Consider the following 57,671-nt stretch of genomic DNA (forward strand, 5'->3'; position numbering starts at 1 on the left):
TCCCCCATCCCCTTTCCCGTCTTTCTGCCGCGCCCCCCCCCCCCCCCCCCCCACGGCAACCTGCCGAGCAGGACCTGAGCTTCCTTCATTCGGTTGTGCATGTCGACACCGGGACTGCGGTAGAACGCTTTGGTCGTGTAGTAGAGGCGAGCCGAGACCGCTTGCGCCGTTTCGAGGTCGTGGTTCTGGACCGCCTCGAACAGCTCCACCTGCAGGTCGGCGACGGTGCTTCCCGCACCGGAAAGCACACCCTTGCAGCCCAGGACGAGTGACTGCATGAGCCAGGCACTGTGGGTGGAAAGGACACTGAACATATCGGACTGGTAGTCCCGCACCGCCATTTCGCTGCGGACCGGATCGCCCGATCCGTCCTTCATCGCCCGGACGCTGGGCACGGACTCTATCAATCGACCCAGTGTGTCGTGATCGTACGACATCGCCTCTCGGACTGGAAACTGAAAAGCGATCAAAGGCAGCGGCGTCGCATCGGCGATGGCCGAAAAATGTGCGAGCACCATTTCGGGCCGACTGCCCATTGCAAATACATTCGGCGGGAACACCAGCAACGCCGATGCTCCACCCTTGTCCGCCATTCTCGCCAAACGTACTGCTTCCGCAGTGCCGTCTGCGTAGATCCCGGCGACGATTCGAACCCGGTCGCCGACCTGATCACACGCAGCTTCGAGCAACTTCTGCTGTTCGTCGAATGTGCACGAGGAAACTTCCGATGCATGGCCATTCACCGTGATCGCAGAAATGCCACGCACCGCCGCTATATCGGCGAGGTGCTTTCGATAATTCTCCATGTCGATACTCAGATCCGCACGAAACGGAAGCAGGCACGCGGGGATCACACCGGTGCAATCGAAGCTCGGACGGGTCATATTCTGCTCCTAATATGTGGTCGGTATCATCTACTGGACGCCTTGAAGAACTTCGATAGTCGTCTCGGCCGCGCCCTCCCTTGCCGCCCGAGCACGACGATAGCCCGGCGAGTCGTAAAAATTCATGGCCGACTCCACTGAATCGAATTCGATGACGACGTAGCGCATACCGGCCGAATTCCCTTCGAGTGCGATGGGATCGGAACCGCGAACCAGATATCGTCCGCCGTACTCTTCGATCGCCTTCTTGGAAAGCGGCTTGTAGGCTTCGTATTTCTCGTGGTCCGTCACACGGACGCGGGCAACCACAATTGCTGTCATTCTGACCACCTATCTGAGGAGTGTGCACCGTATAGAATCGGAAGCCGACACACGGCTTCCATATCTCCACGGCGGCCATACTCGCGTGTAACCGATGTCAAGATCGAAGAATGAATTCCGCTGCGCGATGGGCGATCATCAGTGTCGGCGCATTTGTGTTCGCCAATGGCACGGTCGGAATAACCGAAGCATCTGCGATACGTACATTATCGAAGTGTCTGAGTTTCAGTTCAGTATCGACCACTGATACGGCATCCGAACCCATCCGGCAGGTGCCCACGGGGTGGAACCACGTGCCTACAGCGCGTCGCACGTAGTCGCGCAGTCCAGCCCTGTCGCACGTTTCTGGCCCCGGATGTACCTCACGTTCTGTCCATTCCGCCATTTCCGGCGAGTGGGCCCATTCACGGGACAGCTCGATCGCCGCTACGAGTCCGTCCAGGTCCGATTCCTCAGCGAGATAACACGGATCGATCATCGGGTTGTCGTCCGGATCGAGGGAACGCAGTCGAAGAAATCCGCGGCTCCGAGGGGTCGTCCACGACGGGTAGAAGGTGAACCCGTTCGGGGGCGCCGTCATTTCCGGCGCGACGTGCGGGGCGAGGACGACTCCGAACTGGACCTGTGGCCGCTCCGTTGCCCCGTCGATATTCGCGAACAGGCCGAGTTCGCTGTGTTGATTGGCGCCCGGGAGAACGGGTTTCTTGGCGGAGAAGGTGATACCTACCCCAGGGTGATCGTGAAGGTTGGCGCCGACTCCTGGGATATCGGATACGACGGAGACACCGAGGTCTTCGAGATCGCGAGCTGGGCCGATTCCGGAGAGCAACAGCAACTTCGGAGTCTCGATGGTCCCGGCGCACAGTACTACCTCGCTGTTGACGTGTGTCGTGCGAATAGATCCGTTCTCGATGTACTCGACAGCGGTGACCCGGCCCGAGGCTGAGAGAAGTTTGGTCACGCGCACTCCGGCCCGAAGGGCCAGGTTACGACGACTCATCGCCGGGGCGAGGAACGCTGCCCAAGCGCTCTGGCGGCGACCGTCTCGTACGGTCAACTGGTTCCAGCCCACACCGAATATGTTCGGGCCGTTGAAATCGGGGTTCGGTTGGTGGCCAATCTTCAGCGCGGCCGACAGGGCAGCCTCCGACAGAGGGTGGACATTCTCAGGCATGGACAGTTTCAACGGCCCGCCGGTTCCGTGGTAATCGGCCTCGCCTTCGGCGAAGTCCTCATAGGCCTTGAACACCGGAAGCACTGACGCATAGTCCCACCCGGTACAGCCCTGCTCAGCCCACCCATCGAAATCGCCGGGGCAACCGCGCATGTGCACCATCGCGTTGATGGAACTACTGCCGCCGACCACACGACCGCGCGGCCAATAGATCTGCCGGCCGGCCGCGTACTTCTGCGGTTCGGTGAGGTATCCCCAATCCAACTCCGACCCTGCCAGTTCCACCCAGCGAGCCGGAGCATCGATTCTCGGATCGGTGACAGTCGGCCCGGCCTCCAGGACGAGCACCGTCCGCTCCTCGTCCTGGGAAAGCTGTTGCGCAACAACGCATCCTGCCGATCCGGCTCCGATCACGACGTAGTCGAAGTGCTCCATCGCACGCTCCTTGGCTCATCGAGATCAGCGACATGTGAGCGAGGTCGCCGACCGTCGACTTCCGGGAGCCGACACGGATCAGAATCGGCTGTGACCCAGCGCGCAAGCAAGACCTAGTCGATATGAATTCCCTATTATTCGAGAGGTAATTGATATTAATCTCGGCCGGGCAGGTTTTTCGATGACCCCTCGGCGCCGAGCAGTTCGAGCATGCGGGCGCCCAGCGGGGTGATGCGGCGCCAGTGTCGGACCACTGAGATGCGGACAGTCGGAACGGGTGGCTCGAGATCTACGAACACAACCCCGTCGGCACGCATCTTCGCGTCGCAGGCCGGGAGCAAACCGAGCCCGTATCCCGCACTCACCATGTGTAGCAGCGTGTGGCTCTGCGCGCCTTGAAACGAGATGCGAGGAGTGAACCCGGCCCGATAACAGGCCGCGGCGATGATGTCCTCGAGGTGGTCGTCGAACCGGTATCCCAGGAAGGTCTCCGCCGAAAGATCTGCGAGACGGATCGATACTTCACCCGCTAGGCGATGGTCGGCGGGCAGAACAACCCGCAAGGGCTCCTCCGCCAGATCGAGGACCTCGAGATTCTCGTAGTTCAGTCCGCCGACAGTGAATGCGAGGTCGATACGATCGCCCTGAAGGGCGATTGCCTGGTCTGCGACCGACATCTGGTGAGCGATGACGTCTGCGGCCGGAAACATCGACCTGAACTCGCGCAACTTCATTGCCAGCCCCCAGTTCATCGCGGTCGCCGCGAAACCGATGCGCAGCTCGCCGGCCTCACCCATGCGCAGGGCCCGGGCGAGATTCTCGAAGTGGTCTGATTGGCCGACCACTTCGCGGGCGGCATCGACCAGGAATCGCCCCTCTTCGGTTAGCGCGACGCGACGACTCGATCGCTCGAACAGTTCGAGTTGGAGGGCGCTCTCCAGCCGTCGAATCTGCTGACTCAGTGGGGGTTGTGCCATGTTCAGCGCCTTCGCGGCCCTCCCGTAGTGGAGATGCTCGGCGACTGCCAGAAAGTAGCGGAGGTGTCTGATTTCCATCGTGCGGCGACTCATTTCATATTCAGAAGATATTAAACGATAGTTAAACAATATCAACTTGGTCTTGTCAGTGCGATGCGTGTCACACCATGATGGCTTAGGTCTTCGTCACTCGATGGGTGGTGCCGACCGTTTGCCAGCACAGAGGCAGGGACTGCTCTGTCATGGACGAAGCGAAGAGGAGAGAGCATGATCGCCGCGGTTATCCCAGAATTCGGCCGCATGGAGGTGCGCGAGGTCGACGATCCCCGCTTGCAGAGCAGCACCGACATCATCGTCAGGGTCGCCGCCGCGGGCGTGTGCCGAACGGACCTTGAGACGATGTCGGGAAGTCTCGTTCCCGTGTACGGTCCGCCGACTTTTCCCTACGTAGCCGGACATGAGACCACCGGGTGGGTGGAAGCCGTCGGTTCCGAGGTCTCCGTCGTCGGTCCCGGGGACCCCGTCCTGTTGCATCCGCTGATCACGTGCGGACGGTGTGACGGGTGTCGAGCGGGTCGGGACATGTACTGCACCAACAGTCGCTTTCCCGGCGTCGACGCCCACACCTGGGGCGGGTTCGCGGAGTTCGTCCGCACCGGCGAACGGGCCGTGGTCCCGTTACCCGCCACTGCGGACCTGGTGGAGATGGCGGGCTACTCTGACGCCGGCCTCACCGCATATCACGCGGTCAAGCGGCTGCTTCCGTATTTGACACCCACGAGCGTGGTCGCAGTCATCGGAGTCGGCGGCGTCGGCCACTTCGCCGTGCAGTTACTGCGAGCGATGACCGCGTGTACCGTGATCGCCCTCGATACCGACAGCGCACGCGCGCGTCTCGGCGAAGATCTGGGTGCGCACTCCAGTGCGCACGGCTCGATCGAGGCAATTCTCGCAACGGTCCTGGACATGACCGACGGCGGGGTCGATGCGGTCCTCGACTGTGCGAGCACGGGCTCGGGCACGGTGACGCCGCTGGACTTCGTCCGAAAGGGCGGAACAGTGTCACTCGTCGGCGGTAGTCCCGCGTTGGCTGTCGACGCGCTCAGCGCTGTTGTCAAGGAGATCACCATCGTGACCAACCTGGTGGGCACCTACACCGACCTGCAGGAACTCGCCAGCATGCAGCGTGCCGGACTTCGATCGTTGCACACCACTTTCGAACTGGCGGAAACCGAGGTCGCGATCGATGCGCTGATGAACGGTTCCGTCGTCGGCCGAGCCGTGCTCATTCCCTGACTTCCGGCCCACACGCCGAACCCCGATCCTGTCCATCACACCGAATATAGATACAAGGAGAACCACATGGAAAACGTCACTGTGACCAAACTGGGCATCAGCGCCGAGGCGGCCAAGCTCGCTCTCGATGTTGCCGCAGCAGAAGCCGCAAAGCTCGGCTTGGCCGCATCCGTCGCGGTCCTGGATGAGAGCGGCAACATGAAGGCATTCCTGCGCATGGACAATTCGCTGCTGTCCGGCATTCAGGTAGCACGGGACAAAGCGTACTCGAGTGTGGCTACGCACCTTCCGACCAGCGCTTGGATCGGAGTGACGAACGCGAGCAAGGAATTCGAGCTCGGACTGTTCGGCATCGACCGTATCTGCCCTATTTCGGGCGGAGTGCCCATCATGGCCGAGGGCCGCTTGATCGGTGCCGTCGGCGTCAGCGGAGGCATGCCCGACCAGGACGAGCAACTGGCCCAGGCCGCGGCTGCCGCCGTGGCTCTGGCCAGCTGACACGGCAAGTATTTTCATTCTAGGAGAATTCAATGGCAAGGAAGCTGATAGTCCCGACAGGTATCCCGCACGATCCTGGAGGGCAGCCGGATACCCGCCGAGGTAAAGATCTCGAACTCGGATTTTTCGCGTGGAACATTCGCGGTGGAATGACCATGTCCAAAGCGACGCTGCGAAACAATGATCGAGAGCGTGACTACTGGAAATGGTCGAACTCGCGGAATCTCATCGAGCAGGCGGAATACATCGGGTACGACTATCAGGTTCCTTTCGCTCGCTGGCTCGGATCCGGCGGTGAAACCGACTTCAACGGCGCCTCGTTGGATTTTCTCACCACAGCGGCCGCTACCGCACCGATCACCGACAGTATGGGTGTGTTCTCCACCTGTCACATCACCTTCCGTTTTCATCCCTTGCACATTGCCAAGATCGGTGCGTCCATCGATCATATTTCCAATGGGCGGTGGGGCCTCAACATCGTCACCGGCTACCAGGCCCAGGAAATGGCGGCGTTCGGTATGGAACACGTCGATCACGACACCGCCTACGACATGGCCGAAGAATTCACGGTGTTGCTCAAACACCTGTGGTCCGAGAAGGAGCCGTTCGACTTCGAAGGAAAGTACTACCAATCTTATGGGGCGGTCGTTAAGCCTGGACCGACGCGCTCGCCGCGGCCCGTGCTGATGAACGCGGGGATGTCGGAGAAGGGAGTGCTGTTCGGCGCCCGGAACGTCGACTGGCTCTTCACTATCGGCCATACGATCGACGAATATCGACAGAAGGTCGACCGTGCGCACTCTCTGGCAGCGTCCTTCGGCCGGTCGATCCGCGCGGCCACGATGTGCTGGGTACTCCCCGAGGCCACAGACGAGCTGGCGGCGGAGAAGTTCGAAGAGCTTCGTTCGGAAATCGATCGAGAAGCAATGATCGGTTATGCAAGGCAGCTCAAGGGCATGGACATGTTCAAGGACAACGACGAGGACGCCCTGAGCAGGGACCCGTACGCGGGACTGGGTAAGGAAATCTATGAAGGATACCCGCTGGGCTTCACTTCTCCACAACTTGTCGGTTCGCCCGAAACTATCGCCGAGAAGCTCCGGGAACTGAACAAAGAGGGCGGTATCGAAAGTGTCCTGACATGCTTCGTCGACCCGCAAAAGGGTCTGCACGCTATGCAGGACGACATTATGCCCATCCTGAAGAAAATGGGCCTGCGCGGCTGAGTCGCCGCCGGCGATGAAGTCATCGAGTCCTCCGACTGCGGGCGGTATGTCCGATGCGTTTCGGGCACTTCCACCCGCAGTCGGAACGACGTGGATCGACACAACAGGAGGCTTTCGTCGATGTCCGGATTCACAGCCGAGAAATTTCGTGAAGTGTTGGGGCACTTCCCTACGGGGATCACCGTTATCACAGGTTCCTCGGCGGGGAAACCATTCGGTTTCACGTGTCAATCGTTCTCCGCATTGTCGTTGGACCCGCCGCTCGTGGTGGTTCTACCGAGCCGAAAGTCGGTTAGCTGGCCGCAGATAGCCGAGTCCGGATCGTTCTGTGTCAATGTCTTGTCGGAGGGGCAGCGGGATGTCAGCGCAAGATTCGGACAGTCCGGTTCGGACAAGTTTGCAGAGATCGACTGGCACCCGTCGCCGTTGGGCCTGCCCGTGCTTGCAGGCTCCTGTACCTGGATGGACTGCAGCATCGAGAGGACCTATCCCGGTGGCGATCATTTGATCATTGTCGGACGTGTGCAGCATCTCGGGGCCTCCTCGGAGAGCGTCAGTCCTCTCATTTTTCATCGCGGCAGGTACGCGACGGGGCGGCCATTGCTTGTAGAGAATCGTAGCCGAAGCACGCCACGAATCCGATCGCTGCAATACCAATCCGGAAGCGGTCCATCATGAAGCCGAAGACCGGAAAACGGATAATTCTCGTTATCGGTGTGGACGTCGGAGTATTTCGCCGCGAGGGATGTTCCGATCGAGAGCTGGTGGTGATCGACGCCGCCGACCTTCGTCAAGCACAGAAGATATCGCATGCGATCGACCGTGAACACGCCGACAACCACTGTTGCAAGTTGCTGGCGATCGATGCGCGCACATCAGCGCCCAAGGGATCGGATGAAGGTGTTCGCGCATCCCCAGAAGTGCGTTCTATCGCGAGCCTGGTCCACGACATCGTCGCGGTCGGGATAGCGGACGGCGCGATCGTGTCGGTCGACGCGGCCACTGACCTGCTCTTGCTCTGGGAGGCAGTGGCCCACGAGCTGACCAGTCACGGACACAGTGTCGTCGATCATGTAGGCGGGTGGGGACCGGACGGCTGGGCGTCCTCCTGCTCACTGCAGTATGACGACACTGCCGCGGCAACGGACTAGGAGACCGATCCGGCCGCAATGAACCGGCCGGGCAGTTTTGCCTCGCGGGAACTTTCGCTGGAAACAGAATTCAGGTCGATCAACAGTTGATCGCAGGACAGGGAGAATCTCATGACAGAACTAGCGCAGACCCGACCGGGGATAGATGTACCCGCACCGCCGGTCTTCGATTCGATCGAGGACGAACGGCAACACAGAAAGCAGCGGTTGGCAGCTGCTTTTCGCCTGTTCAGTCAATGCGGCTTCGACGAAGGCGTAGCCGGCCACATCACGGCCAGAGATCCCGAGAAATCCGATCACTTCTGGGTCAACCCGTTCGGCGTGCATTTCAGCATGATCAAAGCGAGCGATCTCATTCTGGTTGATCACATGGGTGAGATCGTCGAGGGAAACAAGCCGGTCAACCGCGCAGCCTTCGTCATTCACTCACAGGTTCACGCAGCCCGACCGGATGTGGTGGCGGCTGCACACGCGCACTCTCTCTATGGGAAGGCGTTGTCCAGCCTGCGAATCGGGCTCGATCCGTTGACTCAGGACGCCTGTGCGTTCTACGACGATCACGCGGTGTTCGACGACTACACCGGTGTCGTGGCGGAGCTCGAAGAGGGCAGGCGGATCGGGGCTGCCCTCGGCCAGAGGAAGGCCATCGTTTTGTCCAATCATGGTTTGCTCACGGTCGGGGAAACTGTCGATTCCGCAGCGTGGTGGTTCATCACGATGGAACGTTCGAGTCAAGCGCAATTGATCGCAATGGCGGCGGGCGACCCCAAGCCCCTGAACCCTGACGTAGCGAAGCTGACTTACAACCAGGTGGGCCTCGAATACGCAGGATGGTTCCAATTCCAGCCGCTGTACCAGCGTATCGTCGCACAGCAACCCGATCTGCTCGACTAGGGCTTGCCGGAAGGAGGTAAGAGCTACTCGTCGATCGCCGCGATGTGCAGGAGGGCTGGGTAGTGGAGGCCGAGGTCCTCATAGCGTGGGGTGACACTCGGCTGGTTGCAACGATTCCGGTTGATTGTCACCGTGCGACGGTGAATAGACCGTCGGTGACCATGGTGAGCATGGTGGTGACCAACTCGCGCACTTGCGTTTCGTCACTGCGGAGCCGGTCTGCGCGCCAGCTCAACGCGAGGATGCCGTTCATCGCTGCCCATAACGCAGTCGCCGCTGTGTATGGATCGGTATGCGCGTTGATGCTGCCGTCAGCGGCTCCCTCGGCCAAAGCCGCGGCGAGTTTGCTGTTCTGTTCGGCGACCAAATCTGCAACCCTGATGAGAGCATCCGGTTCGTTCGGAGGATCGATGAGCAGGCGGAACTGATGCGGACGCTCAATGGCAAACCTGGTGTACGCCTCGGCAACGCGCAGAATCCGGTCGACCGGCCGACCGGGGGCGGCATAGGCAGCGTCCATGTATTGGCGGTTGTCGTCGAACGCACGCTCAGCCACCGCGATCAGTAACGCAGACCGGCCACCCACCCGGTTGTAGATCGTCTGGACCGCAACATCGGCGCGGTTGGCCACCGCATCCAAAGTCAATGCGTCCGAGCCGCACTCGAGCATGATCTCCTCAGCGGCATCGACGATCGCGCGACGAGTTGCGGCGGCCCGCCGCGCGGTACGAGTCGTCTCCTGCAGAGTCACGTATCCATCCTACGGCAGCCACTATAAGCCGATCCATTGTTGGAACCACTTCCAATATTGGAATTTATTCCATACACTGGCGATGACGGGCACAACGTGCCATGCGTATGAGCCGCATCACAGAACGACGTTTTCAGCGCGGAAGGCAAACCCATGGATCGGTTCGACATCACCTTCACCTCCGATTCGGAGACCTGTGCGGGCTGGTTCTATCGGGCCGCCGGCGATGGCCCGGCACCGTGCATAGTCATGGCGCACGGGCTCGCCGGGGTGAAGGAAATGCGCTTGGACGCGTATGCGGACCGATTCGCCGCACATGGTTTCCACGTGCTTGTCTTCGACTACCGACACTTCGGGGCCAGCGACGGTTCGCCGCGGCAAGTGCTGGACATCGGCGAGCAGCAGCTTGACTGGCGCGCAGCGGTCGACTATGCCCGGTCCCGGTCCGAGGTAGACTCGACCAGGATCGTGTTGTGGGGAACATCGCTGTCCGGCGGTCACGTGATGGCTTTGGCGAAACCGGTCGGGGCGGCCGCGGTGATCGCGCAGGTACCGCACACCGACGGAATCGCGTCGTTGCGGGCAATGTCGCCTGTGCAGTCCCTGAGATTGAGCGCTCACGGCCTTTACGACTTGACGCGATCCATCTTGCGCTTGTCCCCCCACTACATTCCGGCCTCCGGTGAACCCGACTCGCTCGCGTTGATGACTGCACCTGAGGCAGCCGGGTACCTACGCTTGGTCCCCGACGGCCACGACTTCGATCAACGGGTCGCGGCGCGGTTTGCTCTGCGAATCGGTCTGTATACACCCGGCAGGGCGCTGCGCGAGGTAGACGTGCCGGTCCTCGTGCAGGTAGCGAGCAGGGACGCAACCACCCCGTCGGCAGCGGCGGTCAAAGCCGGGAACCTGGCCCGATGCGGGGTTGTCCGGACCTACGACTGCGGGCACTTCGACCCTTACCTCGGGAGTACATTTGACACGTTCTTCTCCGACCAGGTCGAGTTTCTCCAACGCGCCCTCGGCCCGCGTCAGGGCAAGACCGTGGTCATCACCGGAGCAGGAGCCGGCATCGGTCGCGCCGCTGCTCGCCGCTTTGCCGCGACAGGATGGACCGTCTGCGCGACGGACATCAATCCATCCGTACTCGACGAGGTGCGCGCCGAACTCGGTGACGAGCACACCTACGCGATCCTGGATGTCACGGACAAAGCTCAGGTCGCCCGTGTCTTCGACGAGTTCGCGGCCGCACACGGCGGCTCGTTCAATGCGTTGGTCAACAACGCAGGAGTCGCCTTCATCGACAACTTCGAGAAGTTGTCGCTCGAGCAGCACGAACTGATCACCCGGGTGAACGTTGGGGGCGTGCTCAATTGCACTTACCTTGCGTTCCCACACCTGTCCGAGGCCGACGACGCCAAGGTAATCAACTTGTGCTCCCTCTCCGCCGAGTACGGTATACCGAGCGAAGCCACATATTCGGCCAGCAAGTTCTGGGTGCGTGGTTTCACCGAGGCGATGAACATCGAATGGGAGCGCCACGGTATTCATGTGTGCGACATCATGCCCAACTTCGTCGCAACTCCGATGATGGATGCCTCTCACGGACAGATCGTCGATTCCATCGGGATCAATCTCACCGCTGACCAGGTGGCCGCCACCATTCTCAGGGCCGCCGACGACCGTCACCGTGTGCACTGGATCGTTGACACTGCCAAACTGAAAGTCGTTCGCGCGATCACGAATAAATCACCCGCCCCTTTTCGGCGGCGATTGATCAAGAAGTTCGCCGGCTACTGATCGACTCACGCCTCGAGCCCCATCGGTAACGTGACTCGTCTGGTCCGGCACGGTTGTCCGCAAGATCCTGTCTCCGCTGTCGCTATTCAGAGTCGGCAGCACGTTCGCGGGCGGCGTGTACGGCGGCGGACAAGCTCGTGATGTCGTAGGCGCCGTAGTGTCTGCGGCCATTCACGAAAAAGGTGGGCGTGCCGGCCACGCTGCTGAGGTCTGCGGACTCGATGTCCTCGGCGACCCGCGCCGCGCCCGCGCCTGCCTGCACATCTCGCTCGAAGCGGGCCGTGTCGAGCCCGATAGCGGAAGCGTAGGTGTGCAGGTCTTCGAAACGCAGGGCGCTCTGGTGGCTGATCAGCAGATCGTGCATCTCCCAGTAGCGGTCCTGCAGCGCGGCGGCCTCGGCGGCCTCGGCGGCGAGCCGGGCGTGGATGTGGACGTCGGTCAGCGGGAGATGGCGCCACACGTAGCGCACGTCCTCGAATTCGGCAAGGAAGGCACGGACGACGGGCTCGGCCAGCCCGCAGTAGGGGCACTCGTAATCGCCGTATTCCACTATGGTCACCGGGGCGTGCCGGGGACCTCGTACGTGGTCGCGGTCGGGATCGACGGGCACGGCGAGGTCGATGATCGTTTCCGCTTTGCCGAGCACCGCCCGGCGCTGTGGCGCGGGCGGGAGTATGCCGATCACTGCGGTGACGAACCAGGAGGTGAGGAAGGAGAGGGGCAGGGTGCTGAGGATGCCGATCTTGGCGGCGTCGAGGTCGGTGCCGTCGAAGGCGAGCGTAGCGATGAGGAGAGAGACGGTGAAGCCGACCCCGGACATTGTGCCGCCCGCCGTAGTGGCTCCCCAGCCGACCGGGAGCCGGATCCGGCCACGGGAGACGATGGTGGTCAGCGCGGATGCGCCCACGATGCCGAGCGGTTTGCCGAAGGCGTAGGCGATGAGGATGCCCAGGGTGACGGGCGAGGTGAAGGAGCGGGCGATCTGGTCGCCGGTGATTTCTATGCCGGCGTTGGCCAGGGCGAACAGCGGGACCACCAGGTAGCTGGTCCAGGGATGGTACAGGCGCTGCAGGCGGTCGTTGGGGGACATCGCCGAGGCGATTCCCGCGCGTACGTGCCGTTCCAGTTCAGGGGTGGGCTGCTCGCGGAACAGCCGGAACAGGCCGCTGGCGTGCTCCAGATCGGCACGCGACGCCGGGTAGGCATAGGTGAGCAGCCCCATGGCGAGACCGATCACGATGGGGTCCACCCCGGATTCGAGCAGTGCGCCCCAGGCGACGAGGCCCAGCAGCGCGTACACCGCGCCGTGACGCACGCCGAGCTTCCGGACGAGCAGGATAACGATGAAGGTGCCAGCGGCGACGAGCAGCGCCGGCACGGTGATGTGATCGCTGTAGGCGAGGGCGATGACGCCGAGGGCGAGGAAGTCGTCGACCACGGTCATCGTGAGGATGAAAACCCGCAGGCCGGGAGGCATACGCCCGCCGACCACGGCCAGTACGCCCAGCGCGAAGGCCGTGTCGGTGGACATCGCCACTCCCCAGCCCTGCGCCGTCCCCTGTCCGGCGTTGATCGCCAGGTACAGGGCGATGGGCACGATCATGCCGCTGAGCCCTGCGGCAAGCGGGAGGGTCAGCCGCTTGCGCTCACGCAGCTCTCCCATGTCGAACTCGCGGCGCGCTTCCAGTCCGACTACGAAGAAGAACAGCGTCATCAGACCGCTGTTGACCCACTCGCGCAAGCCGAGTGAGATCTCGTACGACCCGAAGCCGACGGCCAGGTGGGTGTGCCAGAACGACTCGTACGCCCACGGTGCGGCGTTCGCCCAGACGAGCGCGGCGAGCGCCGCCGTCACAAGGACGGCGGCGCCTCCGGTCTCGGTGCGCAGGAAGTCACGCAGCGGGGAGTGGAAGGCTCTGCCGCACGCGGTCTGCCCGGTGTACTCGGTGGCTCCGAAGGACATGGTCGGTCTCTCGTTCGACGGTTGGTATATATCGCCGACCGTCAGGTGAACTCGGGTGTCCCGGCGGCAGCAGGTGCTTCCGCCCCGGCTGCCCTGCGATGTGTTATTGCTGGTAGCTCTCGACGGTGCGGGCCTCGCGGGCGTGGGCCTCGTCGGGGTCCTGGCCGAACTCCCGGCGGGCGGCACGCTGACGCAGCAGGTCCCAACACTGGTCGAGGGTCTGTTCCACGGTCGTGAGCCGTGATCGCCTGTCGGCGGTGGTGTCCGCCTGCTCGTCACGCAGTTCGTGTTCCTCATGTACGAGCTCGTCGATGCGGCGGCGGATGTCCTTGTCCTGCACAGGTGCGCCTTTCTCCAGCCGGCTTGAACACATGTAGCGGGCCGATCGGTACTGCCGGAGGCGGGCCCCGGTGTCCGGGGCCCGCCATCCCTGACGTGGCTGTCCTGTTCGGGGCTACTGCTTCTGCTTCTTCTGCTCTTCGGCGATCTGCCTGCGCACCTCGTCCATGTCGACCTTCCGCGACTGCGCGATCAGATCTTCCAGGTCGGTCTTGGACAGCGCGCCGGGTTGGGCAAAAATGGAGACCTTGTCCCGGATGATCGCAAGCGTCGGGATCGACCGGACCGAAAATGCCTGCGCGAGCTCCGGCTGGGCCTCGGTGTCGACCTTACCGAAGACCAGGTCGGGGTGACGCTCCGACACGGCTTCGAAGACGGGGCCGAACACGCGGCACGGCGGGCACCATTCCGCCCAGAAGTCGACGAGGACGAAGTCGTTCTTCGACACGATGTCGTCGAAGTTTTCCTTGGTGAGGTCCAGAGTGCTCACGGTTGTTTCCTTTCGGGTCGATGGGTTGTCAGAGCTGGGAGCTGCCGCTGTCGACAAGCAGGTCGGCTGCGGTCATGTAGCTGTTGCCGTCGGAGGCGAGAACCAGGGCAGCGCTTTCTGCACGCTGAAGATGGTTCCGCGGGAATTGATGGAGAAGACCTTGTCGAAGCGCTCGCGCGTGGCCTGGGCCAGGGTGGCCGCCCCCACGATGACTGCGGTCTTGCCGTCCAGCTCGGCCATGGGATGGTCTCCACGTTCTTGTTTAGTGATCACTAAAAAATAGGCATGCTCTACACTGTAGCGAACCCTAAAGAAAAAGCAAGCCGGATCCACGCGAGGCTGGTCCGGGAGGGAGGTCCGGAAGATGCCGAGAGGACGCAAACGCACGTTCGACGAGGACACAGCGCTGCAGACGGCCATGGAGCTGTTCTGGCGCCAGGGCTACGAGGGCACCTCGATCGCCGATATCACGCAGGCCCTCGGCATCCAGCCGCCCAGCCTGTACGCGGCTTTCGGCAGCAAGCTGGATCTGTTCGAGAAGGCGCTGGGCCGGTACATGGCCCAGCCGACCGCCGACCTGCGCGATGCGATGGAACAGCCGACCGCTCGCGAGGCCGCGCTGCACCTCCTGACGAGCAGGGCGGAGGCTTTCACCGCCCCTGGCCTGCCACGGGGCTGCATGACCGTGCGGGCGGGGCTCGCATGCGGCGAGGCGCACAGTGACGTTGTCGACCTCCTCGCGGGTGTGCGGGACGAGACCCGGAAGGCGGTGCTGCAGCGGTTCGAGAAGGCGGTCGCCGAAGGTGACCTGCCCGCCGGGACCGACTGTGGCGCCCTTGCCCGCTGCCTCATGGCCACCATCTACGGACTCAGCGTCGAGGCCGCGGCCGGCGCCCGGCGGGAGGAGCTGCTGGCCGCCGCCACCCTTACCGCACAGTTGGTACCCGCCGGCTGACATTCCCAGCCTCGAACCCGGGTCAGAGGTACTGCTGCGGCAACGGCATTCCGCGTTCCTGCAGGACTTCGCGCAGGCGGTCGGGTAGTCGGTGATGATGCCGTCGACGCCGCGATCCAGCAAGGGCATGCATGGTGGCGGCGTCGTTGTGGGGCCATCGGATCACGAGCATGCCGTGGGCGTGGGCTTGTTCGATCGTGTGCGTGTCGACGAGCGGAAGTTCGGCTGATCCGGTCAAAGGCAGCGCCGCGAGCGGCTCGATGGCGCGTGCACCGAGCGATTTCGCAGTGAGCACGACGCTATCGCCGTACTGCAGCGGGTTCAGCCCCGCCAGCCATGGGGAGCCCGGATAAAACTTGGTGGGTTCAGTGAGCGCGTAGAGCGGCAACGCGGGATCAACGGTGTGCACCAATTACAGTGCGCCCCAGTCGAAACTCTGGATCTTGACTCGATCGTGAACGCCGGCCTGAGCGACGACCGACACCACGCGGTCGACGAAATCTCGTGCTGGTCGCGTGTCGCCGCCTGCGGGGTCGGTCTTCAGCTCGATGCTGAACGCCACCGTCTTCGCGCCGCGCTCGCGAACCAGCTCGAATACCTCGGTGAGGGTTGCCATCGGAGCACCGGGTGCCGAACGTTGCCCGGGATAGTCGGCTTGGGTGATCGAACCGCAGTCGAGTGTGCGGACCTGCTCGAACGTCAGCTCCTTGACGAGTTTTCCGGCATACGGGAACTGTTGATCCTCCGGATGGGCAAGGCCTTTGTCGACACATTTGCCGGGATCGATCCGGCTGTCATGGGTGACTACCTCGCGCCCGTCCCGGGTGATCGCGACATCGAGTTCGAGTGTGCCGACTCCGACCTCGAGTGCCTTCGCGAATGTCGGCAACATGTTCTCCACAGTCAGTGCACGACCTCCGCGGTGAGCCTGCAGATCGAAGTCGAGGGGCGGGCTCGCCTGGGCTGCCGATGGCGCGAGCACACCGGCGACACAGACCGCTGTGGTCGCGAGCAACAGAGATGGTCTCACCGAAATGTTCCTCTCCGGTTGAAGAACGACGGGCACGAACTCGACCATGGCGCACCGCACTACAGGTAGGCGTGTGTGAGAACAGCGATGGATGGAGGACGTAGATAGCAGAGCGGAACCCTCTCGGCAATGGAACGAGTCCGAGCGAGCAGCTCGACAGCTCGGGCCTTGCTGATGGTCGTGACGACGCAGCCGGAGCCGTTGCACGGCAGGGCCGGTCCGCCCCCAGGCATACTGCGGAGAGCTCGATTCGGTGACCGACAGGTCGTCGTTCAGCATACCGGTGGTCGCCGGCCGGTCCAGGGTCGGACGGACTCGATCTGGGCGGCCAGCGACATCAGCAGGAGATCGCTGTTGGGTGGTCCGATCAGTTGTGCCGACAGCGGCAGCCCATCGAAGGAGAAGCCGATCGGTATGGCGGCGGCCGAGTTGCCGCACACGTTCCAGATGTTGGTCCAGCTCGCCACCGGCAGCGATTTGAGCGCTGCGCCATGGAAGTCCAGCGCGTCGAGCTGCCCGGCCGGCCACGCCGGGCCCGGAGTGGTTGGGGTGATGAGCACATCGGCGCGGTCGAAAAACGGCATCACCCGGTTCTGCACGTCGGCGACTGCCTGGGCTGCCTGCTGCCGTGCGGCGGGGTTGTCGAATATCGTTGCGTAGGCGGCAAGTTCCTTGGTGCGCAGTTCGAGCAAATCGGGCCGGTCCGCGCGGCGGGACTCCTCGGCCGCGGAGACCAACCAGGTGGGATTGAACGCGGCTGTGATGTCTGGATAATCGGGCTGATCGGTGAACACATGATGTCCCAGTGACACCAGGTGATCGGCCAGCGCGGTGATCGCGGCACTGGTCTGAGGATCGGTGATGGCCGCGGGAGCGACCGGGGTGGTGGAGATGGCGATGCGTAGCCGTCCAGGCGCCGATCCGGCAGCGGCGGTGAACGTCGTGGCCAACGCTGCTGCGGCGAATTGATCCACGCCCGGCGTTGCACCGGACACGACGTCATAGAACAGCGCCGCGTCCTGCACCGACCGTGACAGGCAGCCCAGCGAACCCAGGTTGTTCCACAGATTCCGGTTCGGGGCGGTACTGACACGACCCAGTTGCGGTTTCAACCCGAACAAGCCGCACCACGACGCGGGCAGCCGGATCGAACCGCCGCCGTCACCACCCACTCCGAACGGCGCAAGCCCGGCGGCCACCGCCGCGGCCGTCCCGCCGGAGGAGCCGGCGGTGGACTTCGTGGTGTCCCACGGGTTTCGGGTGATGCCGTGCCGGTCGGACTCGGTGAACGCCCAGATCCCGAACTCCGGCATACAGGTCTTGCCGAGAACCACTGATCCTGCCGCCCGCAACCGCGCCACCACCGCACTGTCTGCGGTCGCGGGTTTGCTGAACGCGCCACCACCGTAGGTGGTAACCATGCCTTGCACGTCGTTCTCGTCTTTGACCACGATAGGAACACCGTGCAGCGGGCCGAGTTCGCCGCCGCGGCTCTGCCGGGCGTCCAGCTCCGCTGCCTGGGCCAGCGCCTGTTCATGCATGACCGCGGTGAACGCGTTCAGCACCGGATTGATGCGATCGATACGTTCGAGGAAACTGCTCGTCAGTTCCGTAGCCGATACCTGCCGGGACGCTACCAGCCGGGCCAGATGACCGGCGGAGGCGAAACCCGGTTCCGCCGCATCGATGGGCTGCGCCCACACCGGCGCCGCCAGCCCTGCGACACCAGCTGTCGCAGCACCTACCACCGCAGCCGTCAATTTCATCGCCTCTCGGCGGCCGAGCCCACTGTGCTCAACGGTCGGCTTCCGTAACTCCATCTCCAACTCCAAACCCTCTCCACACCCCCAACCTGTCCGAACGATGCAGGACGGTAGCCACGTCCTGTAACAGCAGGTTTATGCGCCGGTTGATCGCGGCTGGGGACGACCGTTGCTCGCGCCCGTGCGGAGCATTCGATTTCAGGCGGTATCGGCCACTCATCCAACTCGACTCAGTATCTCCGCCCCACCTTCGGCGCCTTGCACCGGCGACCGAGCAGCTCATACTCATTTTTCGAGGTACGAGTCCAGCACCCGGGTCATGAGGTCACCCAGAGCGCTCCGGGTTTCGGGCCCGCCTGGTCGCGCGATCTCCTGCAGGGTGAATCCGTCGATCAACGCAACGAATTGTCGCGCCGGAGTCCGGGGATCCGTCACGCCGAACACACGCAGGGCTTCTTCGGTTGCTGCCTCGATGTTGTGCATGATGCGGTGCACCGGCTCGGCAAGTTCCGGGCGTCTACGAACGGCGAGATATGCCTCGAACTGAGCGACGGAGTCGTCGTTGTCCTGTCCGGACACGAGGTCGATCAGGCGTGCCGCCAGTTCGTCTCGCGTCATCGCGCTGGTTTGGGCTGCCTCCAGCAACGCGGTCACCTTGTCCGTCACCGTCTCGGCGATCTGGGTGATGGCGGCATCGATCACTTCGTCCACGGAACTGAAGAAGTAGCTGGTCGTAGAGGGCGGAAAGCCGGCCCGCTCGGCCACGGCGCGGAAGGTCACGCGTTCGAGCCCGCGGGCAGCGATGATCTCGATCGCCGCGGTGATCAATTGGTCTCGGCGCTCACGGCCTCGTGTGTAGTGCATGCGACGTGCCCGGGTCATGTGGACACGGTACCGACACCAGAGGAACTCTGGTCAAATGGCCAGAGTGTGAGTACGCTGGCCGCATCAGCTACCACGCTGCACCGGCGGAGCCCGTTGCCGTTGCCGGTCCGCTACCAGGAGACTTCATGGCCCGCCACAAACCGCCCGTGGCCGATCGCGTCGCACGATTGGTCATTCGAACAGCAGGAGCCCTGCCGACTCGCGTCCAACGGATCCTGGGCGGTCGAAGCATTCGCATCGATGGCGCCCGGCTGGACCCGACAGTCCAGCTCGGTGTGCGATTGATGAACATCACTGCCGGTGCGACCTTCGAGACGCTTCCAGTGCCCCGAGGTCGCGACCAGATCAACCGGGAGGCGTGGACCGTACGCGGTGAGCTACCCGCCGATATAGCAGACCTTGTCATCGACGGCGCCGACGGATCGCTCGAGGCGCGCCTCTACCGGCCGATCGGCACATCGACGACAACACTGCCGCTGCTGGTCTACTTTCATGGTGGAGGATGGGCCCTCGGAAGCTTGGACTCGGCCGACTCGGTCTCCCGATTCCTCGCCCGCCATGCCGATGCGGCGGTGCTCTCGGTGGACTACCGCCTGGCACCCGAACACCCGTTCCCCGCCGGCGTGAACGACGCTGTCGCGGCCTTCGACTATGCGGTCACCCACGCAGACAAGCTGTATATCGACCCGCGGGCGGTCGCGGTCGGTGGCGAAAGCGCGGGCGGAAACCTCGCGGCAGTCGTGGCCTTGCAGACCGAAGCCGAACGTCGAACGCGGCCCGAACGCCCGGTGCCGGCTTTTCAGCTGCTGTTCATGCCGGTAACGGACCTGAGCAGAAAACACCACTCCTACTCGTTGTTCGGTGACGGATTCTTCCTGACCGACGCGCAGATGGACTGGTACAAGAACCACTATTTGACCGACCCCGATCAAGCCTTGGATCCGCAGGTGTCACCGCTGCTGGCCGAGGATCTGTCCGGGCTGCCGCCCGCGTACGTCGTCACCGCGGGATTCGACGTGCTGCGCGATGAGGGTGAGGCCTATGCCAGGCGCCTCAAAGAGGCCGGAGTGCCCGTGGCGCTGCGCCGCCATCCCGGAATTGTCCATGGGCTGGTCAACGCGACCGGTGTCGGACGGGTGGCCGCCGACGTACTGCTCGAGACGGCGGGGGCCATCCGGTTGGGCCTCAACGCCGCTGACCACCATACCTTTCCGAGCGAGATAGAGACAGCGTGAAAAACAGCACAGATATCGTCGTCGTCGGCGCCGGGCTGGCCGGTCTCACCGCCGCGCGCGCGGTGCGCGCGTCCGGTCTGCGAGTCCATGTCCTGGAGGCCCGAGATCGGGTCGGAGGCCGCACCGTCAACCATGATCTCGGCGATGGCCACATCGTCGAAGCGGGCGGCCAATTCGTAGGGCCCACACAAGATCATGTTCTGGAGCTTGCCGCAGAACTGGGGGTGACCGCGTTCCCTTCCTACAACGAAGGCAGCAACACTTATGTGAAGAACGGAAAGACGCGTCGGTTCGACCACGGAGTACCCCCGGATCCTCTAGCGCTCGCCGACGTCGGCTTACTGGTCGCTCGACTCGACCGCCTCTCGCGAACCATCCCGGTCGACGAGCCGTGGCGAGCGCCGAACGCCCGAGCCCTCGATGCCGTAACGCTGACCAGTTGGGCCCGGCGAGGCGCCATGACCGACGGCGGCCTGGATCTTCTCAACGTCCTGCTCGGATCCGCGTTCGGCGGATCGGCCACCGATGCGTCCGCACTGTTCGGACTCTGGTACTTCGCCGGCGCCGGAAACGAACGCACTCCGGGCACCGTCGCCCGGATGATGGACGTTGTCGACGGCGCCCAGGAATCGCGATTCGTCGGTGGTTCCCAACGCCTTTCACTGCTACTCGCCGAGGAACTGGGCGATGCGTTGACCCTCCGCGCCCCAGTTCGCCGCATCGATCAGAATGCATCGCAGGTGGTTGTTCACACCGATGATGCCGAATGGACCGCCCGGCGGGTAATCGTCACCGCACCCCCGGTACTCGCGACACGAATTGCGTGGAATCCGGTACTCCCTGCTCCGCAAGAGGCACTGTTCCAGCGCATGCATTTCGGCACGCTCGCCAAATTCGAGGCCGTCTATCCGGAGCCATTCTGGCGCTCCGAGGGCATCTCCGGTCAGGGCGTCTTCCGTGACCCGTCCGCACCGGTCTGCTCGATGTTCGATAATTCCCCACCTGACGGCGGCCCCGGTGTGCTGATGGGTTTCGTCGGCGCACAGCAGTGGCGGAACTGGGCTCCCAAATCGCCGCGAGAACGCCGCGGTGCGGTGCTGCGCGCGTTCAGTGCCGTCGTCGGAGCCCGGGCACTGCAACCCATCGACTGCATCGAAAAGGACTGGACCGCGGAGGAATGGACGCGAGGCGGCCCCACCTCGGTTCTCGCCCCCGGCGTCTTGACCGAACTGGGGCGCTGGCGCGATGTTCCCTTCGGACGGGTGCACTGGGCCGGGGCCGAGCATGCCGACTACTGGAACGGATTCATGGACGGCGCCGTCCGATCCGGCAAACAGGTGGCCGCCGAAGTCACCGCAGCAGAAGGAGATCTATCGTGACCGACCGATTCGTCGTCAGCGCCCACCGCAACCTTGCGGTGACCCCGGAAGAAGTGTGGGAGCTGACCAGCGATACAAGTAGGTACGCTGACTGGGCCAGCAGCGTCCTGGAGGTGTACCGAAACCACGGACATGCCCGAGAGGGAGGTGTCTACACCGAGAAGGTGACGTCGGTAGGGCCGTTGACAACTCACGCAACATGGACCGTTCAGAAGGTCGAGCCGATGACCCTGCGCATCGACTCGGGGGAGGGATTCGCCCCGTTGCGCAATGTGGTCAACATCTTCCGCTTTGCGCCGCTCGGCGGTGGGACCGGCACGTCGATGACATACGAGTTCCAGTTCGATCTGCGCCCGCGCATCGTCGGCTCGCTGGTCCATCGACTGCTGTCCCGATCGATGGCGGCCGGTTTCGACGAGTCGATGCGTGCCTTGGAGTCGGTCATCCTGTCGGAGCGCGCCGATGCCGAGCGCTAGCCTCGCCGGCAAGGTCGTCCTGGTTATCGGCGCGTCCTCCGGTATGGGGCGTCGTTTCGCTGAGCTGGCCGCCGCCGCAGGGGCTACCGTCGCGATCAGTGCCCGGCGCGCGGAGCTCTTGAACGAGATCGCCGACACTCAGAACGCTCTTGGTCATCGCTGTTCGGCGCACCCCGCCGATGCTACGGATGCCGCCGCCGCCCAGCAGGTGATCGACCAGGTTGTCGACCTGTACGGGCTTATCGACATGGCCGTGCTGAACGCCGGCGGCGCACCAGCGCTCGATCTGACGATCCTGAGTGCCGATGACATCACCGGATACATGCGCACGAATTACGACGTCACGGTGAACTACCTCGTTCCGATAGTGCGGCAGATGCGTTCTCAGGGCAGCGGGACTATCGCCCACACCAATTCACTCGCCGGCTGGTATGGGATTCCATTGCAAGGCCCGTACTCGGCGGCAAAGGCCGCCCTGCGGGTCCTGTTCGATACCTACCGCGCCGAGTACGCACGCAGCGGTATCCACTTCGTCTCCATCTACCCTGGATTCGTGCGCACGGACGCGACAATCGGCGATGGGATGCCCGCGCCGGGCGAGATCGACGAGGACACCGCGGCCGAGCACATGATTCGCGCCGTCATCGGGCGCGGCGAATCGTATTCGTTCCCCCGATCCACGGCAGGCTTGGTAGGAGTCGGTCGCATCATTCCCGCACGCGCACGGCGAGCAATCCTGCGTCGACTGTTGTAGCGCCGAGGACCCGGCCTTCGATCAAGAGGACATCCATGACAGTGGCATCACCGGTAGCTGAGCTACGACGAGCTTTCCAGGACGGTACGACCCGGTCCACCGAGTGGCGCGGCGCCCAACTGCGCGCACTACGTCGACTCCTCCTCGACAACGAGGACGCGCTCGCTGTGGCCCTGCATCACGATCTGCAGAAAAGTGCCACCGAGGCACTGCTGACAGAAATCGGCGTCGTTGTCGGCGAGATCGACCATACGCTCTCCCATCTGACGCGATGGCTACGTCCACGGCGCGTGTCGGTGCCCGCCAGGCTGCTGCCTGCCTCGGCGCGAGTGGTTCGTGAACCACTCGGCGTCGTGTTGATCATCGCACCCTGGAACTATCCGATTCAACTGCTTCTCGGCCCCCTGGTAGGAGCTCTCGCGGCCGGGAACACCGCGGTTCTGCGTCCCAGCGAACTCGCACCCACCACGTCGCGGGTCCTCGCCGAACTCCTACCGCGGTACCTCGACCCACGTGGCGTCCGCGTCGTCGAAGGAGGTGTCGACGCCACGACCGCCATGCTGGGTGAACGCTTCGATCACATCTTCTTCACCGGTAGCGGTCGAGTCGGCCGGATCGTGATGAAGGCCGCGGCAGCGACGCTGACGCCGGTCACTCTCGAACTGGGTGGCAAGTCACCTGTCTGGGTCGACGGCACCACCGACCTCGCGGTCACAGCACGCCGAATCGCCTGGGGAAAATTCGTCAATGCGGGGCAGACATGCGTCGCACCCGATTACGTCCTCACGACACCGGCGGTTCGGCCACAACTGGAACGGCGCTCGCCGACGCCATTGGAGACCTGTTCGGGACCGACCCCCGGCACAGCCCCGACTACGGACGCATCGTCTCCAACGCCCACCTCGACCGCCTATCGAGATTCCCCGCCCAGGGAACACCCGTGGTAGGCGGAGTCATCGACGAAAGGTCGCGCTACCTGGCGCCGACCGTCCTGACCGAGATCGCACCGCACGCACCGGTCATGGACGAGGAGATCTTCGGACCCATCCTGCCGATCATCGATGTCGCCGATGCCGATGCCGCCATCACGTTCATCAACGCGCGTGACAAGCCGCTGGCACTGTACGTATTCAGCGAATCAGCAGCGACCCGAAGCCGGTTCGAACAGCAGACCAGCTCAGGCGCATTGGTTTTCGGCACCGCCCTTCTTCACCTCACCGTACCCGGCCTGCCCTTCGGCGGTATCGGAGCCAGTGGCATGGGCGCCTACCACGGTGAGCCCTCCATCAGGACGTTCAGCCACGAGAAGGCAGTTCTCGACAAACCACGGCACCCCGACCTCACTCGGCTGGTGGAACCGCCCTACAACCGGTTCGGGCGCCGGCTCGTGCGCCTGTTGTCCACCAACGGAAGAAGTCTCGTCCCCCGCAAGAGAAAGTCCCCACGATGACCAACGATGCCACCGACATCCGCGCCCTCGCGATGGGTGTGCATGTCCTGGACGTACTCGTACGCCCGGTAGAGGAGATACCCGCAGGACAGGGCGGAAGCCTCGTCGAGCAAATCACGATCAGCGCGGCAGGAACCGCGGGAGCACCGGCTCTGGTCATGTCGAAACTCGGCGCGCAGGTGCGCTCAGCCGGTGTGATCGGCACCGATACCCTCGGTGATCTACTGACATCGCTGCTGCAACGTGACGGGGTCGACACCTCGTTACTCCAGCAGATACCAGACGTGCAGACCTCCGCGTCCGTGCTACCGATTCGGCCGGACGGATCACGTCCGGCATTACATGTGGTCGGAACCAACCAGTATCTCGCGCAACATATTCCGTGGGACGCCCTCGCCGAGGCAGAGATAGTCCACCTGGGCGGAGCCGAATTCTACGGCGGTGACACCGCGGCCCAAATCCTCTCGCGCGCACGAGAGCACGGCGCCATCACCTCGGCGGACAGCCTTGCCCCCGGTGTACCCGACGCACTGGCCTACGTCCGGTCAGCACTGCCACACCTCGACTACTTGCTTCCCAACGACGAACAGATCATCGGGTGGACCGGAGCATCGAACCTGCACGACGGCTGCCGCCGACTCATCGAGTGCGGCGCACAATGCGTAGTCGCGACCGCAGGTGCCGCCCCCACAGTCATCGCGACCCGAGACGGCATCACCGAGGTTCCGGCGTTCTCCATCGACGTCGTCGATACCAGTGGATGCGGTGACGCGTTCACTGCCGGCTTCATGTACGCCATCGCTCTCGGAATGACTCCCGTCGCCGCGGCAACTTTCGGCAACGCAACCGCCGCCCAGGTCGCGCAGGGCCTCGGCAGCGATTTCGGCATCTACAATTTCCATTCCGTGCAGCAGTTCGTTGCCGACCATGGCAGGAGCCTGAACAACCATGAACGGTAACGAGCTCGCCGCCGTCCGCGAGTCAGTGGCCGAAACCAGCCGAAAACTCCACGCACATGAACTGGTGCTGGGGACGGCCGGCAACGTCAGTGCGCGCGTCGGCGACCTGATAGCCATCACCGCCACCGGAGCCACCCTCGCCACCGCGACCCCAGACGACATCACGGTTGTCGATCTCACCGGCAAAATCCACCTCGGACGACTACGCCCGACATCGGAACTGAAGATCCACCTCGGCATCTACCGCTCCTCCGAGGCAGGTGCGGTCGTTCACGCCCACTCCCCGAAGGCGGTATCGCTTTCGCTGGTCACCGACGAGTTGCCGGTCATCCACTACCAGCAACTCCTTCTCGGCGGCGCGCTGCCCGTGGTGCCGTTTGCCCCATTCAGTACCGACGAGCTAGCGGCCTCCACGCTGTCGGCGCTGGAACACAAAAGCGCTGCGATACTGGCTCACCACGGATCGGTGGCAGTGGGAGCAACGCTCGACAAAGCACTCGACAACGCGTTGCTACTGGAATGGTTATGCCAGATATACCTCGACGCAGCGGCGGTACAACCTCCGGCATCGCTCACCGACGAGCAGCTCCGAGCGGTAGTGGAAACGGCAGTGCGCACAGGCTACGGCACCACGCACACAGCGGACCCTCGTAATATCGGCTGAGTGTGCGGGATGCGGGCGCTATTGCGGCAGTCGCTCCGGCTTGAGGAAGCAGCGGTGGATGATCAGGCCGGCCGCTCCGTGCACGACGGCTTGGGCCGCAGTGGCGAGGCCGTGATGGTGATCTCCCGACGTGTGCCCGCAACAACTCGGCGGTCCAGTTCTGCCCGCACCATCGTTCCGAGGCAATCGGCGAGTTCTGCGTAGCGGCCACCGAGTATAACCGCGTCGAGGTCGCAGATATTGAGCACCGCGGACAGGGCGACGCCGAGCGCGGCGCCGGCCTCGTCGACCGCGGCGCGTGCCTGGACATCACCGCGTGTCAGGGCTCGGGTGAGCGCCGTGAACCGTTCACCGCGGCCAAATCCATCGCCACCGCCTCGGTGTTGTCCGGTAGGGCGGGTGGAACTCGGTATCGGTGTCGGATGGTCGCGTGGCGAATTCGCGGTCCTCGGAGCCCATTTCGACCATCGCGGCGCTCGAACGGGCGAGATGGTCGCGTTGATGCGTGCATTGTGGGAACCGGGCTGGACCGAATTCCACGGCACCTTCTATCGGGTGCCGCGCCTGGAGATGAGTCCCACACCGCCGCCTATTCCGATCCTCGTCGGCGGGCTCAGCAATATCGCGCTGCGCCGTGCGGCCGGCCATGACGGCTGGATCGGCGATCTGATGACCACCGACCAAGCCGTCGAAACAGCCACCGTGCTGCATCGGATCCGTCGTGACCTCGGAGAAGACGGCGAATTCAGAATCGTCGCCCCGCTCATTGATGCAACCGGACCCGACGACTACCAGCGCGCTGCCGATGCCGGGGTCCGGCGGAGGCCGCGGAAGCGTTGCGACCGGTCTCGGTGGCTACGCCGAACCGGCGGGGCCGCCCGGCGCCCGGCAGTTGGTCAGCGTTCCGCTGATCGAACCGACACCCCGGCTCGCCCTGCTCGCGATCTGGCGTTCAACGGGTGGAATTTCCACCTGGCTCATCCGATTCGTCGAGCCGCTAGCGGCGGCAGGATCGCAGGTGCAGGCACCAGCCGACGAGTCTCCGATTTCCTGGGCACCGGATCGTGCCGCGATCTAACCGATTTCCCATACCCTTGTAGTACAAGAACGGTTCCTACGGCCTCAAACCTGCCGACTCTGGACCAGACGGTGGAAGGGAATGCTGCATCGGACCACGGTGTCTCCTATCCGTGCACCAGCCCGGGATCCCCGGACCACCCGGTAGCGTCGTTGTAGACAACAACTACATGGTTCGTACGCGGTTTCGTCAGTGACTTTGACAGCTGCGGAGCTTCGAGTTACCTTCGAATTTGCTTTATCCACCTTCTGGGGATGTTTTCACCACTTTTCGGTGCACGAGTCCCCCCTCGCGCACCAAAACACGACATTTGCACCCCTGGTGAGGGTCGAGTGGACAAGTCCGACTCGAACACGGAGGTTACCAGTGGTTGTGGATGTCTACCTGCGGTTTTTCCTGGCGTTTGCGCCAGATCGGGCCGTACGCACGGCGCCGTGCACTGCCGGGCCGGCCGGCGACAGGCCGCGCGCGGGGGTGCCGACTGTGATCTCGCCCATAATCCCGCCCCAGACGCCGTGGCAGCATCTCCGGGCTGAACTTTGTCCGGATCGCCGCCCTCACTCAGCGCGATCCCAGGTCACCGACAGCGTCGTCACGGTCGGTCCCAGCCCTGGTCGAACTGCCCGCTAGTGGCCGGGCGCGGGCGTCGGGACGGTCCAGACGCGGATGCCGTCGCCGTAGGATCCCCACTCGTCACCGGGGCCGGGGGCTCTGTAGCTGGTCAACGGTTGATTGTCGGCGTGGATTTCGCCGCGGTCGACTTCTCTCGTGTCGATCTGCGCGCCGTGCAGATGCGGGCACCAGCGTTCGGCGATGGTCAGACAGGTCCGGTGCATCGCCGAATCGATGACCACACGGCGGTCCGGGCTGAGGATCACCCACGCCCGTGGAGGAAGCTGGTCGCCGCATACTTGGCAGCGCCATTCCGCCTGACATCTCAGCTGCAACGCAGGGTCGACACCAAGCCATTTCGGGCCGGCAAGCGAGAGCGGAGTAATCCACGGCACCGGCAGTCCCTCGCTACGCGGCCGGGGCAACCCGACTACAGCCGCGGGCACTCCCGGCGCGCTGAGGCCGCTGCCGCGGACTACTGCGTCACCGGTCAGTGCCGGACACTCAGATGCGGGCGTGGTCACAAACCTGAGGTTCCCCGGTTCCTTGGAGGGGCACTGGTCACGCCGTCGCGTTTGCCTTCATCGACCTCGACGCGGGCGAGCCAGTTCCGCAGACACGACTCGGAGATCCCCAAGCTCTTGGCGACCTGTCCGACCGATTTGTCGCTGGTTCGAGCGAGCTCGATCGCGCGCTGCCGGAACTCCGGCGGGTGTGCTGCAGGCATCCAGACTCCTCTCGGAGGCGAGAATCTCGACTCACCGTCGGTGTCCGGAAGACCGGGTCAACCTCAGCTTGACAGAGTAACAATCCACAGTCCCAGCGTAGATTGCGTTCCACCGTTTCCGGGCACGCACCGTATAGAGATCAGGTCGATTGTTGAGCATGTCGCATACGCCAGGTGGGTTCGGGCGGCGATATGTCACGCTGTCCGGGCAAAACACGGACCCGCTGCGTGGAAGTGGCCAACCGTCATATCGGTGAGCAGCTTGCAGCCACCGACGGAACAGTCGATCGAGTCGGTGCAGGAGGATACGGAAGGCGACAGGTCGACGATACCGAAACACATGAATCGGTGGTGGATACTCGGTGTTGTTTGCGCCGCGATAGCAGGTTGTTCGTCGACGCCACCGGCGCCCATCGAAATCGGGCAGGCCCGCGGTTCGGGGCAGCGGCTCGAGTATCCGACGGCGCTCGACTCGTCCGGCTACTTCGCGTTCGATCAGTGGCCGGCCGCATGTTCGTTCCTGACAACCGATGAGATCCGATCGGTGCTGCCACAGGCCGAGAATATTGTCTTCGAGCCCGGCGATACCGATATCCGGATCATTCCATCGGGTCGAGAAGTTACCGCGCTTCGAGCGAAATGCTCTGTCTCATTGGACCTTCCCGGGATGAGGGCCGGCGTATTGATCGATGAACACGGCGCCGGAAGACCCGTGGACCGTCTTCCGAAGAGTGAACAGGTCCCGCGCATAAATCAAACCGATCTCGGCGACGGTTGCGCAGCAGATCCGGCCTCGACCGAAGTCTCGTGCGCGAAAGACCGTATCGTGTTCACGATCTCCACGCCGTTCACATACCAGGAGCCCGTCGGCGACGGTCAGGTCCGGTACTCGGCGAAGGGCACCGTAAACAGCTTCAGCTCCGGCGACTTCGCTCGGTACCAGACATTCCTACGCGATAGTGTCACTGTCCCACTGGCACGGCTCATTGTCGCCAAGATCTAGTCGCAGGCCAGATCACCTTTTCCGCCCGGCGCAACCACAAGGTCGCGCCGGCTCCCGCCGAACTCACCGATAGGGGTCTGTGGACCCTGGTGACTGTCGACGGCGCCGGCGCGGCGGGAGGCAACTCACCGGGCACCGGCCGCAGCCGGCCGCGCAGCATGCATACCGCCGAGGGATCGAGCGAAAGCACGCAAGGCCCTGGTTTCGTTCTCGGCGATCCAGACCGGAACCAGGACACACGGAGGAAGGTCACAGACCGGGATCAGCGTCAATCCCGGATGTGTATGAACCGGAACGGACTTTCCGAGGCCGAGATAGGGAATATTGCATCGCCGCACCGACAACATGACATCGAGCACGCTCGCCGGGCCGTCGCGATGCGCCGCCCAGGGGTCGGGTACGAGGGGGATTCGGGTACCCTCTGGCGTTCGCGACGGCGTCCACGCGTCTCGGAAGACCGCCGGACCGCCGCAATCGATATCGAGTAGCGTGTGCTCGGCCGCAATCTGCTCGATACTCACCTGGTCGGCGCCCGCCAGCACATGATCATTGCGCACCACCACTGCCCGCGGTGCCTGCATCAGGATTGCACCGGCCCGGCGGCCGTCGCCGCTGACCGCGGCAGTGTCCCCACCTGGCGACCATGTGAGCAGGATATCGATGGTTCCGCGCTGCAGAGTCTCGAAGGCGTCACCGCTGCATTGCGCCGCCGTCAGAACTTCGACGTCGGGATTCCGCGCCGCACCAGCACTCGCCACACGGCAGGCCAGGCCACCGTCCACGGCAATCGAATACCCCATTACCAACGGAACCCGACGGCTACGCGCCGTTATCCGTGCCCGCGAGATCGCCGCGTGCATACAGGCCAGCCCCTCCGCTGCGTCCGCCCGGAACACCTCGCCCAATTCACTCAACCGCACCTGACGTGACGACCGCACGAACAAGTCGCCGCCCAATTCCGCTTCCAGCGCTGCCACCACCTGGCTCACTCGCGCCGGGCTGACATGCAAGCGCTGCGCCGCCCGCCGGAAATGCAATTCCTGGGCCATCACCAGGAAAACTTCGATATCGCGGAACTCCACGGTCACCCCCGGCGCCGGAGGGCGATCCGTCGGCATCGTGTGGGCAGCGGAAAGCCGAGACATAGACCCGGGACGGGCGTTTTGCGTGGTCGGCGGTTTGTCCGGTCCGGTGATCTGTCCATATCAGTTCATCTATCCTGTGCGACGATCCGGCGCAGAACCGCTCCGGATCGGAAAAACCTCCGATCGCCATTCTGCGGTTCGGTCACCGAATGCGAACTCTGAGCCGACCGTTACCGGTTGCCCGTCCTGCTCGTTACCCGTGGGGTGCCCACGCTGGCGGCGCCGACGCCCCGGGTCGTAACAACCTTGCCCGGCGCAGACAGTCGGCGACCAGCACGGCCCGAGAATATCGACCGATACGTCCGATCAGTTAGCGGGCATAAACAGTGAGCCAACGCGCCGGGCCTTTCCGGGCGATAGGCGGATAATTGTGCATTATGACCTATTCGGAGCCGGGGAGCTCGGACGAACTGGATCTTCATGCATGGCCCAAATCCAGGGAGAAATGAACCGCAACAGCGGGAGATGAATATTTCCGACCGTCAGAAGTGCTCCCGTAACCCTTGCCATACCCGCTACTTCGGCACCACGCTGATCCGCGGCCAGGAAGGCGTCACCGATGGAACTTCGTGATGTCGAAATCTTCCTGGTGGTCGCCGAAGAACTCAATTTCACCCGGGCGGCCAGGCGTTTGGGTCTGAGTACGGCGCGCGTGAGCCAGGTGATCCAAGTACTCGAGAAAGACTTGGGCGGTGCGCTCTTCCTCCGTACCACCCGCCGGGTCGAGTTGAGCCCGCTCGGCGCCCGGTTCCGAATCGACGCCGAACGTGGCGCCGGTCGCCTCTACAGTGCGATCGTTCGAACCCAAGCGGCGGCCCGCAGCCGAACCGAAGTGCTACGGCTCGGCCACTCCCCTCTGGTGAGCGACGCCCTCGTCGCGCACATCGCCGACCGCTGCGAAGCGTATGCGTCCGGTATCACCGTCACCACCACATCAGACTGCCCGTCCACGGGATTCGACCGCTTGCAGAACAATGCGAGTGATGTCCTGCTCGCGTGGTCGCCGGGCGGCAGCGATGCGGCGGTCGCGGGTGGGGACCGCCGGTCCGGCCCGATTCTCGCGTCCGCAGCCCGGGCCCTGCTGGTCCGAAAAGACCACCCCCTTGCCGGCTACCGCCACGTCAGTATCGAGCAGGTCGCCGCCTGCTGCCAGCTCTTGGACACCGGCACCGACGGCCCCGCCGCCTACACGGCAGCGTGGACACCCTCGTTAACACCGCAGGGTGCTCCACTGCGCCGGAGCCCGGCGGACCTCTTCTCAGCGTCGCCTCGCCGCTCGGTATGTATCCACGACGCGGCCGCTTGGGTGCAGCGGGAAGGCACGCCAACACTGGTGATCACACCATTATCGTGTATTCGGTCGTATCCCGGGCTGCGGCTGATCCCGGTTGTCGACCTGCCACCGTGTGTGTTGGTTCCGGTATGGTGCAAGAGCCGCGAAACCCACGGTGTCAGGTTGTTGATCCAGAGCCTCGCCGAGCCGCGGGTCCTGGGTTCGGCCGAGCACGGGCATCCCCCCGGCGATATCACAGCCTCCGTTCACTCGATGCCGTGACGCCCGACCGACAGCGCGAACGAGTAATCGACGACTACTCGACACCGCTTCCGCTGCATGCGGCAACGGTATGGAGCTGCCTGTCGCTACCGGCGTTGATCCCTGATCGCGGCGACTACGACAGCGATTTCACTGTTGATCAAGTGGACGAAGTCTGCCGCGCTCACCGGGACCGCGGCACGGGGGAGGTCCATTCCGATCACATACCGCCCGTCACCGGAAAGATCACGCCAACCGAGGTGGCGGCCCACTCTACCTCGTGGACCGAATCTCGAAATACCCTGCTGGACCGCTATTGTGCCCGTCCAGGTGAGTGGGACGCTTTCAAAATCGGCACTGCGCCGGTGGACACTGTCGTCGAGATCGTGCACCCGGGAGACGCCGTGATCGTAGTCGATATGGTCGTTGGTGGGATCCGGCAGTAGAACCGTTCCGCGACGGCCCTTCCCTTCCTCCGGCAGCCCCGCGACAACGGACTGCGCCAACTCGATCGGATCGCATTCGGAAATCCGGAACCGATCCCCTGGATCGCCTGCCACCTGCTCGATCGCGAACCCCCGAGAGCCACGGCGAACCCCTTGCAACCGTCGGATACCAGGGCCGGAAACCTCCTCCGCCCAGGCCAAGACGCGGAGATCCGGCCAAGACAGTACCTCCAGCACCTCACCGAGTCCTTCTTCCACCAACGGTGCCAGCCGCTCCTGCGTCTCCGCCATCTCCCGCACATAGTCCGCGTGGTATCGCGTCCGGCTGATCACCCGGAACGGTTGCGGGAACTCGTCGTTGGCCCGCAACTGGCACAGAGCGTCGAACTCGACATCGGTCAGGTCCCAGCTTCGGTTCATCGGTCCAGTACAGGTTTCGAGACGAGCGGCGAATCCCCGAGGGCTTCCGTCAAATACTCGGTGGAATTCAGGTATTCGGGCGACTTCCGGCCATCGTTGTCCCTGCCCGCTTGCGCCGCGCTGCCCGCCGGTCCCGGCGAGCCGGGGGTCCCCATTCCCCCAAGCGGCGGCATGATCGGCCGAGCCGCGGAGGCCAGGGTCGCCGCCGGCGCGAGACTCGCCCGCGGGAACAACCGCGCGTTCAGCTGCGGCGATTTCGGTGCGGTCGGTGCACTCACGCCTGCCCCCTTCGGCACACCACCACCTGGTAGCCCACCCACGCCGGACGGTACGCCCGGCGTCGACATCCGCAGCGCCTCGGCATCCCTCATCGCTTGATCAGCGGTTTGACGTGCGAACTCGTGCTGCGCCATTTGCTGCGCCGCCTGCATCGCTTGCTGAGCAGCCTGCTGCCCGGCTTGCATCACCTGCTGCCCGGCCAGGTCCATGGCCCGTTCCGCCGCATCGTCGGCCACGGGGGCGTCCGGCACGAGGGCTGGCCCCTGGGGCATATTGGTGGCGGACAGATCAGGCATCGGCGAACCGCCTCCCGCTCCGCCGACGGGCCCGACCGTATCACGCCCGCGCGGTTTGTCGTGGCCTCCCGGATTCGTTTTGTAGGGTGCGTAAGCCACCGGGAGCACCGGAACTTTCCCAGCGGAAAATGCGTACCCATCCACATAATAGTGCTTCATGAGGTCCTGGTAGAATCTTTCTTTGTTCCTATATCCTCCTTGCCCCATTTCGATTGATTGCGGCATTCCCTCATCAGGCATATTCCGTCTAGTACCTTCGAGCCATCGCCCGACATGCCAAAGATTGTCACCGATGAGATTCATGGGATAAATGAGACTTTCGGTGGATTTGGCATATTCGAAAACCGCGCGGCGCGCCTGGTCGGCAGCGATTCCGTCCCAATTACCCTGTTTTTTGAGACCATCCACGGATAAACGGAGATCATCGAATATCTCCTTGTATCCCTGAGCCATCCAGTGCCATTTATCAGCGGCCTGTAACGCACGCAACGGAGCATGATTTCCACCGATATAAGCACCCAGTGTGTATAGCGCTGGGTAACTCATACTTCGGTGGTTCTCGGCCGATCCGAGCAGGTCCTCGTTGACCACCCGACTGTTCTCGAGCCTCTCATTCGGTCTCGACCCGAAACGGGGATCAGTTAGATTACGGGGATCATAAAATTTCCAGAGTTCCGAAGCCGTGGTCAGGGAGGGTCCGCCGATGTCTTTCGGCGTCACTCGGACACCATCGAATAGCCGCGCGTTATCCGCCTCGCCCGCATCATATGCTTTACCCGCTGCGACGAACGTGTCCTTCATGGACTGTAGAATTTCTACATGATCCCCCAGAATCCGGTCCAGCTCCTCTCCTTTTGCCGCGAATACCTTGGCCAGAGCTTCCCCAGAGTTGAGATTGGAAAAAGGGCTCGACACCGGCGAGTAGTGGGCGACCTCCTTCGCCACCTTACGGAGGCTCAGCAACCCCCCGATCGCATCGGCGGCCAACTCGGCATACTTCAAGGCCGCACCCTGCTCGAATACTAGGTCACCGGCAGTGGCCAATTTCTTCAGTTTAGGCCAGGGGTTGGCGGCAGGTGCCGGGGGCGTGTTTCCATCCATGTCATTCCCCTTTCAAGCCACCGAGGCACGTCCGTTCCCGGGCGTACACCACACGCCACCGACATACCCGGACCTCAGCCACGTGTCCGCACATTTCACACCTCGGCGTGATCATAGCCACCCATCACCTCATATCTCCTATTGTTCAACAGCGCTTATCGGATACCCCTAACAGGAGACAGACTTCGCCGTTGTATCCGGCAGACAACCTGAGCCCTAGTGTTCCTGCTGCTTTCGGCCATGATCTCGGGCTGGCGAACGTGCACGGACTTCCGTGCGCCTACAGCGAAGAATTGCTCGCCTTCGCATTGATCCCGGACCCGCGGCAGCATCACATACCGACAGGATTACTAAACGATGGTCCGGACTTCATCGAGGATAGGTAATCTGAGTTTCGTTCCGATCAGTGCCGACTCCTGTTGCCGGCACCGCAGGAGACGTTCGGCATCGACGAAAGCCGAATCGTCCACCAGTCCCACCCGTCGAGGCGCATCGAGAATGTCCAGCAGTAGCGCCCCGGCAAACCTCCGACCAAACGCTGGAGCCAACGCCGTGATCACGTTCAGAAAGTCAGTACCCGCCGATTTCTCGTTGCCGGCTCGCTGCTTGCCGAATCCCCATGTGGCCCGCCGGTGGAGTCATTCGTTCCCTCCCGAGCCCGCCGAGAGCGATCTCGGTACTAGGTCCAAGCCGGATACATCGACTGAGCCCCCGTCGTACAAGGGTCCGATGCCGGTCCGTTCCATCCCTATTGAAGACGATCCCGATGGCTATGTGCCGGCGAGAGGCCAGAATCCAGCGCCATCTGTCCATAATGGGCTGGATCCTCGCCCGCCTATAGCCAACGATCCAGTGGTCAGAGGAAAAGGAGGCCACATGAACGACATTGCCGCGACCGGACGGACCGATTTCTCCCTACCAGAGACCACACTTGCGAATCAGGCTATGAAATTCGCCAAGCGCATTCTCCCTGAGTTCATCTACAATCACAGCATTCGCAGCTACCTATTCGGCCGCGCGCTGGCTCAGGCCGGCGGACTGCGCCCGGGCTCACACTACGACGACGAACTCGTCTTCATCTCGTGCATGCTCCATGACAGCGGATTGAGCGATGAGGGAAATGGTGCGCAACGATTCGAGGTCGACGGTGCCGACCTGGCCGCGTCATTCCTACGGGACCACCGAGTAGAAGAAGAACGAATCGATCTCGCTTGGGATGCGATTGCGCTCCATACCTCAGACGGTATCGCACACCGCAAAGGTCCGGTGGTCTCGGTGACACAACTCGGCATAGCAGCCGATATCCTCGGCCGCGAACGGGAAAACATTCCCAAAAAGTTCGCCGACCAGGTGCATGCGGCTTTTCCTCGGGAGAACCTCGGGTATGCTCTGGCCGATGCGGTGGTGGTCCAAGCTTTACGGAACCCTGAGAAGGCGCGGCCGATGACGTTCCCCGGGCACCTTCTGGAACTTCATCGTCCATACGGATCAACACCGAATTGGTACAACGCCATCGAGGCAGCAGGATGGGGCGATAAACCCATATCCGGCAGATTTCCCACCGCCGGCACGCCCGAAGAACTGACGCAGCTGTTCACCGATACTCTTGCAGCCGGCAACGTGGACGGTGTGGTCTCCCTTTTCGAGAAGGATGGCTTCCTTTCCTGCACCCCGGGGGATGTGGCACAGGGAGTCGACGAGATTCACACCCGCCTTACGCGGTATGTCGAACAACGTACCGAAGTGGTGATGGTGCCGCAAAGCCTGCAAATCGTCGGAGCGGTCGCCGTCATGAACCATCGAGCGACGATTGTGAACTCCCACGGAACAAGGACGACGATATGCACCGGGACCTCGACGCGGAGACCGGACGGCACATGGCGTTACGTTACCCTCAATCTGTCCCTCGACGGTTAGACCGGCGCCCGATTCCCGCGGTCCTTCGTGACGGGTTTCATCAGGAGCGACAGGGACGGGGATGCGGTCGAGATTTCAGCTCGGGTCGTATCCCCGTGTCGCTCGATGCAGTCACTCATAACCAGCAGGGTCAGGGGTTCCGTATCGAGTAGATCATCTGCTGGTGCATGCCGGCGGATCACGCAAGGTATTGATTTCAATGTATTCCGGAGAATCACCCCGACCGCATGAACCCGACGTACACCTCCGAATTTCGACACCGGAAGCTGTTTTCGATTTCCGTGGCTGCGCGGAGTCTGTCGAGAACCTGATTCGAAAGTGGCCGGCGGGGTATGGGTTCACCCCGATAGTCCTCGACCCGGGAAACAACCCGCTACCCGAACGACGCATGCCCTGTGAGGAACTGTGGCTGCCGCCGGACTGAGTCACCGTCAAGCCACATGCGCTCGGTTCGGCACGCGGGCACATGCCCCTTCCCGGCTCTCCGAGTTTTCACACAACGAAAGGAACGAAGCCATATGAGTACCGGCACGGTATCCGTCGCGGAACCCATGCATTCCGAGATCGTAACGCGGCTGCAGATCGAGTTCGCCGCCGAGTTCGGCACACCGAGTCCAACGTTCGACGTGCTGCTGCCCCGTTTCCAGGCGCTCCTCTCGGACAACGCCGCTTTTGCACTTCTCGCCGGGGATCCGATGGCACCGGCGGGCTACGCCGTCGTCACGCTACGCCCGACGGTCTACTGCGACGGGCTACTTGCGGTCCTCGATGAACTTTACGTGCGCCCGCCTCTTCGCCGCTCGGGTATCGGTACCGCAATGCTCGACCGGGCGATTGCCGAGGTACGCACCAGAGGCGGCGGCGAGATGCATATCAACGTGGATGAGATCGATATCGACGCACGGAGATTCTATGAGCGCCACCAGTTCGTGAACATCCAGCCCGGAACCGACTACCGCATGCTGTGCTACACAAGAGAATTGTCGATTCCGGCGGCAACATGATCAGGCGTTCAACCATCCGCTTCCCACACGGCCCGGTTCGTCCAGAACTGCAGCCGACAGATCGACCGAACCGAATATCGAGTAAACCCGGAAGAATAGCGGGCACGGGGATATTATGAAAGAATGTTGATGCCAACATTTTCCGTCACGATCATAGGGGTACTTGCGGCCGTCGTCGCACTGATGTGGAAACGGTCGACTCCTGGCCTCACAGTGTTGTTCGCGCTGCTCGGCGCCTGGCTCGGATTTGCAGGGGGAGCCTTGGTCGGTTTGGCTGTCGATATCATCAGTGGCGGCGGAGGATTCCTCGCGCTGATCGGCCACACTGCTGCAGCTGCTGGAGCTGTCACAGGGGTGCACAGAGTATGTACACGGGCACCGGGCGAGTAGCTCGGGAATACTGCGGTATTCGCACGGTAATTTTGCGAGGCTCCCCAGCACGATTTCGTGGTCCGTTTCCGGGCAACGTGACGAGCCGGCACCACTGACCGGACTCGGGTGGTCCGGTCAGTGGTCGCCTCGGCCCTCGGAGACCAGATCCAACGGTTTGACAGGGGATAATATGGACCTTCTTCCAGACCCGGCATGGCCGGTGCTCGTACTCGCCGGAGTTCAGTTCGTGGACGCTGCGATGTGCGTACGGCCGCCGCATTTCATTGCACTGTGCTTGAAGGCCGTCAATTGGCCGCGAAAACTATGGTGGTTGTTGCCGCCCATCAAGTCTATCCTTGGAACCGGCATGATCGCTGGGCTATGGTTTCCGTACATCGCGGCGGTATCATGCACAGCGTTGGTTGCTTACTTCCTTGTCGCAATCGGAATGCATATCGGAGCCGGCGATCTCGGCCGCAACCTCTACATAAATGCCGTCGGAATGCTATCGATCTCGGCCACAACATTGCTCGGCTGCTTTGTGCTTCCGAATCTCTGAGGCGAAGCGCCGATCGGGGCTCACCCACACCCGCCCGGTGCGAACCACATCAGGCGGCTGAAACCTTCGGCTCGCGACGAAGAGTAATCTCTCGGCGAGAAACCGTCGACTGCAAGTGTTCCCGTCAGGCACGGACCCAACGAAGCCCACGCCAGCCGATAGATGGGCGGTACATCGGGGAGGATGGTGATAAATTCGTGCCATGAGAACAGTAGCTGTTCTAGCCAGAGAAGGCGTGATCGGCTTCGAGTTCACGGTACCTGGTTTGGTTTTCGAGATGGCCAACACAGTCGTCAGCAACTCTTACGCAATCAGATTGTGTGCACCCGGCAGGCAGGTCAGGGCAAGTGCACAGCTCGGCGGATTCGAACTGAACACGACCTGGGGACTCGAGGGCCTGGCAGAAGCCGATCTCGTGGTCGTTCCCGGTGTGCTCGAGTGTTTTGAGCCGCTGTCGGCGGAGGTGAGTTCGGCGCTCCTGGCGGCTGCAGATCGCGGGGCCCGAATCATGTCGGTGTGCATCGGTGCCTTCGCGGTAGCATCTATCGGTCTTCTGGATGGTGTTCGTGCGACTACTCATTGGAAGTTCGCGCCAGTGCTTGCGCAGATGTACCCCCGTGTCGAGGTAGATGCATCCGTGCTGTACATCGATAGCGGTCGAGTGCTGACGTCCGCCGGAATCGCTTCGGGGCTCGATCTGTGCCTGCATATCGTCCGGTCCGATCTGGGTGCTGAAGCCGCCGCCGATACCGCCCGCAGAATTGTTATGCCACCCCATCGGTTCGGCGGCCAGGCGCAGTACATCGAATACTCCGCATTATCGCACGGTAATGCTGGACTGAGCCGAACTATGGAGTGGATACAGGAGAATCTACATCTTCCGCTGACTCTACACGATATCGCCCAACATGCGTCTATGAGCGTCCGTAGCCTCAATCGGCATTTTCGCGCCGAAATCGGTGCGACTCCGCTTCAATGGCTGCAACGAGCAAGGCTCGATCGCGCAAGGCAGCTACTCGAAATGACAAACCTCAGCGTGGAGCGTGTCGCAATCGAAGCGGGTTTCGGAACCGCGCAGGCCTTGCGCTATCACTTTTCAAGAATTATCGGAACCTCACCGTATTCATATCGCGCAACATTCAGTGAAGCAAATGCAGCACGCGTTTTCCCACCGTCGACGGAGCACAATAGCGGCGGGCGGCGCGGATGATTCGCAGGTATCGGCCGCGGCAACCTGCCGAACCGTGACAGCCGCCGGCACTGCGTGGGTTGTTCCATATCGCAGATCCCGCGCTACGGTGCGATACTCGTGAATGCGTGAACGGGTGGTGTGTCGTTACCCCCGCGCCACACCGAAATGAGCATGCACGGCGGGAGATCGGAAACGGGGACCAAGGCCAGGCCCGGATAGCAGCCGGCCCAAGGCAGCGAAGCAACCGTCAGATACGGTAACCGAAGCCGCTGGACCAGCGTCATCACATCCAGGATGCTCGACCGGCGGTGCCGGTAGATGTTCGTCGGCCCCGCGTCTGCGCACCGCAGCGGTGTTCCCCTCGGCGTATGGGTCGGTAGCCATACCGACCGGCAAGGATCCGACATCTCCCGGCCTATGTCCAGAACAACGTGGCGCGCGGCGAGGGTCTCCACGCTGATCTCGCGGTGCCGGGCAAGTGCGTGATCGCTCGGCACGAGCACCGCACGAGTTGTTTTCGCCAGCACCGGACCGATGCTCAGACCGTGTCCGGTCACCAGGTCGGTGCCGTCCACGGGAGTCCACGCCAGCAAGACATCGATCAGCCCCTCCTGAAGTGAGGCGAAACCGCTGCATTCGAACTGTGCGAAGGTGACCACATCGAGTGCAGGGTTCCTGGCCTGGCACTCGTCTGCCAGATGCGCCACGAACTTCGCGCTCACCGTGGCTGGATATCCCACACGCAGAATCTCCCGGGCGCTGGCGGCTGTGAGACGGGCACGTTCGACAACATCGAGAATCTGGGCGTGCGCGGGTCGAATGTCCTTGCGCAACTGCTCACCGAGTGCCGTCAGCTGGACCTGGCGGGAAGTCCGCGCAAACAATTCTCCGCCTACTTCTTTCTCCAGGGACTGCACTATTTGACTCACCCGGCCGGTCGTCAGATGCAACCGCTGGGCTGTCCGACGGAAGTGCAGTTCATCGGCAAGGGCGAGGAACACCTCTATACTTCGCAGTTCCATGATCTGTGCTCACTTCCTGCACGGAAACACATTCGAACACGCTGATGCCGGGCCCCGGTCCGGCCCTTGCTGGGCCTGGGTGCGCCCGGAAGCACGTTGATGCCCCCGTCTCGGCATCGGCGAGGGAGCGCGGCTTGCTGCCTTCGGCTGCTGTGTCGACATATCAGGTCCTCTTGGCTCGAGGGATCGGTGTGAGCAGGGGACGAATCAGGGGCGATTCATGTGACAGGGGTCGGCACGTGCCTGTGCTCTCGGCCCGCTCGACACGTCTGTCCTGCTGGCCACTCGATCGTTGGCCATGGGCGGGCGAGATAGCCAGCCCATTATGGACAGATGGCGTCGTATTATGGCCTCCACCGACACTCGGCATCGCACCGGATAACATGACCGGGTGGCAGTGGTGTTCGGATGCGTGGCATGACCGACTGGAAACAAGAGCGGCGTCGCCTGTTCGCTGTCGCGTATCGGCTGTTGGGCAGCGCCGCTGAGGCCGAGGACGCGGTGCAGGAGGCGTTTCTTCGCTTCCACAGTTCGGCACCCGCCGATTTGAAGGACACCCGCGCCTGGCTCACGACGGTGACATCCCGCATCTGCTTCGACACGCTGAAATCTGCTCGTGCGCGCCGTGAGAGGTATGTCGGAACCTGGTTGCCCGAGCCGTTGCTCGCCAGCGACGATATCGATATCGGTGATACCGCCGCGCTGCGCGAGTCTGTCCGGGTCGCGGTCCTGCTGGTCCTGGAGACGTTGACGCCGGCGGAGCGCATAGCCCTGATCTTGCACGACGCGTTCGGTATGGATTTCGACCGGGTCGCAGCGGTGGTACAGCGATCTCCGGAGGCCTGTCGTCAACTGGCGTCCCGAGCTCGCCGACGGGTACGAACCGAGGCACCGCCCCGCACGGAGGTCTCCACAGCGGAACATCACCAGGTTGCCGCGGCGTTTCTCGCCGCCAGCGTAGACGGGGACCTGGATGCGCTCGTCTCCATGCTCGACCCGCATATCGTCCTCCGGTCCGACGGCGGCGGTCATATTCCGGCCGCCCGGCATCCGGTGGAAGGGGTGGACAACGTCTTGACGCTGCTCGCCGGCCTGGGACGGCTCTACGAAGGCGTCGAAAGCATCCCGGTAGCACTTGCGGCCGGCGAAGGGTTTCTGCTGGTCCTCGCGGGCACTGTGCTCGGAGTGATCAGCCTCGATATCGATAGAGGCCGGATCACGGAGATGAACCTCGTCGTCAACCCGGAGAAACTGCGTCGTTTTGCATCGGACAGCTGAACCCCGGCGAGTCGAATCGTTCAGCTGAATTAAATGCCTGCTCGCCTGACTGAACAAATCGCCGGCAGGCCGCGCGGTCATCTATAGTCGAATCCGCGTGACGATGGAGTATGGGGTAATTGGCAGCCCGACTGATTCTGGATCAGTTCGTCCAGGTTCGAGTCCTGGTACTCCAGCTTTCCGGAAGTGAACCTTGCACTGGTCCGCAACTCGAGGTGGGACACTGGTAGGGTTTTCGGGCCGCCGTACGTGTTACACATTCGGTCTCGGCGTGATACCTGATGGGGTATGGGGTAATCGGTAGCCCGACTGACTTTGACTCAGACGATCCAGGTTCGAGTCCTGGTACCCCAGCCGAGCGTTGGCGCAGCCGACCGCCAACAGCGCCTTTCCAGCGCACCTCGCCCAGCATGCGCTCATAACTCGCGCACCCCGCCGTGTGGTGTGCGAGTTCGCGTTTTCCTATTCTTCCGAGTAGTCGCCACCGATCCGGTCGCCAGGGAAAGCGTACACGCAACGATACGCCGCGGCGAGATCCCGTACACGGTAGACGGTGGGATACAGGCACGTTCTGCCCATGGGCTGATTCTCGTCCGGTAGGTCGGCCCCTCGACATTCGACTATGCAAGAGCACACAACAATTAGGGTTTTTCAACAATCAAAGGTGACATTCTGCCCGAAACGACCGACGCGCACCGGTCCGATCACACCCGGATGGTGCAAATGACCAGGTAGCCGGCATCGACCGACACCGGCCGATGCCTGACGGGAGGTTCCGGTCTCGACCAGAGCCGAAACGAAGCCTTTGTTGACGATATCGGCCGGCGAATTACTCTCGGGCCATACCTTGCCGGACAGTGAGGCCATTCGGTTCGGCCGAAGCGAACCGGATCGACAGATCGAGAGGTCCCCATGTTCTCCCACACTCAGCACATCAACCGGGTGCGTCGCATCGCAGTGCGCTGCCTTGCCGCCTGTACGCTCGCAGCGCTGCCAATGGGGGCGGCTCTGATCTCGAATGCATTCGATACGACCCCCGCCACGCGGCTCGAGCAGGCGAGGCCGGAGCCCAGCGGCGAACTCGGCGGCTCACACGGAGAGCTTGGACAGTGCACGGAAACCACATGCAGGCCCCAGCAATCGCCGAACGACCCGTCCACACCCGATGAGCCGGAGGTCGAATTTCTCTGAGGCAGCTCGGATCTCGCCCCGATCGGTCGCGTGCCACCGCTCGCTGCACGTCCCCCGCAAAAGGCGCCAGGCGTTACGTGAGCTGCTCCAGCTGGCGCATGCCTGGGCCAGTGATGACTTGTCGTTGGCCTGAGCGTGGGCCAGGATAAGCCACTCGTTTCCCAACGATTCGAAGCAGAGCTACCCATGGTGGCAACCAGCCAACAGGACCTGTCCTTCAATACCTCCGAAGTTCCCTCGGATTTCACCGCGTCGGAATCTTCACACCTGGCAGGTTTCGAGTGCGCGCACCGAATGGCGTTGAATCTGCAGTCCGGCCGTGCAGTCATCCTCAACAAAACGAGATACCTCCCGTCCGGACCATAATCTGGAACATCGATATAACCGCCGGACCCGCTAGGCGTATTCGGTGAGCGCCGCTCGTAATCGACAAGCAGGCTGCGGACGCAAAGGCGATCGGAAACACAAGTGACCATGTATTACATATACAACAGCGCGGGAAAGTTTGTCGAAGTCGAGCGTCCGCCCGATACCGGTTACTACTATGTGCGAGAACGAGAAGGTATTGACGATTTTGACATAACCGACGATTTCAAATACACCTTGTGGCAAGCCAACCCTTCCGGCGACGACAAAATACTGAAAGAGTGGGGCAGCGGTGACGACAGGGACTTCATCGTCACGGAAGACGGCTACAAATACAAAACCAAGAAGAACTCATACGGCAATACCGTAGCCGACCCCGACGCAGGACGAGAACGCTACTCCCATAGGATGCCCGACAAGGTCGATCCCGACAACAGCAGCAGTTCGCTCACCAGCCCCAACGGAACCTACCGTTTAAAGTTGGACGACCAGGGGAACCTGATCCTCACCAGAAACGGTGACCCCGTCTGGGGTTATTCGGGGGCAGACGCACAGAACCTCCTAAAATACCTGGAATCCCCTGACAACAAAATTGCACTCAGGGACGACGGGGCGATCGTAGAAGTCGACAAGGACGGCCAGATTGTCAAAGTTATTCGCGAGGCAGGCGACGAAACCCACCCGATACTGATCGTCCTGTATCACCCGAAGTACGGCACCCCGGTTCTGCATCATGCGATTTCGGAAACCCAAGATGCGCTGCAGCTACAGGTGGATTGCTTCGGAAAAGGAAAGCCCGAACTCGCGAAAGATGTATCCGAGTACCTCACGCACAACGACAGGCTCGCAGACCGGAGGAACCAAAGCAAGTTCACCGATAGGTACAACAACGACTATCTCGATCCGAATACCGATATCAAGATGAAGTACAAACAGGCGGATACGGCCATTGCCGGCATAGCGATCGATACGAGTACGACGAACAGTGCCGCATTCAAGAAGATTGTCGATACGTACCATGAATTGAACGACAAACTACGAGCAGTCGACAACGAATCCTCCAGATATACTGAAAAAGTATGGGACAGCCCAGGCGAGGTCACCAAGCTCTCGAAAGACGGAGAGATCGCGCTGTTGAACGCGATGCAAGAAACCCTGCGAGCCGCTGACAGAGTCCTGGAACAAGCCATAGCCGACAACCGCGAACTGGCAGACAGAACCGACCGGAAAAAGCCGGACGCACGTGAACGCGCCCGACGCCGTACCCAGGCAGCGGTACGGCACCGTGGTGGCGGGAGGGATTTCGCGGGTGACTCCGCAGGCCCCGTATCCAGGCAGACCGGTTCCCCACTTATTTCCGGACCGGGCGCCGGGCCTTTTCCTCTCGGCGAAGATCCCGCGCAAGCCGCGAATCCCGCACGCAAGATGCCGGAGCCCGATATCGACCGGCTCCTGGATGCCTCGAACCGGCCGTCGCTGCCAGCTGCCCCGAATAGCGCCCCGGACGCCAGTGCAATGGTGCCCATGATGCTGTTGCCGATATTGCAGCAGATGATGCAGCAACGGCAACAGAAGGACACCGCCGCACGCCAGGAGCGTGAACCGGTCCCACCCGAACCCGCATGGGATCGGCCTGCTCCAGGACCCGCGCAAGCGGCGTCGGTTCCGGCATCCCACAACGACAGCCCGATCACCGCGCCCGCGGCCACCGAACACGGTCGCCAGGCAACCGCGCCTGGCATGGTGGACGTGGAGCTGCCCAACGGTGCCACACAGAAAGCCCCGGCGATCGTCGCGGAGGCGATCCGCCGCGAGATCGGCAACACCGAAGGCAGCGATGCCCACGCCGCCTACGCCGGAACCCCCGCCGCCCACTCCTGGGTTCCCATCGATGCCGCGGAGGCCCACACCGGAGACATCGTGCAATGGAAGAATCGCAGCGCCCTCGTCGTCGGCTTCGGCGACGAACTCTATTTCCTCAGCAACGGGAAGATGGTGGCTGCCGATGTCGACAGTCCACCGGACGACGGCCACGGCGCGCATGGTCCATTCCAGGGCTTCTTCCGGCCGCCCGGTACCGCTGCCCCGGTCCCCGCGGCGTCGGCCGGATAGCGGAAGAATGTGGATCCGGTCGGCCACACAAAGCGCAAACCACGGAAACAGTCGTGCGAGCACAAGTAGAGTTCCAGGCATCATCGGCGTCTGGATACACCGTGGCGGCCGGCGTTGCGTCGTTCGAGAACCGATACCCCTGCGGGCTCGGATGCGGCGGGAGAGGTAGCGGACATGCTGTCCAACGGGGATGTTTTCGCCGGATACACCATTGAACGGCTGCTGGGCAGCGGCGGTATGGGCGCGGTATATCTCGCGAAGCACCCACGCCTGCCGCGCATGACGGCCCTCAAACTGCTGCACACCGAAATGTATTGCGATACGACGAGCCGTACCCGCTTCATCCGGGAAGCCGATACGGTGGCCCAGCTCGAGCATCCCAACATCGTTACCGTCTACGACACCGGCCTGGACGACAACCGCCTGTGGATCTCAATGCAGTATGTGGACGGCGCAGACGCAGCAGCCATCCGATCGCACGAGCTTCCCCCGCACCGGGCACTACAGATCATCGCCGACACCGGTGCCGCACTCGATTACGCGCACAGCAAAGGCGTACTGCACCGCGACGTCAAACCCGCCAACATCCTCCTCGCTCGCCCTGCCGACCAAGGTGGCGAACGTACCTATCTCAGCGATTTCGGCATCGCCCGGTTCGCCCACGACACCATCGGTCTCACCGAAACCGGCACTTTCACGGCCACCCTCGCCTTTGCCGCGCCGGAGCAACTCACCGGAGGGGATTTGGATCACCGCGCCGATCAGTATTCATTGGCCTGCACGTTGTACGCACTGTTGACCGGCGCGGGACCATTCCCGACCAGCGATCCGGCCGTGCTGATCCAGGCCCATCTCTACGCCCCACCACCACCACTCACGACCCGGCGCCCCGACCTTCCGCGCGCGCTGGATGCCGTGCTTGCCAAGGCTCTTGCGAAATCACCCGCTCACCGCTACACCTCATGTCTCGAGTTCGCGGCCGCCGCCCAGTATGCTCTCGAGTCCGCCACGACGCGGCCGGAAGCCTTCCACCTCGTGCCCTCGGGGCCGGGCCATGATCCACTCACTGCCGGCGGTCGTCCGCCCGGCCCCGTCGTTGCGCCGCCGGACAATGTTCCCTACCCAGCGCCCGGCCCGAACAGACCCCGGATTGCTACTGTCGCTGTCATCACCACCGTCCTGGTGGTGATCATCGCGATCGTCATCGGCATCATCGGCCGACTGGACGATGCGCTGTCACGAAGGGCCGTTCCGACCGAAGAAACCGCCGCTGCTACCACTGTGCCCGCCACCGTCCACACCGCGTCCCGGAGCCGGACCATCGATGCGGTCACCGCAAATCCCGCAAGAGCCACCGCATCGGCGATCAGCTTGGAATTCCCCGCTCTGGTGCCGGCATCGAGTGAAAAACACTCGGGACACGAAGGGGTGTACTGCTGGATCTCGGTGTCCGACCTCATACATCCGCCGAATCTGAACACCACGATAGATTTCAAGGACTGGAAGGAGTCGTGGATTTGCGACTCCAGCCATTATACGAAGCCATTCGTCCGCATCTACGCCTACGAAACGCCCGCGGCGGCCGCCGCGGTCATCGACGGACTCCCGGCATCCACGACCCGGACTGTGGACATGAACGGCGGCACCGGATACACGAACTACCGTATAACGGAGTCATTTCCGGCGATCATCACCACCTTCGCCGAAAATCCGAACCGCGCCCAGTTCCTGCTGTACGCGGAGGGCGCCACCAGCATGGAGGATGTCTTCGCTTGGTGGTCGAAGGCACCCTTGGGATGACCATCGCGCGAAATAGATGCGCCGAGACACAGCTTTCCGGGCCACCCCCGTATAGGTCGCACCCGCGGGGTCACCAGCAGTTCTGCACCTGCCGGCCATGGTTCGCGCCACATCGCCACTGCCGGCACCCGGTGATCATCGAGCAAACCTCAACAGTTAGGCGGCCGGGCGGTCGAATAGCGAGAATCTACTGCAAGGGGCGACGCAGACACTCCGGCAAGGGCAGCCCTCCCACCGTCGACAGAATCGCCACTGCCGGCCGATGATTCAGGAGGCACAGTGGCCACTGAAGAGAAAGAGCTTGCAGGACGGCCCATATCAGGGACCGTCTGGCTGGACACGACCACGGTAGACCAGAAACCATTCGACGAACTGATCGCATCACTCGATGCGGTTTTCGCGTTTCCGGAGGTGCGGTCGATCGAGTGGGACCAGTACACACCGTACTACCTCGACGGTTGCATCTGCGTTTTCACCGTGGACGGTGTCGGGTTCCGTATCACCGGCGCAGATGACTTCCGTCCCCGGGGTAACCATCTGGATCTCGACGATCTCCGGCACGACGACAACCCACCGAAATACCAGGGTTCGCGGCAGTTCGAGGTCAGTAGAGACCTGCACACGGCGATCACGGCGTGCAGCACGGCCCTCGAGAGCGGCGCGTACCACCTCGACCTTCGAAAGCATTTCGGTGATCCGGCGACGGTGCTGGCAACTCGCGAAGGGTTCGCGGTCGAGTACTACGATCCTTCCTGAGCGAAACGCTTCGAGCGACCTCGGTAAATACCATACAAAGCACAGTAGAGCAAACGAAACTACGGTTGCCGACCGCTCAGTGGCAGATACTGGCAAAGCATGAGCGCCCACGCCGATACTCGATCATGCCGGCAGCCACGCAAGGAGGTACAGTGGCGAAAGCGCAGAAGGCCGTGGCCGGGCGGCCGATCCGAGGTGTTGTCTCATACAACGGATCACCACCGGTCGAGCAGAGGCCGATCGAAGAGCTCGTCATCGCGCTCGATGCGGTTTTCGCGTTTCCGGAGGTGCGGTCGATCCGGTGGGACCAGTACACACCAAACTTCGGGAGAGCCGGGAAAATCTCCGTATTCACAGTGACAAACATCGGGTTTTTCATCTCAGCCAGTGGTACCGAACCCGATTCCGACAACGGTGAGTATCTGTCGTTGGGCGCGATCCGGCGCGGCAGCCAGCGGCCCGCCCAGAAGCCCGGGACACGTCTCGGAGTGAGCGAAGAACTGTTCATGAAGATGGCCGCATACAGGTCGGCCATGAAGGGCAGAGCACACGACTTCGACCTCCGCAAAAACTTCGGCGATCGCAGCACAGTCATCGCAACTCGCGAGAAGTTCTCGGTCGAACGGTGCAAATATAACTGGTGACGGTCTCCGGTCGGAGGGTCGCGCACGAACCTATCAGAGCGATAGCCGAATGCGTAAAGGGGATATCCTGATGGCTCAATCTTGGGTGCACGCCGAGGCATCTGCTCGTCATTTCGGTGGATCGCCCGAGGACTACATCGCGATCCACGAATGGATCGACGCCTTCAAATCCATTGTCGGTGATGTCACCCATCGTCAATACCGGCACAACTCACACGGGCCGTGGATGGCACAGGAAGTCTTCGGACGCACCGTCACCAACAGCGACGACCGGAAAATACTCGTACGCGAGATCGCCGAGAACCATATCGTCGAAGACCTCGGCTGGTTACCTTCCCCAGCAGACTGGTCAGCTTGTCTCACCTGCAAGACATGGATGGGCGGGAAAAGAAACAAGTTCATCGGACGCGAGGAACTCCTGAATTCCGCGCTTCCCCACCCCAACAGAGCACACGGCAACCATCACCGAGACGAACCGGAGCCAGAGTAGAGCCCATTCGCGCCCGGACGGATTCCGGTCCCCTGCAGAAGGCCCTCTCCTCCGCATGCGCAGTACAGAACCATGTCGGTCAGAGCGTTGCGCGCCGCGGTCCGCTCATACTCTGACGATCCCCGCTGTTGGTGATCACGTCACGTGCAGCACCGGGTTCGTCCGGTTTCGGGAAGACAAACGAAACGATAGGTCTTGATAAGGCGAGGACGGTGCGCCCTGGGGCGTGTCTCGGTACACATTTGACCGATTCACCAGCCCACCGGCAGTCCGCGAAGGTCGGGAAGTAGAATCGCGCCGTTGATCGGGCCCGGCCACGCAGCACCGATGATGCGACTGTGGTCGCATATCTCCTGCAGTCGGTCGAAGGCACCTGAAATGGCAGTATCGCTGAGTCCCGCATCGATCCAGCCTGCGCGCAACCACTCCCTGTCGACAGCTCGAACAGCTTCGAGCACCGACGAACTGAGCTCGAGATACCGGAACTCCTTGACGAACTCCGATCGTATCCCCCAGAAAGAATCGGGAGCTTCCGGAAAAGAGAGGTCGTGGTCCAGCGCGACGATACCGCCGTTGTCATCGGTACCGAGGTTACCGTGGTTGCGATCGGTATTGGCGATGATGTAGTCCACCACCGCCATCTGCTCGCGTTGATATTTCGGGTAGAGGAGGTGAGCTGCGGCCACCACCCCCTGCTTTTCCCACTGTCGATTTTCCAGCCACCTTTCGAGATCAGAACCGCTCGGCGTGTGACTCGAAATTTCATCTTTAAATTTTCTCGCCGCCCGCGCAGGATAACTCTCCCGAGCAGCTACCCAAAGCTGGTTGGACCCGCGTCCAAAAGGTCCATTCGCGAAACCGGTGGGCGGAACAAGCTCGAACCCGAGCGCTTCGGCGAGCCGGTATGCGCTGACCGCTCGGGCCGCAAGATGTCCGCCCCCGAAGGGTATCCCGTATCGACAGCGCCTGGGTTCGGAGAACAACACTGGAGGATTCCTCTCCAAGTGGGTCGGAAACGGTATCAACGGCATGTTCTCCAGCAGGCCGGGCTTGTAGAGAGAGCGCGCACCGGACTCGGTGCGAGCCACGAAAGCGCCACCACTCTCACCGGTCAGCGGCTTCGGCTTGACGGACGCAAGGGTTTGCATAGCTTTTTCTCGATCGCTGGGCCGGAATGCGTCGGCGCTCTCCAAACTTCGCGCCGCTATGCGAAGACCATCCGCTCCGGATCGATACGGACGTACCGACACGCGACCGACCAGTGCGCCGATATTCGCCAGTCGATCCAATAGTTCAGCGGCGGCACCAGCAAGCGACATCCTCGATTCCATCCAGAGCACTTCTTTCGCGAGTAAATATTCCGCCGAGAACACGCAGCATGAGACCGTCAGAGAGGCGCACCTGAGCAGGTTCCGTCACCGACCCGAACACAACAGGGATGCGCAATACGGGGTTTCACCAACTCCGGTTCGGCTCATACTCGACGGACCTAAACGTCGAATGCCTTGGCAGCTGCCTGTTCACCGACCTCCAGCGCTTTTGCGGCCAACGTTTGACCATCGGCGATCTGCCCGAGTATTTCCGCCACGATGTTCATATTTTCGGTCACTTGCTTCATTCTGTTGCGGAAGCCGTGCGGACCGCCCGCAAAACGTTCGCCGAAATTGTCAGGCCCCCATGCCTCCGGACCTATCGCCAGGGCATCCAGGGTACGGGATCTCAAGGAAACAAGCCGGTCGCGGATATCCGCGGCGTCGGCAGCGACCTTCCGAATACCGTCTACATCGACTTCGACATTGTTCACGGCATCTACTCATTTCAACGATAGGGGAAAGTATCCCGCTCACAACGAATCTCGTCCTCGGCGAGCCCCCGCCACGGCTGGTTTCTCCACAATGTCACACTCACCGACAATCGACCATTGCCGACCGTCACCTACTCAGATCGATAAGCAATCCCGAACAATCCGGCCGAACCGGCCGTCTTCTGCTCGATCGAAAGGCTACGGGCACCGCCGATCACCAGACAGACTCGGTTGCACCGCCGGATCCATTCTCGCCGGGCACATGTGGCTCCACGCCGGTAAACGTCATCGGCTCGTCGTCGCCGCTCGCACCGTCGTCTCGCTCGGTGACGAGCATGCCGGGTGCTCGGAGCAGGGTTTCGTCATCGAAATTCGGCATACCTTCGATCAGTTCGTACAGTTTGGGGAGCCGATTGTGTCCCTCGACGATATCGGCCATCAACTCATCGGTCTTGCGTCGGAGTTCCTCGACCGCCCGCTGTGCGGTGGTGGTGACCCTCTGCGCAAGCTTCCGGTACTCGAGGTCTTCGGCGGCAGGGCCGAAGCGAGTCTCGATCACGGTTCCGTTGGCATTGACCGTAATCGACACCGCACCGTCTCGGGACGTAGCCTTGGCGGTGAGCCGGACCCGCTCCTGCTGCACCCTGGTGAGCTCCGTCACCTTTTCATGGAGGGCGTGGATCACCTCATCCGCATCACTGTCGTTCCAATGGCTGGTCATCACGCACCTTGTTGTCCCGGCCCGGCGATCCGGGTTCGGATCACCGCACACCCCATTGGATAACAATGTCCTCGCACAGCGAGTGAACGCCAGCTCGTTCAACAACTCTAAATCTCGCACTGCACTTTGCGTTCGTGATCGTCGGACAGGTCAGCTGCGCCGGCGTCCGCGCGCCCGGTATCGGCCCCGAGTATCGCGTACGGCCATCCGCGTGAGCAATGGGACGACCCGATCGCCCCTTCGCCGATGTTGATGCGACAACAAAGAAGCGCACAGGATCGGCGGATAGAACAACGAAACAATGGAAAATCCGGGTGGTCCCGGTGTTCCCCAACGACGAACCGGGGTGGCATCGTGGTCGGAACAGACGACTCCGATGGCAGGAAGAGCGCACGATGGCATTGAGTCCCGAGCTGGTGAGCGAGGTTTTGCTGACGTTACCGGAGCGATTCTATGACCGGATACCCGACGCGGATCTGAGGTGCCCGGTAGCGCTACGGAACCTCGGCGGATCGCGCGGTGTGGTGAGTGTTCTTCTGTTCCTGCTGGACGAGCATCACGTGACAGTAACCAGCCTGGAGCACAGCGATCTGTCCGATCTCGCGGAAACATTCTGGCCGGCCGGAGAGCATCGCATTGCCGGGCAGGGCACCGCAGCAGGCGCGGGCATACTGTCCCGCCTACCGATCACTCCGAGTCTGTCCGAGGACGAGCTGGCCGTTCTACTGGAAAACATCCCCGCCCGATTCCGCGGCCGACTACCGGAACGCCGATTGAAATTACTCACTCCAATCTCGGAAGACTTCGACGCAAAGTGCTACCTGTCGATGGTGGACGACCTGGTGGCCACACTTCACCGTTACCGCACCCCGATCACCGACCACGAACGGGCCGATATCGCCTTGATGCTGGACGCAGTCCGGGAACCCCGGCTCAGACTTACTCAGCTCCCTGTCAAGGCCCCGCTGAGAACAGGAACCGTACCGCTGTGTTGAACTGCCGGGTCTGGAAAGTCACCTGCGCCAGTAGCCGCAGCACCGCACGACACGACCCTCAACCCGCTGGATCACCAGCTCATCGCCCTCGACCCAGAACTGGTCGCCGCGGTCGACGACCACGGGACGTACCAGTTCGAAGACGGTGCGATCGAACGGTTCGTCGGACTCGAACCGGTGGAGCAGCAATGCCCGGGATGCCGTGATCCGGCATCCACACTCCTCGATCCTCATAGTGTCCAGTGTCGGGTAATCGGCTCGATCGATATCGAATCGTCGCGTAATAGTGAACGCTCAAGGATTTGCAACAACAACCCGGCCACATTCATACCCGAAAGGTTTCGGCGCCATCCTGGCAGCACGCCACAGCAGCGATCATCGAACGCTGCGTTCGATGAGGTAGCGCAGAAGTTGCCGCAACCCGGTAACCGCTACATTGCCGCGTAGCGCACCCAGCTCCGCCTCGGCCAGGTCGACATGGCGTCGGAGTATGTCACGCGCCGCCGCGATGCCAGCACCCGGATCCAGCTGCTCGGGCTCGGTGGCACCGACCGCTACAGGGCCGGTGCACGGTTTCCGCCGGCTGTCCTTTGCGGCGTTGCCTGCACCCTGCCCCAAGATCATCGGCAGGGTGCGAAGCAGCGTGTACCGTTCGAGCGCTGATGTGGGACCAGAGCGGCCGAGATGCTCGACGGTGAACACGAGTTCCTCGGAAATCTGGAGGGCTGTGCCGGCAATTGTGCCGAACCGCGTGAGTACATCGATCTCACGAGGTCCGGCACCGGATAGTAGTCCCCCGACCCGGCAGCAGGCGGCGATCAGTGATCCCATCTTCTCCTGCGCCACCCACAGGTGGCGGGCGACCGGATCGCGGGCCGGGATGCCGGAGAGCTCGTGAATCTGTCCGGTGATCACCGCGGCAGAGGTTTCCGCCACGAGCTGCGCCAGTCCGGTTCCCAGCGGCGCTACCAGCAGAGCGGCGTGCGCGATGAAATGGTCGCCGGCCAGTACCGCGAGGCTGTTGTGCCGGCGCAGCATCGCGTTCGGAACACCGTACTCCGGCACTGCAGCATCACGTACCTCGTCATGGCATCGCGCTGCCAACTGCACGAGCATGATCACCGTCGCCGCACTGGCCAATGACGGTCCGGCCGGTCGCGGCCCGGCCTGCGCGGCGGAAACAGTGAACAAGGGTATGTTCCGCGTGAATCGGTTGCTGCGCAGCGCCTTCGACACAGCCGGTTGTGCCATCGTGTTCGCATCGGCGAGCACGTCGGCCAGTATCTCCTCCACCTCGGCCAGCGTGTCGCCCACCAGCGCTGCCAGTTCGGGATTCCCGGGGTGGACATCCTCGACGGCCCAGTCTTCACCTGGGGCGTCTTGCGTTGATTTTCCTGTCACTCCCCGGTTCTCGTTCCCTGCTCCGTCCGGTCACGACAGGTACGGCAGCACCACCCCGCCGCACTCGATGTCCCTGTTGTTCAGTGTATCTCGCGAACCGACACATAGAACCCATTCTTCCGATCGCCAGGCCCCTCTCCCGGAGGCAGGCACAGCCCGACGCCGATACCTCGAAGGAAGCCCGATCGAGGCGGCTCGGCCGGAAGCCTACCCGGCACAATTCCGGTAGCGAGGAAATCACCTTTTACAATCACTGAAGAATGGAGCCACCGTTTGAAAAACAGCACGACTTCCATGGATGGGAACACTTCTCCGTGCCCACCGATAAGATGTAGCGACGAAATCCCTTGAAGGAGTGGGTAGTTGGAGGGCTGCCAATCCACGGTAAGCTCCAGAATCCATCATCCTCGACGGCGGCTACTGATCGAAAGCATTCGAGTTCGGCGCCGCCGAAGAATGGTCCGGCGCGGGCTTTCGGCACAACGTTCGATCTGTTCTGTTTCACGTCTGGGTGGAAGACGTTCTGTGGAGACTTCCCGATACCGAGCCCCGGTGAATTGCCCCGCGTGGTTGGGGGCACCGGGTAGTTCAGTCCTGTCCGGCCTCGCGCCGGGACCGGCCCGTGCCGATCCCGGCCAACACGGCCCGGGTCACGACCACTCCCACCCACCCACCCACCCACCCATCCAGTCGACCAACGGCGGAGAATATCTGTGCACAACCTGCACCTACCCGAATCCCTCCACGAAGCGCTCACTACCACAACAACAGCAGGGGCCGTTGGGGTCACACGCCTGGTAATCGACGGTTTGCTGGCGCTCGACGAATCCACCGAGACCCGTATCGCGGTGGCCACCATGCTGTATCGCCGTCTGCGTGGTTATGCCGCGCTGTGGCATATCTTCAACGCGATGTGTGGACAGGCCCCGAACGCCACACTGCGACAAATCAGGCGAGATCTGGACGAGTCGGCCCGCCGGACCGTCGACGCCGCCGCGGCCTGGCTGTCGGAGCGACCCGGCGGGGTAGTCCATGCCGCTGACACACCGATTGTGACGGCCGTACTGGCACGATCGGACAACGACAACGCCCGGTCGGCAACCCCCACCACCGCCCTGGCTGCCGCGGAAGCTGTCGGCCCGTCCGCGGTACTCGCCGTTCGCGGCACCCGCAGACTTACCGAGCGCCACCCGACACTGGTCGTCACGACATCGTTGGCACTGGTTCCCGAGCCGGTGTTCTCGACACTCGGGGCCCCGGGGTTCGAGCACGTTCCGCTGCACCGGTTCACCGCGATCGCCGTGGATGGTGAGATCCTTCCGCCCGAGCAGGTGGGGCGGTATGCAGCGACGATCGGCAGTCACAAATGAGCGGCAGACCGACCGACCGTGAACTCCCCCGCTACCTCTCGGGTCGCGCGGACAAACGGGCTCTGTATGCGGAAGATACCTACTTTCGGGAAGCGTTCGAGGACATCAACGAGTTCTTCGGGGCCGGGACCGAGAGATTCTGCCGAGTCCATACGCTACTGCTGCTCAAACCGGACGCGGTGGTCGCCCGGCGGCTGGCGCCCGCTCTGGCCTGGTCAGCAGCACAAGGATATTCCATCGTCGCGGCCCGCACCCTGCAGATGAACCGGCACTCGATCCGGGCACTGTGGCAGTACACGTACGACGCCGCGACCCGGGACCTGCGCGACGCGGCGGACCTGTTCATGACAGCCACGGAGTGCCTTCTGCTGCTCCTGGCGGTGGACGAATGCCCGAACCCCGCGACCACGACACTCAGCCGAACGAAGGGTCCGGCACAGCCGGGAGGCGGGCGACCCGGCGAACTCCGGTACGAACTGGGGAGCCTGAACTATCAACTCAATTTTGTCCATACACCCGATGAGCCCGCCGACCTGGTCCGTGAACTCGGTGTGCTCTGCGACCACCCGACGCGAGTTCATTTCCTCCGCCTCGCGAACTCGCGTTACGACGCGACCGGTGACGCCATGGCGCTGGCACGAGAACTGGAGCGAATCCACCCGCGGGAGAACCTGACACTCGAGGCCGCTCTCAGCGCCGTCACCGCTGCCGTTCCCGAACCACTTCTACACCGGACCCCGCTGCGACTACTTCTCACAGCGGCCCGGTGCGGCCACACCCGCGACTGGCGAAAACTGCTCTGCGCGCTCGAGGATCACGGGATCCCGGTGTCACCGTGGGAGCGGATCGTTCTGGCGACTTCGCTGCTGGAACCGTTCGAGCAGGGGCGCGAGGCCCGGTATTCCGGGCTCCACATGCCGTACCGGACCCGCGTCACCCCCGACTTCATCAGGCAGTGGCCCGGTGACGAGCCGGAACGGACTCCGCCCGTCACCGCGAATTCGGCCCTCCCGACCTAACCCATACCAGATCACAGGGGGTCAAGGAAACGCATGCCCGACCATCCGAACGAGCCGGCCGACCGGCCGAACATGTATTTCCTCGGGGGCCACGTACATCTGGGGTCGAAGCCGTCCCGGTGGGGTTCTGCCTATCGAGTCGAGCGCACAGGTGAGCCCGCAAGAATCCACCGCGAGAAGATGCACTGGTGGGGCAGCGAGTCATACGCAACACGTGCCGAGGCCGAGGCCGCGTTCGACGGCTACCGTCTCTACGGATTCCACGGTGGAGTGGTAGAGGCACGCTCCGAGTCGCATCGGCGGGAATTGGACCGAGCGCGGACGGATTTCCTTCACCACGAACCGGATATTCTGCAGCGAAAAATAGCCGATGATGCCCGGTGGGACCGCCGATTCGATCGTATGTTTCTGACGCCGTGGTATACCCGGCCGTTCTGGTCTCTCGTTTACGGCAACCCTCGGGCATGGCGAGTATTCGGCATCCTCATCGCGGTTCCGGCCATCGTTCTCACCCTACTGCTGGCCATTCCCTGAATTCCGGGTGCGCCGGGCCCCCAGATCGTCCCGCGGTGCCGACACACGACCGCTGGCACGGGGATATGCGCCCACTCAGGCATCACCGCTGGTGAACTGCGTGGACGGCCCGATCGGAACACGATTGGAGGCTGACTGCCACAATATCGACTTCACGCCGGCGACCTCACGCTGGCGCTGTGGTGCACGAATTTCGCCTACATCGGAGGTGTCGAACGGGTGGCACCACGCAGCTCTCTGCACATCACCCGGGAATGCGGCCCCGGCGCACACCCTGTCGTGTGGTGGCTGCACGGAGAAATCGATCGGGAAGCGTGGGAACGCGAAAGGTATCTCGACAAGGCTGCCACGTAGGTCGCCGCCCGTGAAAACAGCCGATTATCGACCGGAATCACCGCAGGGCAAGAAAAACTGAGCAATGGCCGATAACGTGCGATTTCTCCGTACTCTTGTTCGGTGCGTTGCGTTACTCCGTTGTCCCGTAAACCCCGATGACCGCGATTCCGGAATCGCTCGCTGTCGAATTACGGCCACCCGAAGGCGCGAGCTCCGGGCTTCGGGCACTCGTCGGTGCAGTCGAGGAATGTATGCAGAATGCGATGCTACTGTTGGTTTCCGGGGATGGGAACAATCAACCGCAACTGCTCACCTGGTTGGACGAGCGGGGGTTGCTCGACCGCGACGGTCTCGACGCCCCGCCCGGGCAGTCGGTCATGGCCGAGAATTATTCCGAC

At 62.6% G+C, this 57,671-nt stretch carries 55 protein-coding genes, 2 tRNA genes and 1 pseudogene (1 of these 58 running past the window's edge); 34 read left to right on the top strand and 24 right to left on the bottom strand.

The features are described from left to right. From QH195_RS31355 to QH195_RS31370, 4 genes are all read right to left on the bottom strand, one after another. A partial coding sequence (locus tag QH195_RS31355) for a dihydrodipicolinate synthase family protein (protein ID WP_280438037.1) occupies positions 1-884 on the bottom strand: 884 nt, incomplete at its 3' end. A 30-nt stretch (positions 885-914) separates the two neighbouring features. Continuing rightward, complete coding sequence (locus tag QH195_RS31360; protein WP_280438038.1) at positions 915-1,205, bottom strand: DUF1330 domain-containing protein; 291 nt, start codon at positions 1,203-1,205, stop codon at positions 915-917. A gap of 97 nt (positions 1,206-1,302) precedes the next feature. Next, entirely contained in the window at positions 1,303-2,814 is a 1,512-nt protein-coding gene (locus QH195_RS31365; RefSeq protein WP_280438039.1) for a GMC family oxidoreductase, read from the bottom strand. Between the two features lie 155 nt (positions 2,815-2,969). Further along, positions 2,970-3,884 carry a LysR substrate-binding domain-containing protein gene (locus tag QH195_RS31370; protein WP_280438040.1) on the bottom strand — a complete coding sequence of 305 codons (915 nt, stop codon included), beginning with the start codon at positions 3,882-3,884 and terminating at the stop codon, positions 2,970-2,972. A 174-nt stretch (positions 3,885-4,058) separates the two neighbouring features. Here QH195_RS31370 and QH195_RS31375 point away from each other — a divergent pair, with 174 nt between their 5' ends. The 6 genes from QH195_RS31375 to QH195_RS31400 all read left to right on the top strand — a co-directional run bounded on the left by QH195_RS31375 (position 4,059) and on the right by QH195_RS31400 (position 8,856). Beyond that, positions 4,059-5,087 carry an alcohol dehydrogenase catalytic domain-containing protein gene (locus QH195_RS31375; RefSeq protein WP_280438041.1) on the top strand — a complete coding sequence of 343 codons (1,029 nt, stop codon included), beginning with the start codon at positions 4,059-4,061 and terminating at the stop codon, positions 5,085-5,087. A 66-nt stretch (positions 5,088-5,153) separates the two neighbouring features. Next, a complete protein-coding gene (locus QH195_RS31380; protein WP_280438042.1) occupies positions 5,154-5,585 on the top strand; it encodes a GlcG/HbpS family heme-binding protein in 432 nt (143 codons plus the stop codon). 32 nt (positions 5,586-5,617) lie between these two features. Then, entirely contained in the window at positions 5,618-6,811 is a 1,194-nt protein-coding gene (locus QH195_RS31385; protein ID WP_280438043.1) for an LLM class flavin-dependent oxidoreductase, read from the top strand. Between the two features lie 120 nt (positions 6,812-6,931). Further along, positions 6,932-7,489 carry a flavin reductase family protein gene (locus tag QH195_RS31390; protein WP_280438044.1) on the top strand — a complete coding sequence of 186 codons (558 nt, stop codon included), beginning with the start codon at positions 6,932-6,934 and terminating at the stop codon, positions 7,487-7,489. Then, entirely contained in the window at positions 7,486-7,962 is a 477-nt protein-coding gene (locus QH195_RS31395) for a hypothetical protein (protein ID WP_280438045.1), read from the top strand. Before QH195_RS31390 ends, QH195_RS31395 begins: the two co-directional genes overlap by 4 nt. Positions 7,963-8,073: 111 nt before the next feature. Next, positions 8,074-8,856 carry a class II aldolase/adducin family protein gene (locus QH195_RS31400; protein ID WP_280438046.1) on the top strand — a complete coding sequence of 261 codons (783 nt, stop codon included), beginning with the start codon at positions 8,074-8,076 and terminating at the stop codon, positions 8,854-8,856. A gap of 127 nt (positions 8,857-8,983) precedes the next feature. Here the strand turns inward: QH195_RS31400 and QH195_RS31405 are convergent, their stop codons facing one another. Further along, positions 8,984-9,607 (bottom strand): TetR/AcrR family transcriptional regulator, encoded by a 624-nt coding sequence (locus QH195_RS31405; protein WP_280438047.1) that lies wholly within the window; start codon positions 9,605-9,607, stop codon positions 8,984-8,986. A gap of 153 nt (positions 9,608-9,760) precedes the next feature. On the opposite strand from QH195_RS31405, the gene QH195_RS31410 reads away from it, so the two are divergent. After that, positions 9,761-11,407 carry an SDR family oxidoreductase gene (locus tag QH195_RS31410; protein ID WP_280438048.1) on the top strand — a complete coding sequence of 549 codons (1,647 nt, stop codon included), beginning with the start codon at positions 9,761-9,763 and terminating at the stop codon, positions 11,405-11,407. An 82-nt stretch (positions 11,408-11,489) separates the two neighbouring features. On the opposite strand, the gene nhaA is transcribed toward QH195_RS31410, so the two are convergent. The 4 genes from nhaA to QH195_RS31430 all read right to left on the bottom strand — a co-directional run bounded on the left by nhaA (position 11,490) and on the right by QH195_RS31430 (position 14,439). Then, on the bottom strand, positions 11,490-13,370 hold the full coding sequence (gene nhaA / locus QH195_RS31415) for a Na+/H+ antiporter NhaA (RefSeq protein ID WP_280438049.1): 1,881 nt from the start codon (positions 13,368-13,370) through the stop codon (positions 11,490-11,492). Positions 13,371-13,473: 103 nt separating this feature from the next. Then, positions 13,474-13,710: a DUF2630 family protein gene (locus QH195_RS31420; protein WP_280438050.1), complete on the bottom strand. Its 237-nt coding sequence runs from the start codon at positions 13,708-13,710 to the stop codon at positions 13,474-13,476. Between the two features lie 114 nt (positions 13,711-13,824). Continuing rightward, positions 13,825-14,199, bottom strand: coding sequence for a thioredoxin (gene trxA / locus QH195_RS31425; protein ID WP_280438051.1), 375 nt, complete (start codon positions 14,197-14,199; stop codon positions 13,825-13,827). Positions 14,200-14,271: 72 nt separating this feature from the next. Beyond that, positions 14,272-14,439, bottom strand: coding sequence for a hypothetical protein (locus tag QH195_RS31430; protein ID WP_280438052.1), 168 nt, complete (start codon positions 14,437-14,439; stop codon positions 14,272-14,274). Between the two features lie 124 nt (positions 14,440-14,563). Between QH195_RS31430 and QH195_RS31435 the strand changes: the two genes are divergently transcribed. Continuing rightward, the gene (locus tag QH195_RS31435; RefSeq protein ID WP_280438053.1) at positions 14,564-15,154 is read left to right on the top strand and encodes a TetR/AcrR family transcriptional regulator; all 591 of its coding nucleotides are present in this window, start codon (positions 14,564-14,566) and stop codon (positions 15,152-15,154) included. A gap of 22 nt (positions 15,155-15,176) precedes the next feature. Here QH195_RS31435 and QH195_RS31440 read toward each other — a convergent pair whose 3' ends face one another. The 4 genes from QH195_RS31440 to QH195_RS31455 all read right to left on the bottom strand — a co-directional run bounded on the left by QH195_RS31440 (position 15,177) and on the right by QH195_RS31455 (position 18,829). Beyond that, complete coding sequence (locus tag QH195_RS31440) at positions 15,177-15,563, bottom strand: hypothetical protein (RefSeq protein ID WP_280438054.1); 387 nt, start codon at positions 15,561-15,563, stop codon at positions 15,177-15,179. Between the two features lie 3 nt (positions 15,564-15,566). Beyond that, entirely contained in the window at positions 15,567-16,184 is a 618-nt protein-coding gene (locus QH195_RS31445; protein WP_280438055.1) for a glycerophosphodiester phosphodiesterase family protein, read from the bottom strand. 272 nt (positions 16,185-16,456) lie between these two features. Continuing rightward, the gene (locus tag QH195_RS31450; protein WP_280438056.1) at positions 16,457-17,950 is read right to left on the bottom strand and encodes an amidase family protein; all 1,494 of its coding nucleotides are present in this window, start codon (positions 17,948-17,950) and stop codon (positions 16,457-16,459) included. A gap of 282 nt (positions 17,951-18,232) precedes the next feature. After that, positions 18,233-18,829, bottom strand: coding sequence for a TetR/AcrR family transcriptional regulator (locus tag QH195_RS31455; RefSeq protein WP_280438057.1), 597 nt, complete (start codon positions 18,827-18,829; stop codon positions 18,233-18,235). A 287-nt stretch (positions 18,830-19,116) separates the two neighbouring features. On the opposite strand from QH195_RS31455, the gene QH195_RS31460 reads away from it, so the two are divergent. The 9 genes and pseudogenes from QH195_RS31460 to QH195_RS35325 form a co-directional block, all read left to right on the top strand. After that, positions 19,117-20,067 carry an alpha/beta hydrolase gene (locus QH195_RS31460; protein WP_348536837.1) on the top strand — a complete coding sequence of 317 codons (951 nt, stop codon included), beginning with the start codon at positions 19,117-19,119 and terminating at the stop codon, positions 20,065-20,067. Continuing rightward, complete coding sequence (locus QH195_RS31465; protein ID WP_280438059.1) at positions 20,064-21,446, top strand: flavin monoamine oxidase family protein; 1,383 nt, start codon at positions 20,064-20,066, stop codon at positions 21,444-21,446. The genes QH195_RS31460 and QH195_RS31465 overlap by 4 nt, the downstream gene beginning before the upstream one ends. Then, positions 21,443-21,922 (top strand): SRPBCC family protein, encoded by a 480-nt coding sequence (locus tag QH195_RS31470; RefSeq protein ID WP_280438060.1) that lies wholly within the window; start codon positions 21,443-21,445, stop codon positions 21,920-21,922. The genes QH195_RS31465 and QH195_RS31470 overlap by 4 nt, the downstream gene beginning before the upstream one ends. Continuing rightward, positions 21,909-22,676 carry an SDR family NAD(P)-dependent oxidoreductase gene (locus tag QH195_RS31475; protein WP_280438061.1) on the top strand — a complete coding sequence of 256 codons (768 nt, stop codon included), beginning with the start codon at positions 21,909-21,911 and terminating at the stop codon, positions 22,674-22,676. The genes QH195_RS31470 and QH195_RS31475 overlap by 14 nt, the downstream gene beginning before the upstream one ends. Positions 22,677-22,711: 35 nt before the next feature. Then, entirely contained in the window at positions 22,712-23,623 is a 912-nt protein-coding gene (locus QH195_RS31480) for an aldehyde dehydrogenase family protein (protein WP_280438062.1), read from the top strand. Further along, positions 23,560-24,126, top strand: coding sequence for an aldehyde dehydrogenase family protein (locus QH195_RS31485; protein ID WP_280438096.1), 567 nt, complete (start codon positions 23,560-23,562; stop codon positions 24,124-24,126). Before QH195_RS31480 ends, QH195_RS31485 begins: the two co-directional genes overlap by 64 nt. Beyond that, a complete protein-coding gene (locus QH195_RS31490) occupies positions 24,123-25,085 on the top strand; it encodes a carbohydrate kinase family protein (protein ID WP_280438063.1) in 963 nt (320 codons plus the stop codon). Before QH195_RS31485 ends, QH195_RS31490 begins: the two co-directional genes overlap by 4 nt. Next, positions 25,075-25,749, top strand: a complete 675-nt coding sequence (locus QH195_RS31495) for a class II aldolase/adducin family protein (RefSeq protein ID WP_280438064.1) — start codon at positions 25,075-25,077, stop codon at positions 25,747-25,749. Before QH195_RS31490 ends, QH195_RS31495 begins: the two co-directional genes overlap by 11 nt. A gap of 338 nt (positions 25,750-26,087) precedes the next feature. Next, positions 26,088-26,565, top strand: a pseudogene (locus tag QH195_RS35325) (LLM class flavin-dependent oxidoreductase); the annotation flags it as partial. A gap of 888 nt (positions 26,566-27,453) precedes the next feature. Here QH195_RS35325 and QH195_RS31505 read toward each other — a convergent pair. From QH195_RS31505 to QH195_RS31515, 3 genes are all read right to left on the bottom strand, one after another. Then, complete coding sequence (locus QH195_RS31505; RefSeq protein WP_280438065.1) at positions 27,454-27,681, bottom strand: hypothetical protein; 228 nt, start codon at positions 27,679-27,681, stop codon at positions 27,454-27,456. A 278-nt stretch (positions 27,682-27,959) separates the two neighbouring features. Further along, positions 27,960-28,166 carry a transposase gene (locus tag QH195_RS31510; protein WP_280438066.1) on the bottom strand — a complete coding sequence of 69 codons (207 nt, stop codon included), beginning with the start codon at positions 28,164-28,166 and terminating at the stop codon, positions 27,960-27,962. Positions 28,167-29,294: 1,128 nt separating this feature from the next. Next, positions 29,295-30,257, bottom strand: coding sequence for a LysR family transcriptional regulator (locus QH195_RS31515; RefSeq protein WP_280438067.1), 963 nt, complete (start codon positions 30,255-30,257; stop codon positions 29,295-29,297). A 616-nt stretch (positions 30,258-30,873) separates the two neighbouring features. Between QH195_RS31515 and QH195_RS31520 the strand changes: the two genes are divergently transcribed. Further along, on the top strand, positions 30,874-31,869 hold the full coding sequence (locus QH195_RS31520) for a LysR family transcriptional regulator (RefSeq protein ID WP_280438068.1): 996 nt from the start codon (positions 30,874-30,876) through the stop codon (positions 31,867-31,869). Positions 31,870-31,955: 86 nt separating this feature from the next. Here the strand turns inward: QH195_RS31520 and QH195_RS31525 are convergent, their stop codons facing one another. Continuing rightward, the gene (locus QH195_RS31525) at positions 31,956-32,714 is read right to left on the bottom strand and encodes an ESX secretion-associated protein EspG (RefSeq protein ID WP_280438069.1); all 759 of its coding nucleotides are present in this window, start codon (positions 32,712-32,714) and stop codon (positions 31,956-31,958) included. Further along, the gene (locus QH195_RS31530; RefSeq protein WP_280438070.1) at positions 32,711-34,390 is read right to left on the bottom strand and encodes a hypothetical protein; all 1,680 of its coding nucleotides are present in this window, start codon (positions 34,388-34,390) and stop codon (positions 32,711-32,713) included. Before QH195_RS31530 ends, QH195_RS31525 begins: the two co-directional genes overlap by 4 nt. A gap of 876 nt (positions 34,391-35,266) precedes the next feature. Between QH195_RS31530 and QH195_RS31535 the strand changes: the two genes are divergently transcribed. The 4 genes from QH195_RS31535 (at position 35,267) to QH195_RS31550 (ending at position 39,452) form a co-directional block, all read left to right on the top strand. Next, positions 35,267-36,307, top strand: a complete 1,041-nt coding sequence (locus QH195_RS31535) for an HD domain-containing protein (RefSeq protein ID WP_280438071.1) — start codon at positions 35,267-35,269, stop codon at positions 36,305-36,307. Positions 36,308-36,825: 518 nt separating this feature from the next. Then, the gene (locus tag QH195_RS31540; protein WP_280438072.1) at positions 36,826-37,311 is read left to right on the top strand and encodes a GNAT family N-acetyltransferase; all 486 of its coding nucleotides are present in this window, start codon (positions 36,826-36,828) and stop codon (positions 37,309-37,311) included. A gap of 562 nt (positions 37,312-37,873) precedes the next feature. Then, complete coding sequence (locus QH195_RS31545) at positions 37,874-38,242, top strand: hypothetical protein (protein ID WP_280438073.1); 369 nt, start codon at positions 37,874-37,876, stop codon at positions 38,240-38,242. Between the two features lie 202 nt (positions 38,243-38,444). Next, on the top strand, positions 38,445-39,452 hold the full coding sequence (locus QH195_RS31550) for a GlxA family transcriptional regulator (RefSeq protein WP_280438074.1): 1,008 nt from the start codon (positions 38,445-38,447) through the stop codon (positions 39,450-39,452). A gap of 83 nt (positions 39,453-39,535) precedes the next feature. Here the strand turns inward: QH195_RS31550 and QH195_RS31555 are convergent, their stop codons facing one another. Next, positions 39,536-40,456 (bottom strand): LysR family transcriptional regulator, encoded by a 921-nt coding sequence (locus tag QH195_RS31555; RefSeq protein ID WP_280438075.1) that lies wholly within the window; start codon positions 40,454-40,456, stop codon positions 39,536-39,538. 417 nt (positions 40,457-40,873) lie between these two features. On the opposite strand from QH195_RS31555, the gene sigJ reads away from it, so the two are divergent. The 8 genes from sigJ (at position 40,874) to QH195_RS31595 (ending at position 49,093) form a co-directional block, all read left to right on the top strand. Beyond that, positions 40,874-41,734: an RNA polymerase sigma factor SigJ gene (gene sigJ / locus QH195_RS31560; RefSeq protein WP_280438076.1), complete on the top strand. Its 861-nt coding sequence runs from the start codon at positions 40,874-40,876 to the stop codon at positions 41,732-41,734. Positions 41,735-41,838: 104 nt separating this feature from the next. Then, positions 41,839-41,910 (top strand) — tRNA-Gln (locus tag QH195_RS31565). Between the two features lie 106 nt (positions 41,911-42,016). Then, positions 42,017-42,088: transfer RNA gene (locus tag QH195_RS31570), tRNA-Gln, on the top strand. Between the two features lie 1,305 nt (positions 42,089-43,393). Further along, positions 43,394-45,403, top strand: coding sequence for a hypothetical protein (locus QH195_RS31575; protein WP_280438077.1), 2,010 nt, complete (start codon positions 43,394-43,396; stop codon positions 45,401-45,403). A gap of 174 nt (positions 45,404-45,577) precedes the next feature. Further along, positions 45,578-47,203, top strand: coding sequence for a serine/threonine-protein kinase (locus tag QH195_RS31580; RefSeq protein ID WP_280438078.1), 1,626 nt, complete (start codon positions 45,578-45,580; stop codon positions 47,201-47,203). A gap of 279 nt (positions 47,204-47,482) precedes the next feature. Next, entirely contained in the window at positions 47,483-47,959 is a 477-nt protein-coding gene (locus QH195_RS31585; RefSeq protein WP_280438079.1) for a hypothetical protein, read from the top strand. A 152-nt stretch (positions 47,960-48,111) separates the two neighbouring features. Beyond that, positions 48,112-48,603: a hypothetical protein gene (locus QH195_RS31590; RefSeq protein WP_280438080.1), complete on the top strand. Its 492-nt coding sequence runs from the start codon at positions 48,112-48,114 to the stop codon at positions 48,601-48,603. Between the two features lie 70 nt (positions 48,604-48,673). Further along, complete coding sequence (locus tag QH195_RS31595) at positions 48,674-49,093, top strand: DUF6915 family protein (protein ID WP_280438081.1); 420 nt, start codon at positions 48,674-48,676, stop codon at positions 49,091-49,093. A gap of 251 nt (positions 49,094-49,344) precedes the next feature. On the opposite strand, the gene QH195_RS31600 is transcribed toward QH195_RS31595, so the two are convergent. The 3 genes from QH195_RS31600 to QH195_RS31610 all read right to left on the bottom strand — a co-directional run bounded on the left by QH195_RS31600 (position 49,345) and on the right by QH195_RS31610 (position 51,720). Beyond that, entirely contained in the window at positions 49,345-50,466 is a 1,122-nt protein-coding gene (locus QH195_RS31600) for a hypothetical protein (protein WP_280438082.1), read from the bottom strand. A 116-nt stretch (positions 50,467-50,582) separates the two neighbouring features. Continuing rightward, entirely contained in the window at positions 50,583-50,897 is a 315-nt protein-coding gene (locus QH195_RS31605; RefSeq protein ID WP_280438083.1) for a hypothetical protein, read from the bottom strand. Between the two features lie 214 nt (positions 50,898-51,111). After that, positions 51,112-51,720 (bottom strand): YbaB/EbfC family nucleoid-associated protein, encoded by a 609-nt coding sequence (locus QH195_RS31610; protein WP_280438084.1) that lies wholly within the window; start codon positions 51,718-51,720, stop codon positions 51,112-51,114. 293 nt (positions 51,721-52,013) lie between these two features. Here QH195_RS31610 and QH195_RS31615 point away from each other — a divergent pair, with 293 nt between their 5' ends. Next, positions 52,014-52,613, top strand: a complete 600-nt coding sequence (locus QH195_RS31615; RefSeq protein ID WP_280438085.1) for a hypothetical protein — start codon at positions 52,014-52,016, stop codon at positions 52,611-52,613. A gap of 18 nt (positions 52,614-52,631) precedes the next feature. On the opposite strand, the gene QH195_RS31620 is transcribed toward QH195_RS31615, so the two are convergent. Together QH195_RS31620 and QH195_RS31625 are read right to left on the bottom strand one after the other, a co-directional pair. Next, a complete protein-coding gene (locus QH195_RS31620) occupies positions 52,632-52,847 on the bottom strand; it encodes a hypothetical protein (protein WP_280438086.1) in 216 nt (71 codons plus the stop codon). A 141-nt stretch (positions 52,848-52,988) separates the two neighbouring features. After that, entirely contained in the window at positions 52,989-54,014 is a 1,026-nt protein-coding gene (locus tag QH195_RS31625) for a polyprenyl synthetase family protein (RefSeq protein WP_280438087.1), read from the bottom strand. Positions 54,015-54,727: 713 nt separating this feature from the next. On the opposite strand from QH195_RS31625, the gene QH195_RS31630 reads away from it, so the two are divergent. The 3 genes from QH195_RS31630 to QH195_RS31640 form a co-directional block, all read left to right on the top strand. After that, positions 54,728-55,384, top strand: a complete 657-nt coding sequence (locus QH195_RS31630) for a hypothetical protein (protein WP_280438088.1) — start codon at positions 54,728-54,730, stop codon at positions 55,382-55,384. Further along, positions 55,381-56,403 (top strand): nucleoside-diphosphate kinase, encoded by a 1,023-nt coding sequence (locus tag QH195_RS31635; RefSeq protein WP_280438089.1) that lies wholly within the window; start codon positions 55,381-55,383, stop codon positions 56,401-56,403. The genes QH195_RS31630 and QH195_RS31635 overlap by 4 nt, the downstream gene beginning before the upstream one ends. Before the next feature lie 1,025 nt (positions 56,404-57,428). Further along, a protein-coding gene (locus QH195_RS31640) for a CHAP domain-containing protein (RefSeq protein ID WP_280438090.1) crosses the window boundary here: on the top strand, positions 57,429-57,671 show its 5' end (the start). 837 nt of this gene lie beyond the right edge of the window; the window shows 243 of its 1,080 coding nt (coding positions 1-243); it begins with the start codon at positions 57,429-57,431; its stop codon lies off the right edge, out of view.

It is taken from the genome of Nocardia carnea (assembly GCF_029868855.1).
In the GTDB taxonomy this organism is placed as follows: Bacteria; Actinomycetota; Actinomycetes; order Mycobacteriales; family Mycobacteriaceae; genus Nocardia; species Nocardia carnea_A.

Coding starts and splice junctions, on each gene's coding strand:
- QH195_RS31480 (WP_280438062.1), top strand. CDS start 22,712: ATGACAGTGGCATCACCGGTAGCTGAGCTACGACGAGCTTTCCAGGAC.
- QH195_RS31455 (WP_280438057.1), bottom strand. CDS start 18,829: ATGACCCGGGCACGTCGCATGCACTACACACGAGGCCGTGAGCGCCGA.
- QH195_RS31525 (WP_280438069.1), bottom strand. CDS start 32,714: ATGAACCGAAGCTGGGACCTGACCGATGTCGAGTTCGACGCTCTGTGC.
- QH195_RS31385 (WP_280438043.1), top strand. CDS start 5,618: ATGGCAAGGAAGCTGATAGTCCCGACAGGTATCCCGCACGATCCTGGA.
- nhaA (WP_280438049.1), bottom strand. CDS start 13,370: ATGTCCTTCGGAGCCACCGAGTACACCGGGCAGACCGCGTGCGGCAGA.
- QH195_RS31430 (WP_280438052.1), bottom strand. CDS start 14,439: ATGGCCGAGCTGGACGGCAAGACCGCAGTCATCGTGGGGGCGGCCACC.
- QH195_RS31595 (WP_280438081.1), top strand. CDS start 48,674: ATGGCTCAATCTTGGGTGCACGCCGAGGCATCTGCTCGTCATTTCGGT.
- QH195_RS31530 (WP_280438070.1), bottom strand. CDS start 34,390: ATGGATGGAAACACGCCCCCGGCACCTGCCGCCAACCCCTGGCCTAAA.
- QH195_RS31370 (WP_280438040.1), bottom strand. CDS start 3,884: ATGAGTCGCCGCACGATGGAAATCAGACACCTCCGCTACTTTCTGGCA.
- QH195_RS31380 (WP_280438042.1), top strand. CDS start 5,154: ATGGAAAACGTCACTGTGACCAAACTGGGCATCAGCGCCGAGGCGGCC.
- QH195_RS31400 (WP_280438046.1), top strand. CDS start 8,074: ATGACAGAACTAGCGCAGACCCGACCGGGGATAGATGTACCCGCACCG.
- QH195_RS31550 (WP_280438074.1), top strand. CDS start 38,445: ATGAGAACAGTAGCTGTTCTAGCCAGAGAAGGCGTGATCGGCTTCGAG.
- QH195_RS31635 (WP_280438089.1), top strand. CDS start 55,381: ATGAGCGGCAGACCGACCGACCGTGAACTCCCCCGCTACCTCTCGGGT.
- QH195_RS31375 (WP_280438041.1), top strand. CDS start 4,059: ATGATCGCCGCGGTTATCCCAGAATTCGGCCGCATGGAGGTGCGCGAG.
- QH195_RS31510 (WP_280438066.1), bottom strand. CDS start 28,166: ATGCCTGCAGCACACCCGCCGGAGTTCCGGCAGCGCGCGATCGAGCTC.
- QH195_RS31620 (WP_280438086.1), bottom strand. CDS start 52,847: ATGAGGATCGAGGAGTGTGGATGCCGGATCACGGCATCCCGGGCATTG.
- QH195_RS31475 (WP_280438061.1), top strand. CDS start 21,909: ATGCCGAGCGCTAGCCTCGCCGGCAAGGTCGTCCTGGTTATCGGCGCG.
- QH195_RS31490 (WP_280438063.1), top strand. CDS start 24,123: ATGACCAACGATGCCACCGACATCCGCGCCCTCGCGATGGGTGTGCAT.
- QH195_RS31535 (WP_280438071.1), top strand. CDS start 35,267: ATGAACGACATTGCCGCGACCGGACGGACCGATTTCTCCCTACCAGAG.
- QH195_RS31540 (WP_280438072.1), top strand. CDS start 36,826: ATGAGTACCGGCACGGTATCCGTCGCGGAACCCATGCATTCCGAGATC.
- QH195_RS31360 (WP_280438038.1), bottom strand. CDS start 1,205: ATGACAGCAATTGTGGTTGCCCGCGTCCGTGTGACGGACCACGAGAAA.
- QH195_RS31555 (WP_280438075.1), bottom strand. CDS start 40,456: ATGGAACTGCGAAGTATAGAGGTGTTCCTCGCCCTTGCCGATGAACTG.
- QH195_RS31390 (WP_280438044.1), top strand. CDS start 6,932: ATGTCCGGATTCACAGCCGAGAAATTTCGTGAAGTGTTGGGGCACTTC.
- QH195_RS31580 (WP_280438078.1), top strand. CDS start 45,578: ATGCTGTCCAACGGGGATGTTTTCGCCGGATACACCATTGAACGGCTG.
- QH195_RS31615 (WP_280438085.1), top strand. CDS start 52,014: ATGGCATTGAGTCCCGAGCTGGTGAGCGAGGTTTTGCTGACGTTACCG.
- QH195_RS31460 (WP_348536837.1), top strand. CDS start 19,117: ATGAACATCACTGCCGGTGCGACCTTCGAGACGCTTCCAGTGCCCCGA.
- QH195_RS31450 (WP_280438056.1), bottom strand. CDS start 17,950: ATGAAATTGACGGCTGCGGTGGTAGGTGCTGCGACAGCTGGTGTCGCA.
- QH195_RS31495 (WP_280438064.1), top strand. CDS start 25,075: ATGAACGGTAACGAGCTCGCCGCCGTCCGCGAGTCAGTGGCCGAAACC.
- sigJ (WP_280438076.1), top strand. CDS start 40,874: ATGACCGACTGGAAACAAGAGCGGCGTCGCCTGTTCGCTGTCGCGTAT.
- QH195_RS31520 (WP_280438068.1), top strand. CDS start 30,874: ATGGAACTTCGTGATGTCGAAATCTTCCTGGTGGTCGCCGAAGAACTC.
- QH195_RS31435 (WP_280438053.1), top strand. CDS start 14,564: ATGCCGAGAGGACGCAAACGCACGTTCGACGAGGACACAGCGCTGCAG.
- QH195_RS31410 (WP_280438048.1), top strand. CDS start 9,761: ATGGATCGGTTCGACATCACCTTCACCTCCGATTCGGAGACCTGTGCG.
- QH195_RS31395 (WP_280438045.1), top strand. CDS start 7,486: ATGAAGCCGAAGACCGGAAAACGGATAATTCTCGTTATCGGTGTGGAC.
- QH195_RS31365 (WP_280438039.1), bottom strand. CDS start 2,814: ATGGAGCACTTCGACTACGTCGTGATCGGAGCCGGATCGGCAGGATGC.
- QH195_RS31545 (WP_280438073.1), top strand. CDS start 37,874: ATGGACCTTCTTCCAGACCCGGCATGGCCGGTGCTCGTACTCGCCGGA.